Here is a 57,472-nt window from a genome sequence, read left to right on the forward strand (position 1 = left end):
TCACGTCGAAGCCCAGTTCGTGCCGGCGGATACGCAGGATCCGCGGGTACCGGTACTCGAACGTCTCGTCGATCCGCGATACCGGCTCCTGCTGCCACACCCCGATCGCCTTCGACAGGGCGGGCCAACCACGCCGCACCCGGGACGCGAACGAGAACAACCACCACCAGACGGACGCGACCCCGACCGTCACATAGACGAACAAGAGCAGGGACGAGGCGACGACGCCGCCCCGGGCCCGCACCACCTCGAACACGACATACAACACCGCAAGCAGTAAGGCCCCGAACCGCACCACGGGCCGCTGGAACACATGCATGATGGAAGAACCCCTTCGAAGATCACTTGTGTCATTCGGATGGGGAGCGGCCCCGGTGCGATCGACCCGCCAAGATCTGCTCGCACCAGGGCCGCGCCTGTCTCACACGACGAGCCGTCAGGCCGCCGTCGTCTTGATCGCGCTCTTCAGCGGCCCACCAGGAGCCCGCAGGCCCGACGCGCGGTAGGAGAACGCCACGCGGTTGGTGGACTGGTTGAGGTAGGCCGTCACCGTCAGGCCCTCGAACTCCACCGGCCGGAACGGCAGCCCCGGCAACGTGTCCGGCAACACCGGCTCCGCATCCGCCGCGACCTTCACCTTCACCGTGGACTCGTTCGCGTCCGGATCCCCGTCGACCACCGACACCGCCCACACCGGCAGCCCGGTCACCTTGTCCCGCGCCTGAACCTTCACCCCGCCCTTCGACGCGTCGAAGTCGGCCACCGGAGCCACCGACTTCGCGAACGCCCCGAACGGGAACACCGCCCCGAAGGACACCGGGATCGCACCCTTGATTGCCATTTCGGATCACCCATCACGAGTCTCGAGACACCCCTTCGATCGAAGAGGATGCCAGCCCGTACTACGGGCTGACTTCAGAGTGCTACCCGTACTACGTCTTGTCAAGCGCCATGTGCTGCGGGATGCTGCCGAGAGGAAGAACGAATCGCGCTCCCCGCAGCAGACCCGGAGGAAAGCCATGGAGCCCGCTCGCAAAAAGGCCCGTTACCACGAGATCGCGGACTATCTGCGCGACCGGATCATGGACGGCACGTTCCCGGCAGGGCAGCCGCTACCGAGCGAGGAGCAGTTGGCGAAGGAATTCGGGGTATCCCGCCCGACCGTCCGTCAGGGCATCACCGAGCTTCGTGCGGCCGGGTTGGTCGAGGTGTTGATGGGTCGCGGGATGTTCGTCCGCTCCCCGCACGCCAGGCCGAACACGACGCGTCCGCGGGGGGTCCGCCGGGACCGGGACGGCCGGTACGTCGAGGCCGACGCCATCCGCTGGACCACCCGGGACGAGCCGACCGCGACCCGCACCGACGCGCCCTTGGCGTTGGCCGACATGTTGCGCGTACCGCCGGGTGAGCCGATGTTCACCTACGACGAGTTGCAGACCGCCGAGCACGGCCGGCTGCGCCAGGCCCACCGGACGTACATCCCTTTCTCGGTCCTGGAGAACACGCCGTACGCCGATACCGCTCCCCCGCCCGCCCCGCAGCTCTACGCGGCACTGGAGCAGATCGGCCACGACCTGCACTGGACCGAGAACGTCCGTAGTCGCATGCCGCTCCCCGACGAGGCCACTTCGCTTCACCTGGCGGACGGGGTACCGCTCTTCCACGTTCTGCGACTGACCTTGAACCAGCACGAACGACCGCTTGCGCTTGAAGAGTTCAAGATCTCCAGTGACGATCTGGAGATTTCCTACGGATTCGGCCGCTCTTCATGAGCGAGCCTCGTCCCCTGTCGGAGGCTCTCCCAGAGCTTCACGCGGAATTGATTAGTCTCCTGCACAAGGAGGCCGAGCATTCGTTGGCCGATGGTCTCCATGCGGTGGAGTTCCACGGTTGGTGCGACTGTGGGGACGACTTCTGCCAAAGCTTCAGGACCGCGCCGGCTCCGGAAGGTCCCTACGGCCCGGGGCATCGAATGGTCTGCCTTCTTGGGGAGGACGACCGCGCCATGGTCAATCTCGATGTGGTCCACGAGTCCGTGGTCTATGTCGAGGTTCTCGGCCGACCGAAGCTCAGGACCCAGTTCCGGATACCGACCTGAAGTGCTTCGAACGTGCGAGAACCCCCGCCCAGGCCACTGAGCGGGGGTTCTCTATTTCGGCCGGAGAACAAGAGAGGAAACCGGCCGAGCTTGGGTCAGGCCGGCGTCGGCCGATCGTCGCGCGCCGGTTCCTGGACACAGGGAAGACGTTCGATTTCGATGCACACGCCGAAGAGCAGCGCGTCCTTGAGTCGAGTGGCGGCATCGCTGGTCACGCGGCCGAGCCGGACGTGCCCCTTGCCGACGATGTTCACGTCACCCTGCAAATAGGCGAAGTCGTCAGCCAGCCCCAGCAACCTCAACTCCTCCGCCAACTCGCGTGCGGCGTCCCGCGCTTCGGACCAGCCCCGGACGTACGGCACGCCGGGCCGCAGGACATCGGGGCGAGCGTCGTTCTTGTCATCCATGGTCTTGCTCCCCGTCGGTACCCTCCGTCACGAACGCCTCGTCGCCCAACGCCTGACGGGCCACCCGCAGCAACGCGGCCAGTCGGCGGGTCGTGGCCGGGGAGATCCGGCCGAGGTTGACGATCCCCCGCCCGAAGGCGTTCACGTCCGCCGTCAGGAACGTGAAATCCGCTTCCATGCCGGCCGCGATGAGCACGTCACGCAGTTCCATCACCGCGGAACGGGCCACGTACCAGGCGTCGCTGTCGTCGTCCCTGCCGTGTGGCTCATCCGAATCACGCACCGCTGCACCCCTTCATCGGTTATGGGCACGAAGGCGCCGGCAGCGCCGCATCGGTCGGTGGATAGGCAACGCCTTCTCGGGCGACTTCGGTCAGCTTCGCGGCCAACACGTCCAGACGGAACGTGTAGAGGCCGAAGTAGCCGGGTGGACGAAGCCAGTGGGTGATCGCCCTATCGATGTCCGGGTGGTCGGGCTCAAGTGGAGCCGATGCCAGGAGATATCCCTTGAGTCCGGGGCTGCGCGTCCGATACTTCGCGTCACACGCGAGCGCCACCGTGAGCGGCGGAGCCTTCGGGTTCCGGTACACGAGGAAGCCGATCTTGGCGGCTCGTACGTCGAGAACGGCGCCGCCCGTGGTGATGTGGTCGCGATCGTAGAAGGCCAACACCCGTTCCCCGACCCGGCGATGCACGGTCACCAGGTCGAAGAACTTGCCGATGGCCAGCGGACGCGGAACCAAAGGGGCCCGATCCCATTCGATGAGGCATCGCTGCGGGTCGTCGGCCGCTCGGGACAGCCACTCCAGTGAGTGCATGATCGTTCTACGCACGGTGTCGCCCCCTTCAGGGCTTTCTGTCGCCGGTTACTGTGCGTTCAGAGTTGACCGCAGGGTGCGGTGCGCGGAAGATGACACGAACCCGAGCAGGGGGACGCGTCCCCCTGTCCCCCTGGGGGCGACGATGGAGAACGAAGCTCTTCCGCTCTACGCACAGCGCTTGCGCCGAACCCGCAACGAACGGTCCTGGACACAGCGCGAACTCATGCGATGCATGCGGCAGACGGCCGCCCGCCGCGGCACGAAGCTGGTGAGCGACGACAGCTTGAAGCGCCGCATCTCCGACTGGGAGAACGGCCGGCAGCTTCCCGACGAGCGATACCAGGCGATCCTGTGCGCGGTGTACGAGGTCGAGCCGGAGGACCTGGCCTTCGACCAGCCGAGCACAAGCGCGTGGGGCAAGCCCGATCCGGGCGTGATCGAACTGATGACCCGGCTGGAGAGCGCCCGCGCCGTGGACGACGAGATGTTGGCGCTACTCAGGTTCCAGACGAACGCCATCCGGTTGAAGGACCGCCGGTTGGGCGCCGCCGTCGTGGCCGAGGAGATGAGCGCCCACATCAATCAGGTCGACCAGTTGCTCAAGCACGCCATGAAGCCGAAGCAACGGGCCGGCCTGGCGCACGTCCTGGCCGACGCATCCGCACTCGCGGGATGGCAAGGGGTCGACACCGAATCGCTGCACGACTCGTGGGAGCACTTCGAGCGCGCGAAGGCGGCAGCGAGCATCGCGGAGGACCCGAGCATCCTGGCCTTTGCCACCGCCGAACAGGCTTACGTACTGCTGGAGTTGGGCCAGGCCGAATCAGCGCTGGACCTGATTCGCTACGCCCACGGGGAGAATCGGACGAGGCTGCCGTCCCTCACCCGCAGTTGGCTCTACGGCGCGGAGGCCGAGGCACACGCCGCATTGGGTGACGGGGCGGCATCGATGAACTCCATGGACTTGGCCGCAGCAGCCCTCCCAGCGGACCCAGACGACCCGGACTTGCCGTTCCTGGCGCTCAACCTCGCCCACTTGGCCAGGTGGCGCGGATCCTGCCTCATCAAGCTGGGCGACACCGAGGTCATCGACAGCCTGACCGCGGCACTGACCAGCATGAGCGGCTTCGCCAGGGCGGAGGCCGGTCTTCGATGCGACCTGACCGAAGCCCTGATCGCTCACGGTCGCACCGAAGAAGCCCGCACCCACTGGAACGAGGCGAAGAAGCTAAGCACCGTCGCCGCATCCGCACGGGCCCGCCGCCGCCTCGTCCGCCTGTCAGAGCGTCTCTGACGACTCGTCGTCGAGCTTGGCACCACCGCGGGAGGCCAAGACGTGGAGTAGGCCGATGAGCACGCCGGAGTTCCAGATGCGCCCCTTGGCGATCAGGCCGGGGATGTCCGCAAGCGGCACCCACTCCATGCGCGCCATCTCAGTCGTCTCGGTCGGCTGAGCAACCTGCGTCGCCCCCTCCCCCACGAACACGTCATGCCACGAGTCAACCATCCCCACCATGGGCTGAAACCGAGCCACGTGCCGGAAGGTCGTCGGCCGATAGCCCGTCTCCTCCAACAGTTCGCGCAACGCCGTCTCTTCAGGGTCCTCCCCGGGATCGACCAGGCCGCCCGGGATCTCCCATCCCCACCGATCCGACACGAACCGATGCCGCCACATCATCAGGACCCTGTCCTGATCATCGATCAGCACCGTCATCGCTGCCGCATGCAGCTTGATCACGTGATGCTCGAACCGCTCCCCATCAGGCAGTTCGACGTCCGTCAGGAAGACGCGCATCCACTCGTTGTCATAGATGATCCGTTCGCCATGAACGACCCAGGCCGAGGAAGTGTCATCGTCAGTAGCCACACGGCGACGCTACCGGCCAGACGATCTACAGGCCGGCCCTCGTACGGATCAACCCGCCCTGATCACTGCCGAATTGAGCTGTACTGGATCAAGGGCTCGCCCTGACGAGCGCTCGGCCGTCTGGCCGGTGGGCCCCGCCGCGCGTGCGGCGTGGCCGCCGGTCACGGCGGGGCCCACCGGCCAGACGGCGAAACCAATCGTGATCGTCCCCAACATAACGTGATGCGACCCTAGCCAGAGGGAAAAACAGAACGCCCTATCAAAGATTCACGGATGAATATCATCCTGAATGAAAATCGAGTGTCCTTGACCGCCTCAAGAACTCCTACCGAAGACCCTTCGACCACGATCTCTCCCGAATCAGCAAAAAGGATCCGGTAGTGAGATTTCAGAACTTGCCCTTGACGAATCAGGAAGCGGGCGGCAAACACCTCCCGGCCGGGCACTGAAAGTCCAAAATTCCACTCTAGGGCGAACCTACGTTCCTCCGATCCGATCACTACGCACAGGACCAACCCTCGTTCATCCAAGGGCTGTATTGCAGCCCGGAAACCCTCATCCGTAAGAACGCCACCGCCGCTCTGAAGACTTGTCAGTCGCCTGCATAGTTCACTATAGAACCTACGAAGCTCTTTAAAATCTACGATCAACTGCGAGAGAGGTTCGCTCAAATCGGGCTCGCCGATATTCTTCGAACGCTTCGAATGGAAAAGAGTATTTCGTCTATTGTCGTAAAAACGACGATAGAATCGCTGAACCAACTTTCCATGAATCCCATGTTGGCCATTTACTGCATTAATAGCAAGCAAAGAATCCCAAGCATGGCCGCGCGAGAGCGCTTCGCACAACCAAACCTTTTCAGGCTGTCCGGTCTGCTGTGGACATTGCAAGTCAAGCAAGGACTCGACAGCTAACCAAAGTGCCCGGTAAGCATCCTGCGCATTATCTGCTAAGTGTGCCGACCGGTAGTAGCGGTAGGAAGGGTCCCAACGATGCAGGGTTTTCACGGTCTCAATCAGCTTGCCTTGCGCGTCTCGGCGTTCCCCATGCGCAACGGCATCGAATCTCATCAAACAAGAGGACGACACGATCCCACTTAGAGTGCCACCCCTCTCCATCCACCACATAACATAATCGTCGAACGACTCGACAGCATAGTGCCCTTTTCCAAGAATGCTTGCCATATCCAGGGCACGGCGCGCGAGTAGCCCTACCGTGTCATTTAGGTGCCAGCCGCCAAACGAGGTCGTACAAACCAGGTCTACTCGTTTCTCCGAAGGCAATGTACGGGTTAACCAAGAGCCGTCATATTCAAATTCCCCTCTCTTTCGCCCTTGTCCTCTCACAGAAAAAGAAACTCCACCAGTCCCGCTAGCACCGAGTTGAATACTCGACTCTTCTTCCATCTCATTCCCCCAGATAGGCTTCCTAGCTAGGAAGCGGGTCTTGAAAATCAGCCGTTTGATACATCAGCGGAACGCTTAGTCGAGCACTAAAGTCATCGGCAAATGCTCGGGCAGCGCGCCAAGCCCATTCAGCGCAACCTGCGCCTAAGGCGTATTTAGGGAGCCACGGCCCTCCTCCCGGAACCACAAGCGTGTTATCCGGGAATCGACCACGAAGGATCTTTGTCAGCTTGTGTTCAGCTTCACTCGAAGAATCATGCGGCCTATAATGGATCAAGTAGTTCCTCAGCCGGATCAGGTCACGTGCGCTTTGATATGGATCACGTCCGCGATCAAAATCCGGATGATCGGCCAAATTCAGAACGAGGCTAAATTTCTCCAGGATCTCCAGGTAGCCTCCATTGCTCGCCTTCCAAATCGCGGCGAGCCTTCCCAAAACATCAGCACCAAGCGCGCCTACGTAGGCAGACTGTGAGTCTGCGGCATCCTGGTAGATTTCGTTGACTGTCGCTTCCATGAAAGCTACAGACTCAACAATTGCCGAGATCACCGCCCCCTGATGGCGAATATCGTACGCCGGGGAAATTATTGATCCCTCGATCTTAGTCGCAACCTCCGTACTATATCTCGCGGCATAGATATGTACCGCAGAAAGATAAGTCCTCATAGTCCACCCCACGGAGTCGCTGAGGCCCACCTGATCGGAAATACTCTTATTCGCGGTCACGAGCTTTCCCCTTCTCGATTAAATCCCTGTCCGAGCGCCCCAAAATTGACTTGCGGCACCGTCCCTCCGCTCGGGCGCTGGCCGCGCACCTGTCAAGGACGCTATCGCCCAAGGATCCAGTCCCAAGTGCGGGCTATGCGATGTCGCCCGGCGCGTCTCGTGTCCGATGTCTCCTTAGCTCTCAGCGCAGTGACCAATTCCTGATACTCGGCGACCCGTTGAAACTGATGCCGTCCCTCGATCCCGATCCGTGCTGCACGCGTCAGAACTGAATGACGCAACCCCAGCGAGCCGATGACCTGCAACGTTGCATCCATGTCAGCAATGCCGACCGAATGCTGCTGACGAAGCAACCTGTCCAAGATCTGGTAGGCGCGACCCAGTTCCGCCGCCCCGGCGGCACCCGTGACCTCGTCAGCGAAAAGCCTGCGCAGCTCGTCAACGAACGCCCCTTCCGCCAGCAGGATTGCCACTACACCATCAGCCGTAAGGGGATCGCCGCGACCGTGAGCGCGGCCCATTAACGACGCAAACGAACCCGTGATGCGAGTGTCAGCCTCCATGACCGCCAGCTCAGCCAGGCGCTTCTCTTCTCTCGCCTTGCCCGCGAAGGCTAGGCAGGCAGTGACGGCTGCCGCCGACACCGAGGCGGCACCGCCGAGAACAGCCACTGCTACAAGGGTTTGCACGCCGCAGAAGCTACAAGCGAACGCTGATCTCTCGTGGCGTTTCCCGATATCTGCATTCTTCATGGTGCTTCACCCCTCCCTTGGAGGGGAGGGTTGTGTGCCGTGTGAAACATGGATGGGGTTCCGCCTCAAGCGTCAGCCCTCTCTCGGAGGGGTGGGTAGGGCACGGACGCTGCGGTTCGTGGGTGGTCTTGGGTCTGGGGGTTCCCTCCTCGATCGGGCACCGGGGGCGTACCCGGAACCCGGAGGGGCGCAACGGCCGAGCGCGAGCGTCACGGTGTGAGCCGTTGCGCCCCTCCGGGAACCCGGGTCCGTGCAGGCATGCCCGATCGAGGAGGGAACCCCCAGACCGACCACCCACTTGTGGGACGGGGGCGGGCCCGAGTTGCGTGCCAGGTGCGTGCCAGAACGGGGCGAGGCTCAGGGGGTCTGACGGGTACTCAGGGGTGCGCGAACGCGTTGTGCCACGTGGGGACTTGGCGAGGTCGGGATCAAGATCACGGGCTTGGCTTCCAAGCTAGTGGTGCGAGTTCGATCCTCGTCACCCGCTCCAAAGGTAAAGGCCCAGGTCAGAGGCAGGTTCTCTGATCTGGGCCTTTGTCGTGCCCGGGGTCTTTCGAGGGGCGCGTGCCGGATGTGCGTCGGAAGGTTCCGGTGGTCCGGCTCCGGCGGGTGTGATCCGAGGGTGGTTTCTTGGCTCGGTTGCCTGCCGGTTTTCGAGGGGGCCTGGGGGCGAGACCGGCTTTCTGGGCGTCTGGGGCCTGGCGCTCGCGGCTGCGGTGGCCTCTTTGTCACGTTCTGGGGTCGGGTGCTGGTGGATGGCGGCGCACGGGTCGAGGCGTGCCCTATCCGTGCCCTTCGACGCACGCGGGCTCGCGTCGGTAGAGGCGGGCGGATTGTTCTCTGTGTGCCGAAGGTCATGAAAGTGGACATCTTTGGTCCCGGACTTGTGGAGGGGAGGCTTCCGGATCCGGTTTGGTTGAAGTTGAGCCGGCGGATCGTGCGGCCGCGCGGAGCCAGGGACAACAGCACGTTCGGCTTCTTGTCGGTGAACTCGTCCGGGTGAAATTTGATCTCCGGGAGGACGTCCCCGACTGAGCTTCCGGCTGCGGGGCGGTCGGGTTATGGGTGGTGGGTTGTGAGGAGGGGGGCTACGGCTTCGAGGTGGGTGCGGTCGGTTTCGGGGGGCTGGAGGCGGGTGGGTTCGCGGTAGCGGGGGTCGAGGAGGACGTGGGCGATGCCGAGGGTGGCGAGGTCGGTCTCGATTTGCGGGAGGGTGCCCTCGCCGGGGAGGCGGTCGGCGTCGGGGATCGGGGTTGTGGTGACTCGGAGTGGGGTGCGCAGGGCGACTGTGGGGGTTGGGCGGGCGGCTTGTTCGGCGGCGGCGCGGAGGGCGGGGAGGCCCTGCTTTTCGAGCCATTGCGGAGTGACGCCCAGGGGGTGCCAGGTGTCGCCGTGGCGGGCCGCGCGGCGGATCGCGGCGGGGCTGTTGCCGCCGATCCACAGGGGTGGGCGTGGGGATTGGAGTGGGCGCGGGGCGGTGTGCACGTCGTGGAAGGAGGTGTGGGTGCCCTCGAACGACGCGACGTCCTCGGTCCACAGCGTGTGCAGCGCCGCGAGGTATTCGTCGGTGATCCGGCCACGCTCGGCGTACGGGATCTTCAGCGCGGCGAATTCCTCCTCGGCCCAGCCGACGCCGATGCCCAGGACCAGGCGACCGGCGCTGTAGCGGTCCAGGTTGGCGGTCACTCGGGCGGTCAGCAGCGGGTCCCGGTAGGGCAGGATCAGGACGGTGGTGCCCAGCCGGATCCGCTCGGTGCGGCCGGCCAGCCAGGCGAGTGCGGTCAGCGGTTCGTAGAAGGGCGCCGGGTATTGGGCGGCGACGTCCGAGGTGACCGCGATGTGGTCGGACAGCATGGCCAGGTCCAGGCCGAGATCCTCGGCCTGGCGGACCGAGGTCGACATCGCGTCGGGGCTCGCGGTGGGACCGTAGTTGGGAATGTTCACGCCGAATCGCATGTACGCCTCCGGGTTGGCCTCGATCGGTCGGCAACGTCGGACTGTCGGCAGCGCTGACTCGACCGTAGGGCCTGGCACTCGACTCGGGGCCGGATCGAAGGAAGCCGACGCGACACCGGAATCGGGAGGGCGAACCCGAAGGACCGATGCGGTGCCGGGCGCCGCGGAACTCCGCAGGGCGAACCCGAAGAGCCGATGCGGTGCCGGGTGTCGCGGAACTCGGCGGCGGGGGTGGAGGAAGCGCCTACGGGAGGTTGATTGCGGTTATGCCGGTGAGGACCAGGATGGTGGCTGCTATTCGGTGGCGGCCGTAGGTCTCGTGGAAGATCAGGGTGCCGATGATCGCGCCGAAGACGACCGAGGTTTCGCGGAGGGCGGCGATCGTGGCCAGGGTGCCTCGGGTCTGGGCCCAGATGACGAGGGTGTAGGCGGCGAGGGACATCGCGCCGCCGAGTAGGCCCCAGGCGCGTTGCGGGTTGGGGGTGGCGGTGGGGTCTCGGCGCGCGCGGAGGCGCAGGACCAGGATGGTCGGGGCCGATTCGAGGACGAACAGCCAGGCCGCGTACGACATCGCCGAGCCCGAGGAGCGCGCGCCGAGGCCGTCCAGGACGGTGTACAGCGCTATCGCGCAGCCCGTGGCCAGTGCGGCCAGGACCGCGATCGCCTCGGTGCGGCGCGGGATGCCGCCGGCCAGGGCGAGGACCAGCATGCCCGCCGAGATCACCACGACGCCGACGGTCTGCGTCACGGTCAGGTACTCGTGCAGCAGGGTCGCCCCGATCAGCGCGGTGACCCATGGGGAGGTGCCGCGCGCGATCGGGTACACCTGGCCGAAGTCGCCCAGCCGATACGTCTCCAGCAGGAGCAGGTTGTAGACCATGTGCAGGGCCGCCGAGCCGAGCAGCCACGGCCAGGCGCCGGCGGCCGGGACGCCGACGAACGGCAGGCAGGACAGGCCGATGGCCAGGCTTGCCACCTGGATCATCACCATCGTCCCGACCCGGTCCTTGAGCCCGTGCGCGAGCGCGTTCCAGGCCGCGTGCAATCCGGCCGAGCCCAGCACCGCGACGGTGACGGCGGGCGTCACGGGCGCTCGCGCGGCGGCCGGGCGGGCGTACGGAAGGGGCCGGTCGGAGCGCCGTCCCCGGTCGGAGCGGCGGCGTCCCCTAGGAGTCGGACGGCCCGCTCGGGCGCCCGGGAGCAGGTCATTCGGGGCATCCAAGCACGAGACATCCAAGCACGGAGAGCGGAATAATGACCTCCCATATGACGCACGCTTCTTCCGAAAACGCCTCCCCGGCCCGCACTCCCTCCACTCCCTCCACTCCCTCCATCCGCCGTACGCCCGCCGCCCGCGCCGTCTCCGCCCTCGCCTCGTTGCGCGGCCTCGCGCTGGGTGACGCGCTCGGCGCCCAGTTCTTCGTCCCCGACAACCTCCCGCACCTGGCCGATCGCAGCCTGCCGCCCGGCAGTTGGCCGTGGACCGACGACACCGAGATGGCCTGCGTCCTGCATGCCGAGTTGACCCGGCGGGGCACCGTCGACCAGGACGCGTTGGCCAAGTCCTTCGCGCACCGGCACGACTTCGACCGGGGCTACGGGCCGTCCACGAACCGGATGTTGCGACTGGTGCGCCAAGGCGCTGACTGGCGCGAGTTGGCCGCCGAACCCTTCGACGGCCAGGGCTCGTGGGGCAATGGGGCGGCGATGCGGGTCGGGCCGCTGGGCGCGTGGTTCGCGGACGACCTCGACGTGGTGGCGGAGCAGGCCGCGTTGTCGGCCCAGGTCACGCACACCCATCCCGAAGGCGTCGCCGGCGCGGTCGCGGTGGCCGTCGCGGCGGCGGGCGCGGTGACCCTGGACCGGCCGGCCGCGGGGGACTTCGTGAGCTTCGTCCGCGATCGCACGCCCACCGGCCTGGTCCGCGAACGACTGGGCGCGGCACTGGATCTGGTGGACCGTCAGGACTCCCGCGCGGTCGGCCGGATGCTCGGCAACGGTCGCGAGGTGAGCGCGCCGGACACGGTCCCGTTCGCGGTGTGGTCCGCGTCCCGGCATCTCGACGACTACCCGGCGGCGTTCTGGTCCACCGCGAGCGCGGGCGGCGACGTGGACACCACATGCGCGATCGTCGGCGCGATCGTGGGTGTCCGGACCGAGTTGCCCGCGGTGTGGACGAAGCGAGTGGAAGCGCTGCCGACCTGGTGGCGGGACGCGGTGACGAACTCCCCGCTCAATTAGTTGGCAAAGTTCGCCGGGGTGCACGATGATGAGCGCGCTCTCGTCGCGACGCGCCGATCGGCACCAACTTGCCGTCGAGGCAAGCCGGTTCGCGACGCGTCGCGGAGAGCCCCGACTCGTTCGTCGCCGGTTGAACCGTCTTGTGGGGAGACGCGCTCCGGGCTGCGGGTAGGTGGCCGACTTCCTGATGGCCCGTCACACTCTCTCCGCGGCCCGCCGCGTCGTGCTCCCGCGACGATTCGAACCGGCATGGGGCGTGGGAGCGAGCGGGCCCGCATTCCTCGGAGGAACCCGTTCCATGCGCACATCCATGTCTCGGCTGGGCTCGATCGTGATCACCGGTGCACTGCTCGTTGCGGCGACCGCGTGCGGTTCCGACGACGACAAGAAGGACGGCGGGAAGTCGGCGGCAGGCACGCCGAGTTCCACCGCGTCGTCCGCACCGGTTCCGGGCACGCCGGCGGCCGCCACGCCGCCGCCGGCTGCCCCGTCCCCGGCCGCCGGCGCGGTTTCCGCGTTGACCGGCCCGCAATTGGAGAAGGCCGTACTCACCGCCGCCGACCTCCCGCAAGGCGTCTACCTGACCCGGCCCGCGGCCGGGTCGGCCGACCGCGCGACCGCGACGCCCGCCGACTGCCAACCCCTCGTGGACCTGTTCCTGCCGAGGCAGGGCGCCACGAAGCCGGCCGCCGCCGCACAGGCCTTCGTGTCCATCGGCGCCCCGATCCCCACCGGCGTGATCGGTAGCGAGTTGTTCTCCTTCTCGGGCACCGACGCGGAGAGCGTGATGGCCAAGGGGCGCGCGGCCCTGAAGAACTGTGGGTCGGTGTCGATGAAGGATCCCGAGGGTGAGACCTCGACGATCAAGCACACCGAGGTCGCCCACCCGAAGCTGGGCGACGACACGTTGGCGATCACCAGCTCACCCGAGGACGGTGGCGCACGCGCGTCGATCGCGGTCCGGGTCGGCTCCACGCTGATCGTGATCAGTTCGGCGGACCTTTCCGGCGACACCGTCAAGGTGCCGGATCTCGCCCTGGTCACCAAGCAGGTCGAAAGGATCACGGCAGCGGCGAAGGCGTGATTCCCGACCGGGTCGGCGGTGAATGGTTGGCAAATGCAAGCAGGTTCCAGCATGATGTTGCCGCTCTCGTTGCGCCCCCTGTCGACGGGGCGGCCGCGCCCGGCCGGACACCGGCCGACGCTTCGGCTCCGGGACGGCGAACTCCGCCCGCTCCGGCGCCGGATGCCCTGCTCGTGGGTGGGATGAGCGTGCGGCCGGTCGGCCGCTGTTCCGCTTCCTGATGGCCCATCGGATCCCGATCGGCCCGATCGCCGTCCTCGTTTCCGGCGTTCGGGCCCCAGGGGAACGACCGAGCTTCTCCGAAGGAACCCTCGTATGCGCGCAATGGTGATTCGGGTGGGAACGGCGGTGATCGCCGGGACCCTGCTCCTGGCGGCGACCGCGTGCGGTCGCGACGAGGAGGCGCCGGCGCGCGAGTACGCGAGCACGGCCGCGCCCGAGGCGACGGCGGCGCCGTCCCGGACCGCGCCCGCAGGCTCCGCGCCGCCGACTGCCGGGCCGCCCGCCTCCGGCCCGCCGACCGCGAACTCCTCCCCCGGGGAGCCTCCGCCCGCACAACCCCCCGTCGACGAGTCGGCCGACCCGTCGAAGAACGGGAACGGAAACGGGACCGGCAACGGAACCGGCTCCGACCCGACCGCCCAATCCCGCCTCGATGCCGCCCTGTTGACCGCGGCGGAGATGCCGCCCGGTGCCTACGAGGCCGTCTCGAACGACCGCACCGAACTCCGGGAGACCGCGCGGGACGCCGCGTGCCGGCCGCTGATCGACCTGCTGCGCCCGGCCCAGGCCGCCCCCGCGCCCACCGCGTCCGCCCAGGCGTCGGTGTCCAGGGGCGAGCCGACACCGACCGGCTTCACCATCGTCGAGTTGTTCGCCTTCACCGACGCCGGCGCGGTGCGGAACCTGTTCGCCCAGGGCCGGAACGCGCTGAAATCCTGCGCGTCGATCACCTCCACCGACGCCGAGGGCGAGACGAGCACCAACGCGTACGCCGAGATCGCGCACGCCACCCTCGGCGACGAGTCGTTGGCGGTCGGGATGACCCCCGAGGCGGGCGGCGCACTGGGCCAGATCGTGGTCCGGATCGGCTCGACGGTCGTGGTGGTCAGCAACGCCGACCTGTCCGCGACCACACCCAAGCTTCCGGCCGACGACCTCGTGTCCCGCCAGATCGCCAAGCTCACGGCCGCCCCGCGCCTCTGACCCGGCCGGCGGCATCCGGCACCCGGTGGGCGCGCCCAAGCGTCGACCGGCGCCCACTCGACGCCCACCGACGCCCACCGACGCCCACCGGCACCCACCACCGCGTACGACACGCTCTCGACGCGGGCGCCGAGCACGGTCAGCTCGAGTCGCGGGCCCGCAACGTCATCCGCCACATGTCCAGATCACCCTGGATCGCCCCCTCGCCGACCGCGACGATGGCCGCCGCCACCGCGCTCATCGGCTTCAACTCCTCGAAGGCCACCGAGGTCAGCCGGGGCCGGACCATCTCGCACAGGCTCAGGTCGTCCGTCCCGACGATGGCGAGTTGCTCCGGGATCGCGACGCCCACGTCGGCCAACGCGCCCATGAGCAGCGCGGCGTATTCGTCGTTGTAGCCGTACACCCCGTCGGGGCGCCCCTCGGCCCGCCACTCCCCCGCGATCCGCGCGGCCTCGGCCGGATCCTCGGCCATCTCCACGACCCGCACCGTGCCACCCGCCGCCTCGGCCGCGGCCCGGAAGCCGTCGAGCCGTTCCAGGCCCATCGCGGCCAGGCCCGGCTCGCGCGGCACCACCACGGCGAGGTCACGCCGACCCCGTTCGATCAGATGCTCGGCGGCCCGGCTGCCCGCCGCCTCGTGATCGGCCTTCAAAGTGAGCGCGACCGGCGCGGGGCTGTGGCCCAGGGCCACCACGGCGATCCCGCGCGAGGTCAGGTATTCGACGCCGTCGGCCGACATCCGCTCCGGCAGGACCAGCACCACCGCCGGGTTCAGCGCGCCCCACGCCTTCGCCGCCTCGATGCCGTGCGCGGCGGGATTGCCGTGGATCACCAGGGTGTACCCCAAGGCGTGCAACTCGCGGGCGAGGCCGTCCAGGAAGCGCTGGATCAGTTGTCCGAACGGCACCACGTAGGTCGGCACGATCACCAGATCGGTCCGCCCGCGCCGCAGCGACCGCGCGTCCGAACGCGGCTCGTAACCCAGCCCGGCGGCGACCTCGCGGACCCGGCGCCGGGTCTCCTCGGGGATGCGGCTGTCCAGGACATCGTTCATCGCGTACGACACGGTCGCGCGCGAAACGCCTGCGGCGCGGGCCACATCGGCCCCGGTCGGGGGGCGTCTCGTTGTGCTCATGGGGCGATTGTCGCCCAGGTCGGGGCCGCACCGGGCATGTGGCCCGCCGCGCCGGTCCTCGTGTCGGCGTACTCGTCCCGATTGGCTGATTATGCGTCAGGAAGGCCCGGCCGCACCGCGACCGGGCCTTCCGAACCACTCGGCAAGACTCACCCCGACAACGATGACGAGGAGACTCACCCGACGAGCCTCACCCGACAACGATGACGAGGAGCCCCACCCGACGAGCCTCACCCGACAACGATGACGAGGAGCCCCACCCGACGAGCCTCACCCGACAACGATGACGAGGAGACTCACCGACGACACCCGACGAAGGTGACGAGGAACCTCACCCGATGAAGGTGATCCGGTCCGCCGCCGGCGGCGCCAGCGGCGCGCTCGCCGACGAGTGGGCCGCGAAGTAGGCCAGCAGCGCCTCCAGATCGGAGCCGCCGACCAGCTTGTTCGTACCGGTCTTGAAGGCGGCGAAGCCGTCGCCGCCACCGGCCAGGAACTCGTTCGCGCTGACCTTGTAGGTCGCGGCCGGGTCGATCGGCACGCCGTTGAGCTTGACGCTGCCCGCCACGATCTTGGCCGCGCCGGTCTGCGACCGGTCGGTCGTGTAGGTCAGACCCTTCGATATCTGCAACACCTTCGGGTTGGCCGCGTTGCCACCGGTGTACTGCTGCGCGAGCAGGTCGAGCACGGCCTGACCCTTGAGGTCCAGGGTCTGCATCATGTTGGTGAACGGCTGCACCGTGAACGCCTCGCCGTAGGTGACGACGCCGTCCCCTTCGCTGCCGGCCGCCGCGTATTGCAGGTCGGACCGGATCCCGCCCGGGTTCATGAACGCGATCTGCGCACCGCCCTTGTCGGCCGGCGCGGTCGCCTCCAACTGCGCGTCGGCGATCACGTCCCCGAGCGGCGACTCGGGCGTGGTCGCGCCGCGTCCGCGGATGTCGCCGGAGATGTAGCCGATCGAGCGGTTGGACACCGGGGCCGCGAGCTTCTGCCAGTCGGCCAGCAGTCGGGTCAGGTCCGGGGCCTTCGGGGTGTCCCGGCGCACGACCGTGTTCGTCGCCTTGACCGACGTGCGCACGATGTCGCGGGTGCGCTTGTCGTAGGTGGCGTCGATCTTCGTGTACACCTTGCCGAACGAGGACGCGCTGGTGACCATCCGCGGCTTCCCGGCCGGGTCCGGGATGCTGCACGAGTACGCCTGGTGCGTGTGGCCGGTGACGACCATGTCGATCGCCGGGTCCAGGCCCTTGGCGATGTCCACCACCGGGCCGGACAGGCCCAGGTTGCCGCCCGCGTTGCAGTCGTAGTTGTACGCGTTGTTCGCGGGCAGGCCGCCCTCGTGCAGCAGAACCACGATCGACTCGATGCCGATCAGCCGTAACCACGGCACGATGTTGTTCGCGGTCTGGATCTCGTCCTTGAACTTCAGGCCCTTGACGCCCTCGGCCGTGACGATGTCCGGCGTGCCCTCCAGGGTCATGCCGATGAAGCCGACCCGCGCGCCGCCCACGTTCTTGACGGTCACCGGGGCCAGGATCGGCAGGCCGGTGCGCTCGTCGAGCACGTTGGCCGCGAGGTACTGGAAGTCGGCGCCCTCGAACCTGCGGCCGGGGGTGTAGCAGCCCTCGGTGGGGTGGCAGCCGCCCCACTGCATGCGCTGGAGTTCCTTCCTGCCCTCGTCGAACTCGTGGTTGCCCACCGAGGCGACGTCGAGGCCGACCTTGTTCAGTGCCTCGATGGTCGGCTCGTCGTGGAACAGGCCCGACAGGAGCGGGCTCGCCCCGATCATGTCGCCGGCCGCGATGGTCAGCGAGTTGGGGTTCTTCGCCCGCTCCGCGCGCAGTTGGGTCGCGAGGTGCTCGATGCCGCCGGCCGGGATCGCGACGGGCTTGCCGTCGGGGCCGATCTCGGTGACGTTGCCCGCGGAACCCTGCGGTTCCTCCAGGTTGCCGTGCAGGTCGTTGAGCGCGAGGAATTGCAGTTCCGTCGTGCCGGAGGGCCGGCCCTGGCCGGCGCGTGCGTCGGCGGTCGCCGTACCGCCCATGGCGAGCAGGCTCGCGGCGACCAGGCCGGTGAGGGCGAGGCGACCGCGGCGTCGTCTGATCAAGAGCATGGGATCCCTTCGGATGGCGCGCGGTGGTGACGCGCGTAGAAACGGGGACTGAAGGTGTCACGAAGCCAGAGATTAGGGGCAGTTCCCCGACCGGCACGAGACCTCACGCGAAACCGTTTCGTGAAACCGCAATGAACTCGGGCGACCCCCGCGCGCACAGGGCATGATCAACCACCGTTTCCCACCCCCGGGCACTGGGCAGCCGTACGGCGTGGCACCTAAAAGGGAGGGATGTCCGCGATGCGCGTGGAATTCGCGACCGAACCGGGTCATCCGGGCAAACCGAACGAGGACTTCGTCGTCGCCGGGCCGACGACGCTGGTGCTGCTCGACGGTGTGACGTCGAGTTCGGACAACGGCTGCAAGCACGGTGTCCCGTGGTTCGTCGAGCGGTTGGGCACCGCCCTGTTCACGCACAGCGGCGGTCGGCCGGACCGGTCCCTGGCCGAGTGTCTGCACGACGCGATCGAGGACACCTCGGCACTGCACGCGGACGGCTGCGACCTGGCCCGGCCGGACGCGCCCGCCGCGACGGCGGTGGTGGCGCGCGTGGTCGAGGACCGCTTGGAGTACCTGGTGTTGTCCGATTCGACGCTGTTGATCGAGCGGGACGAGGACCTGACGGTGATCACCGACGATCGCCTGGACGTGGTCGGCGTGGCGGCTCGGCGGCGCCGGGACGCGCATGCGATCGGCACACCCGACTACCTGACGGCACATCAGGAGTACGCGGACACCCTGCGGGCGGCGCGGAACGTGGCCGGCGGCTACTGGGTCGCGGCGGCCGATCCGGAGGCGGCGGGCGAGGCGTTGACGGGCGGACTGGACCTGGGCGAGGTACGCGCGCTCGCCGTGTTGAGCGACGGGGCCAGCCGGCTGGTCGACCGGTTCGGGCTGAGCGACTGGGATCGACTGATGACCACGCTGCGGCACTTCGGGCCGGCCGAGCTGTTGGCGCGGGTCCGGGCCGCGGAGGCCTCCGACGCGGACGGCACGCGCTGGCCGCGCGGAAAGCCCTGCGACGACGCGACGGCGGTGTGGGCTCTGGTGTAGCCCGGCCGGCGAACGCGCCCCGAACGCCGTACGCCGGGCCGTCTCGCCCCGTACACCGGCCCGAACGCCGGACGAGCCCCGACGCCCCCGACCCCAGAACGGCTTCCGGCCCCGAACGCCGGGCGGGCCGTCGACGACCCGACCGGCGTTCGACGCGCCGCCGGACTATTTCGGCAGCACGCTCTCGATCGCGGCGATCAGGTTCGGGTCGTGCGGGTCGGTCTGCGGCCGGAACCGGCCCACGATCGCGCCGTCGGCGGAGAGCAGGAACTTCTCGAAGTTCCACTGCACGTCACCCGCGCCGCCCTCGGCGTCGGAGGCCGCCGCGAGCACGTCGTAGAGCGGGTGCCGGTCCGGTCCGTTGACGTCGATCTTCTCGGTCAGCGGGAACGTGACGCCGTAGGTCGTGGAGCAGAACTCGAGGATCTCCTCGGCGCTGCCCGGCTCCTGACCCATGAACTGGTTGCAGGGCACGCCCACGACGGTGAAGCCGCGCGCGCCCAGTTCCTTCTGGAGTTCCTCCAGGCCGGTGTACTGCGGTGTCAGGCCGCACTTGGACGCGACGTTGACGACCAGTGCGACCTTGCCCTCGGTGACACCGCCCAGGGTCGTACGCTTGCCCTCCAGCGTGGCGATGGGGGTATCGAGGATGCCCATGATCGTTGTCCTTCCTGCGTGGTGCCGCTCGCAGCGACGCGATCCGATGACGTGGAGCGCTCCGAGACGGCGCGAGTAAGACCTGAAGACTCGACGCTATCGAGCACAGCCGTAGGCTGCCCGACCGCGTCAGGCCGAATCACCGCGCCGTGTGGCGTACACATCCGCCAGTCCCGCGCGCCAGCCCACCGCGCACGGACCGGTGATCGCCGCTCGCTTGCCGGTGTCCTGTACCTGACCGCGCAGCGTGCCCGGTTGCTCGCGCACCACCACCTCGGCCGGCAGGCCGCTCAGATCCGCCATGTGCGCCGCCCAGTCCTGTACGCTCACCGGCTCGTCGCCGCCCCAGTTGACCACCGTCGCGGGGGTGGACGCCGCGTCCAGAAGGGCGGCCGTCTGGCTGTTGATGTCGTCCTGGTGGATCGGGCTGTACATGCACGGATCCCAGCGGGTGACGATCGCCTGCCCGGCCAGCACCGCGTCCAGATGCATCGTCGGCAGGCCGCCGCCCGGGCCGTAGGAGGCGTTCATCCGGGCGATCACCACCGGGAGGTCGAACGCGCGGGCGCAGTAGCGCGCCACCGCCTCCTCGGCGGTCTTGGAGACCGAGTAGGTGGGCGCGTGCGAGACGTTGGCGTCGCCGAGCGGGTCGGTCTCGCGGAAGACGTGCATCGGGTCGGGATGCGGCTTGAGCACCGACGCGGTGGACATCACCAGCGCCGCCTTGGCCCGTCGACAGTGCTGGAGCAGCAGCCCGGTGCCCTCCGCGTTGACCCGCAGCGCCTCGTCGTAGTCCGACCCGGGTCCCTGGAAGGTGGCCAGGTGCAGGACGTGGGTGAAGTCCTCGGGCAGGTCGCCGAAGTCGCCCGACCCCAGGTCGACGGCGCGCGTGGTCACGCCCAGCGCGTCCACCCGCTTGCGGTCCTCGGCGTTCGAGAAGCGGGCGATGCCCCATACCTCGTTGTCCCGGGCCAGGTACTCGGTCAGCGGGTAGGCGATCTGGCCCGCGGGACCGGTGATCAGGATCTTCTCGCCGGACAGCATGCGGCTCCTCGGGGGACTCGGGTACGCGTTCCGTAACGGATCCGGCTGCGATCCGTACGCGAAGTACGACGTCGAGCTTCGACGGTACATCTGACGTACCGTCATATCCGAGACGGAGCAGGGAGACCAGAGCGGTCGCACGTGTCCCCGGACACCCGCGCGGGTGTCCCCGAACACCCCGATGGCGCCCACCGCACGGGGGTGGCGGGGGCGCCAGGGGTATCGAGGATGGGCCTGCGGGCCCCGACGGCGGGCCTCGAACGCGCCGTCGGGGCGCGAACTCAGACCTCGATCTCCTCCTCGATACGCTTGAGGCTGTGTCGGGCCAGCGCGAGATTGGCGCGGTCCTTCATCAGCACGATGTAGAGGAACAGGCCCTTGCCGGCCCGGCCGGACAGCGGCCGGATCACGTGGTACTGCTTGCCGAGCGTGATCAGGATGTCCTCGATCTGGTCGCCGAGGTGCAACATCTCCATCGTGCGCATCTTCGCGCGCATCACGTCGGTGTTTCCGGCGGCGGCCACGTTCAGGTCGAGTTCCTTGCTGCCGCCGAGAATTCCGAGCGCCATTCCGCTCGTGTAGTCGACGAGGGCCACACCCACGGCGCCCTCGATCGTCATTGCTTCCTTGAGGGCCGTTTCCATATTGGCCATGATTGCCTCCGGGGCGATCGGCGGTGCGGCTTTCCGGTGGACTCCGACAGGCTCGTCCTCGGGCACGGCTGCGACACCCGGGGTCGGCGGCCCGACCGGGATCACCTCGATCGGGTCGGCGTCGACTGCTGCGTTGGGATCGGCCTCGATGGTTTCGATGACATCCGCCTCGGTCACAGGGGTCCGCTCGGTGTCGGACCCGGTCGGCAGGTCGCCTGATCTGCGCCGGGACGGCCTCGACCGCCGCGGGGGTTGTGCCATCTCCGCCCAGCTCCTCGCGATCGGGCTCCTCGACGTCGAAGCCCGGGCGGGTGAACTCCGCCGGCCCGCGTCCGCCTTGGCCCGCACCGGCACCGGATCGCCGCGGCCGAACACGGGCGTCACCGAGGGCGCCCGTGCGCCGATACTCACGACCTCCGTCGAATTCACGCCCCCGCCGCTCACGTCACGCGCCCCTTCCCCCTGTGTACGCCCGTTCTTTCCGTGCGCGCCCGTACTTTGCGCGTTGCCCGTATCTTGTGCGTCTGTCGCGGGTCCGGTAATTCGAGTTCGACTGCTTCGAACTCGATGTTCCGGACTCGCTGAACGGCAGCGTAGGAGCAGCTCGAAGAGCCTTGCGGGCAATATTCGATTAATTTCCGGAAACCCGACCCCGAGGCGGTCCGGGCGCTAAAATCCGCGACCTCGCACGAACGGCCGGCCGCCGGGGGCTGTCCTGGGAAGTGACTCGCCGGTAGCGTCGGCCGCGGTCCCCACGTCCCGGGTCCCGGACCTGGTCCGCGTCCGGCTCCCGGCACCGGACCCGGCACAAGGGCCAGGATCCGGATCCGGATCCGCAGTCCCGGCACCAGTCCGAGTCGAGTTCGAGGAGACGCACATGTCCGGCACCGATGCTCCGCAGGCCCAGGACGTGCAGGGCCGGCCGCCGACCCCGCCGCAGCCGGTGTCCCCGGCCGACCTGAGCTTCGCGCTGCCGCCCACGTTCGAGACCGTCGAACAGGAGCGCCGGCACCGCAAGGAGCGGTTGACCGCGGCGCTGCGGCTGTTCGGTCGGTTCGGCTTCGAGGAGGGGGTGGCCGGCCACATCACCGCGCGTGACCCGGAGCTCACCGATCACTTCTGGGTCAACCCGTTCGGGATGTCGTTCAAGCACATCACCGTGGACGACCTGATCCTGGTCAACCACGAGGGACAGGTCGTCGAGGGCCGATACCACGTCAACCAGGCCGCGTTCGCGATCCACTCGCAGATCCACGCGGCCCGCCCCGACGTGGTCGCGGCGGCGCACAGCCACTCCGTGCACGGGCGGGCGATCTCCGCGCTCGGCATCCGGCTCGAACCGATCACCCAGGACGTGTGCCCGTTCTACGAGGACCACGAGCTGTTCGACGACTACGCGGGCGTCGTACTCGACGCCGAGGAGGGCCGCCGCATCGCCAAGACGCTCGGCCCGCGGAAGGCGCTGATCCTGCGCAACCACGGCCTGCTCACGGTCGGGCAGTCGGTCGACGCGGCGGCATGGTGGTTCATCACCATGGAGCGCTCCTGCCAGGTGCAACTGCTCGCCCAGGCGGCCGGCGAACTCAAGCCGATCACACCGGAGAACGCGCGGCTGACCCGGGAACAACTGGGCAACGACACGGTCGCCTGGATCAACTACAAGCCGCTGTACGACGTGATCAGCCGCTCCGAGCCGGACCTGTTCGGCGCGGACGGCCCGATGACGACCTGATCGCCAGACGACGCGATCGCGGCGGTCGGCGCCGGATCCGGGCGATCCGGCCCCGACCGCGGCCCGGATCCGCCGACCGGGCGCAATCTCGGTGATATCCGGCCGCGTCGGGAGTCAAATCACCCGGTTGCGGAAAGTACAACAGCATGTACGAACGCAGCCTTCCGCGGCACTTCGCCCGCTCGGCGCGGCCCGCCCGCCCGCGCAGCCGGGTGTGGCCGCCCGAGGTCGCGAGCCCCGTCGACCCCTCGGTGTTGTGGCGCCGGGTCGGCCAGTTCGTGGTGGACGTGCTCGCGTCCGCGCTGTTGCCCGGCGCCGCGATGTTCCTGTTCGTCCTGTTGCCCACACATCCCGACGGCTCGATCCGCAGCGGCCCGCTGACCGCGGCGATCACCGTCGGTGTGCTGACGGTCGCGCTGGCGATCCTGTTCTGGTACTGGGTGTTGCGACCCGCCGAGCACGACGGGCGCACATGGGGCATGCAGATGTTCGGCATCCGGGTCGTGGACGTGTCCGGCGGGCGGGCGGGACGACGTCAGCTCGGGATCCGCTGGCTGCTGCTGTGCGTCGACGCGTTCGCGCTCGGCGCGGTCGGCCTGGCCGCGGTGCTCACCAGCGAGCGGCGCCAGCGGGTCGGCGACCGGGTCGCGGGCACCGTGGTGATCCGGGGCCGAGGACCCGGCCTGCACTGAGCACCGCGCGGCGCGGCTCGACGCCGCACCGAGCCACCGCCGCGCCGCCCCACATCGCGCCGCCCCACACCGCCCTGCGCCGCATCGCGCCGCGCCGTCCCGCACCAAGCCGCACCTGTCGACGATCACGCTCCGGAATGCGGCAATTGCTCGACCGCTCCGCCCGCATTGTGGTCTTGCGCACGGTTTGCAAAAGCCATCTTGTCGCCATGTCCATCCGACCACTAGTGTCGGCTCGCCGTGGTGCTCGGGAAGCCGGTTCGATGCCGGCGCGGCCCTCGCCACTGTGATCGGGAAGTTCTCCTCCACCCCGCGGAAACGTTGATTCGTCGCCGCGGGAAGCCACTGGGACCGCTCGCGCGGCCCCGGGAAGGCGGAGACGTGAACGTACGACCCGTCAGCCAGGAGACCGGCCACGGCGATCGTCCGTCCACGAGGTGTTGGAGAGGGACCCTTCCTCATGCATATCGCAGAGGGCTATCTGCCCTGGGAACACGCAGCCGCCTGGGGCGTCGCGTCGGCCCCGTTCGTCGTCCACGGCGCCCGCGCGCTCACCCGCGAGGTCCGCGACAAACCCGAGAACACCCTGCTGCTCGGCGCGTCCGGCGCGTTCTCGTTCGTACTGTCCGCGCTGAAGATCCCTTCCGTCACCGGAAGTTGCTCGCATCCCACCGGCACCGGCCTGGGCGCGATCCTGTTCCGGCCGCCGATCATGGCCGTACTGGGCACGATCACCCTGCTCTTCCAGGCGCTGCTGCTCGCGCACGGCGGGCTGACCACACTCGGCGCGAACGTGTTCTCCATGGCGATCGTCGGCCCGTGGGCCGGCTACGGCGCGTATCGGCTGGCCCGTTCGCTCCTGGACGGACGCGGCGGCACCACACCGCTGGATGTCGCGGTGTTCGTGGGCGCGTTCGTCGCGGACCTGAGCACGTACTGCGTCACCAGCGTGCAGTTGGCCCTGGCCTTCCCCGACCCGGACAGCGGATTCGCGGGCGCGTTGGCCAAGTTCGGCGGCATCTTCTCCCTCACCCAGATCCCGTTGGCGATCAGCGAGGGTCTGCTGACCGTCCTGGTCGTGCGCTTGCTGCGGCAGTCCAGCCGAGGCGATCTGGTCCGGCTCGGTGTGGTCACGGACGCGCGGATCGCGCGCGAGGAGGAGAAGTCCAAGTGAAGCGCTCCACGAAGATCAACCTGCTGATCGTGCTGGCCGTGGTGCTGCTCGCGGTGCTGCCCGTGGTGTTCGGCATGGGCGACCACAAGGACGAGCCGTTCACGGGCGCCGACACCCAGGCGGAGACCGCGATCACCGAGAACGACCCGGATTACGAGCCGTGGTTCAGCCCGCTGTACGAACCGCCGTCCGGAGAGATCGAGTCCGGCCTGTTCGCGTTGCAGGCCGCCCTCGGCGCGGGCGTGGTCGGCTACATGTTCGGGGTCAAGCGCACCCGCCGCCGGCTCGCGCCGGATGCATCGGACACGCCCGACGAACCGACCACCGCTTCGGCGCGTGCCGCCGAGGCGACACCGCCGGACCAGACACCGGCATCGGTCCCGGGCCACTGATCCCGTGCTGCCGATCGACGCGGCGGCGCACGCGAGTTCGTGGCGTCGCCGCCATCCGGCCGACAAAGCCGTGCTCTCCTTCGGGCTGCTCGGGTGCGCGGTGGCACTGCCGCCGTGGCCCGGCGCGGTCCTGGTCGCGGCGACCGTCCTGGTCGTCGCGTTCGGCTTCGCGCGCGTGCCCGCCCGGCGGTTGTGGCGGGCCGCCCGCGCGCCGCTCGGGTTCGCCGCCACCGGAGCGCTCGCCCTGCTCGTCACGATCGGCGCGGACGGCGTCGGCTGGGCCCCGGACGGGCCGCGCCACGCCGCCGAGTTGCTCGCCCGCTCCACCGCGGCGGCCCTGGCGATGCTGCTGTTCGCGTTCACGACACCGCTGTCGGACGTACTGCCGAGGCTGACCCGGGTGGGCGTGCCGGCCGCCGTGGTGGACGTGGCCGCGGTGATGTACCGCATGTTGTTCCTGCTCTACGACACGACCACGCGCATCAACCAGGCCCAGGCCGGCCGGCTCGGCCACCGCACCCGACGGGCCAGGTGGCGCTCGGTGGCCGGGCTCGGCTCGGCGGTCTTCGTGCACGCGTTCGCCCGCGCCCAGCGCCTGGAGGCGGGCCTGGCCGGGCGCGGCTACGACGGACGCCTGCGGGTGCTGGTGGACGAGGTACCCATCTCGCGGGCGTTCGTCGCGGGCTCCCTGTTCGTCGTGGCGGCGGTCGTCGCCGCCACCCTTCTCCTGGTATCGGTGGTGCCGTGATTCCGTTGCGGGTACGAGAGATCGGCTACGCCTACGAGGACGGGCCGGCCGTGTTGAGCGGGCTGTCCCTGTCCGTTCCGGCCGGGCGCGCGCTGGCCCTGCTCGGGCCGAACGGCAGCGGGAAGACCACGCTGCTGCGGTTGTTGACCGGCGGCCTGACACCGGACTCGGGGCGGGTCGAACTGCACGAGGTGCCGATTCGGCACGACCGCAAGGGGCTCACCGCGCTGCGGCGGGCCGTGCAGCTGGTCGTCCAGGATCCCGACGACCAGCTCTTCTCGGCGTCGGTGGTCCAGGACGTCTCGTTCGGGCCGCTCAACCTGGATCTGGACCCGGTCGAGGTGCGCTCGCGGGTGGCCGAGGCACTGGCCGCGCTCGGGATCACCGAACTGGCCGAGCGGCCCGTGCACCTGCTGTCCTTCGGCCAGCGCAAGCGGGTCGCCATCGCCGGCGCGATCGCGATGCGGCCCGAGGTGCTGGTGCTGGACGAGCCGACCGCGGGCCTGGATCCGGCCGGGCAGGAAGCGCTGCTGCACACCCTCGACCAACTGCGCGCGACCGGGACGACGGTGGTGATGGCCACCCACGACGTGGACCTCGCGCTGCGCTGGGCCGACGACGCGGCGGTCCTCGCACACGGACGCCTGCACACCGGTCCGGCGCACGAACTGCTCGCGGACACCGAGTTGCTGGCCGCCGCGAGCCTGCGGCCGACCTGGGCGCACGCGGCCGCGGCCGTACTGGCCGCACACGGGCTGGCCCCGGCGGGCACTCTGCCGCGCACGCCGGCCGAACTGGCGGCCCTGGCGGTACGTCCGGCCCCGACCACCGCGGAACCCGCTCTCTGAGCGCACCCCGGGCCGGCCTCAGCGCCGGCGCAGCAGCACCACCGCGCGGTCGTCGCCCACGTTGCGCCCGGCCGCCGCCACGATCCGGCGCGCCGCGTCGTGGAAGTCGTCCCGGACCAGCCGCTCGGCCTCGCCGAGGAAACGGTCGATGCCGGTGGCGATGTCCTCGCCGGGCATCTCCACCATGCCGTCGGTGAACAGCAGGAGTGCGTCGCCGGTGCCCAGCCGGCCCTTGACGCCCTCGAAGGTCGCGTCCTCGATCACCCCCAGGAGCGGGCCGACCGCCTCGATCACGTGCCAGCGCCCGGAGCCGGCGTTCCAGTGCACACCCGGCGGGTGGCCCGCCGAGATCAACTCGTACTCGCCCGACTCCAGGTCGAGCACGACGTGCACGGCCGTCGCGAAGCCCTCCGCCCACTCCTGGCGCAGCAGGTAGTCGTTCGCCGCCGGCAGGAAGCCGTGCGGGGGCAACGATCCGAGCAGCCCGCCGAACGCGCCGGACAACATCAACGCGCGCGTGCCCGCGGCCAGCCCCTTGCCCGAGACGTCGACCAGCACCACCTCGAGCACCCGCCCGCCGCCCGCGCCGCGGGAGGCGACCAGGAAGTCACCGGAGAACGACTGCCCACCGGCCGGTCGCAGCACCACCTCGGTGTGCCACTGCGGCGGCAGCACCGGCATCTCGCCCTGGGCCCGCAGCCGGTCCCGCAGGTCGAACAACATCGACTCGCCCCGCGTCCACTGCACGCCCAGGCGGGTCCGCATCCGGGCCATCAGCAGCACGATGCCCGCGATGGCCCCGACCACCACGATGGTGCCCGCGGTGACCTCGTCGGGGTCGTGCACCTGGTGCTGCGCGACCAGTACGCCGGCGGTCGCCGCGTACAGCAGGAGCAGACTGGGCATCCGCAGCACCAGCCCGCCGACCAGGATCGGCACCGCCGCCATCGTGGCCGGGAACCACGACGCGTTCACATCCGAGAGCAGGCCGCACACGGTGACCGCGGCCAGCAGTCCGGCCAGGGCGAACCCGTCGGAGGGGAAGACCCGATGCCGCAGCCAGGTCACGACGCGCCGGCCCGAGCGCGCGAGTGCCGCGCGCCTCCCGGTCCGGCTTGCCCGGTTTCCTCTGCTTGTCGGCGCGGCCACCCCGCGACACTACCGAACGGTCACCAATCGGAGGTTACGCCGACGGCTGACAGGTGGGACACCAGAACAGATTCCGGCCGACCAACTCGGCGGTCTTCACCGGGGTTTCACACACCAGACACGGCATGTCGGTGCGCCGGTAGACGTACACCTCGCCACCGTGGTCGTCCTTGCGCGGCTCGCGGCCCATCGCCTCGGGGGTGTGCTCGGGGCGCACGGTGTCGATCCGGCCCAGCCGCACGCCCTCGCGCATCAGCAGCACCAGGTCGGCCCACATCGCGTCCCAGGTCTCCGGCGCGAGCCGGTTGCCCGCCAGCCCGGGGTCGACGCCGAACCGGAACAGCACCTCGGCGCGGTAGACGTTGCCCACGCCCGCGAGCACGTTCTGCTCCATCAGCAGCGCGCCGATCGGCTTCGTGCTGCGTCGGATCCGCTGCCACGCCGCCGCCGGGTCCGCGTCCGCGCGCAGCGGGTCGGGGCCCAGCCGGGCGTGCACGGCGTCCTTCTCGGCCCGGTCCAGCAGTCGGCAGGCGGTGGGGCCGCGCAGATCCGCCCAGGCCGCGCCGCCCGGCACCTTCGCGGCCAGCCGCAGCCGGACCTGGCCGACCGGGTCGGGCAGCTTGTCGCCCTCGCCGAAGGAGAACTGTCCGTACAGGCCCAGATGCACGTGGATGTAGCGCTCGCCGGAGAACTCCAGGAACAGGTGCTTCCCGTGCGCGTCGGTGGCGACCAGGGGCTCCCCGTCGAGCAGCGCCGCGCTCTCCGCGAATCGGCCCTGCGGGCTGCTCAGGCGCAGCGGCAGCCCGCCGAAGCGCTCCTGGTGGGCGGTGGCGAGACGGTGGATGGTGTGGCCCTCGGGCACGCGGCCTCCAGTGCGGCGACGAATGCGGAGTGATGGATCCGGGCGATGGATCCGGATGAAGGATCCGGGGGGTGGAACCCGGTGATGGATGCGCGGTGGTGTGACGCCTCCACGCTACCGATCCGCACCGACATGGCGGCGCCCCCGACCGGACGGACCGATCGGGGGCGCCGGCGGAGCGGCCTCGGGCTACGGCAGGGTCGGCAGTTCGCCGGTGTTCTCGTACTTGGTGAGCATGTTGATCCGGCGGGTGTGCCGCTCGGCCTCGCTGTACGGGGTGTTCACGAAGACCTCGAGGAACTTCGTGGCCTCGTCGAGCGAGTGCATGCGCGCGCCCATCGAGATCACGTTCGCGTTGTTGTGCTCGCGGGCCAGCGACGCGGTCTCCTGGCTCCACACCAGGGCGCAGCGCACACCCTTGACCTTGTTCGCCGCGATCGCCTCGCCGTTGCCGGAGCCGCCGAGCACGACGCCGAGGCTGCCCGGGTCGGCGGCCACCCGCTCGCCGGCCCGCAGGCAGTACACGGGGTAGTCGTAGGAGTCGGCCTGTACGGCCGGGCCGCAGTCGACGGCCTCGTGGCCGTTGGCGTCGAGCCACGCGATGAGGTGCTGTTTGAGGTCGTAGCCGGCATGGTCGGAGCCGAGGTAAACGCGCATGGGCCGCAGTCTCTCAGGCTCGGTCCCGAACGTCCCATCAGGGCCGGTATCCACCGGGTGGCGTGTCCGGCGCGCCGCTCGGCCGAGGCGGCGCGGTGGGCGGCGGTCCGGCGGGCCGGATGGTGGTGGGCGCGTCGTACGGCGACTGCTGCGGGAGGCCGAAGGCGAGGTTGCCGGGGGCGCCGGGGGCGCCGTACGCGGTGGGTTGGCCGTACACGCTCATCGGCGGCGGCGGGTAGCCGACCGGGTTCGCCGCCCCGCGCGCCGCGACGTAGCCGGCCGCCGCGGCCAGGCCCACCAGCCAGCCGGTGAGCAGCCCGAAGTAGGCGCCGGCCTGGATCGTGGTCATCGCGTCCTGGAAGCCCGAGATGCCGCGCCGGCGCCCGGCCTCGTCGTGCACGATCGTGAACACGGTCAGCGAGTGCAGCGCGCCGCCGAGCACCAGCGAGAACCAGCCGAGCACGAACGCCATGAAGCCGCCGGCGCGCTCGCTCAGGCCGCGCGCGCCGAGCGCGAGCACCGCCGCGACCACCACGAACAGCACCGCGATGCCGACATAGCCCGCGGTGACGTCCTTGGTGGTGAAGCTGACCCGGAACTCGTCGCCGAGTTCGCCCTTGTCCGCGATCCACAGCGGATGGCCGACGATCCGCAGCAGCACCATGTACCACTTGCCGCTGTCGCTGCTCTCGCCCCACGACTCCTTGAACACCCACTGGTTGCCCAGCCCGGCCACGATCAGGAACGCGACGACGGTTCCGCTGACGGCGATGCGCTTGGTTGCCCCCGGTCTCATGGGACGAGAGTAGGCGTCCGCGGGTGCCGCTCGCCAAAAAATCGGACCCCGCCTCCCCTGTGCGGGAAAACGGGGCCCGACCGGTGATGGGGCGTCAGCCGCGCCGGCCGACCAGCTTCCAGGCGGTGGGCAGCAGCGCCGTCGCGAGCAGGATCTTGACCGCGTCGCCGAAGAGGTAGTTCTGCATGCCGATCTCGTACGCCTTGGACATCGAGATGCCGAGGTCGTGCGCGAGGTAGGTGAGGCCGGCCGCGTAGATCACCGCGTTGCCCAGCACCATCGTGCCGACCGTGCGCAGCGGGCTGCGGTCGGTGCCGCGCTGGGCCAGGAAGCCGGCCGCGGCGGCGGCGAGCACCATGCCGAACACATAGCCCAGGGTCGGGAAGCCGGTGCCGGAGGTGCCCTCCGCGAACCACGGCATGCCCGCCGCGCCCAGACCCAGGTAGAGCACCATCGCGGCGAGCCCGCGCCAGGCGCCGAGCGCGCTGCCGGCGAGCAGCACGGCGAAGGTCTGCGCGGTCACCGGGACCGGCGAGCCGGGCACCGGGACGGAGATCTGGGCGGCGAGGCCGACGAACGCGGACGCACCGACGACCAGCGCGGCGTCGCGCACGGCGGCGCCTTTGAAGACCCGGGCCGGAACCAGGTCGGCCAGGACGGGGCGGCGCGCGTCGAGAAGGGCAGTACTCACAGCTGACTCCACACTCTTGTGTTGCGGGACCCTGTGAACTTAACCAATCGGACATCGAACGATCACGGCGGTGCCCGACAACGTATCGATCCGAACATTGTCGAGCGCCATCGAAAGCACAGTGTCGAGCGCCACCGAAAGCGTTCGGCCGCGCGTCACAGTTGCAGCGACTTGACCTCCAGGTACTCCTCCAGGCCGAACCGACCCAGCTCGCGCCCGTTGCCGGACTGCTTGTAACCGCCGAACGGGGCAAGCGGGTTGAACGCTCCGCCGTTGATCTCCACCTGGCCGGTGCGCATCCTGCGGGCGAACGCGACCGCCGCCTCGCGGCTGGGCCCCCACACCGCGCCGGCCAGACCGTAGGGGGTGTCGTTGGCGATCCGCTCGGCCTCCTCCTCGGTGTCGTAGGCCAGGATCGACAACACCGGGCCGAAGATCTCCTCGCGCGCGATGGTCATCTCGTTGGTGACGTCGGAGAAGACCGTGGGCCGCACGTGATAGCCGCTCTCGACGCCCTCGGGCAGTTCCGGGCCGCCGGCCACCAGGGTCGCACCCTCCTCGATGCCCTTGGCGATGTAGCCGCGCACCCGCTCGAACTGGGTCGCGTTGACCAGCGGGCCGAGCTTTCCGGTCATCGCCGTCGCGGTCTCCGCGGCCAGTTCGACCGCGCGCGGCAGGTCGTCGCGGTGCACCAGCATCCGGGTCGGCGCGCTGCACGTCTGCCCGCTGTTGAGGTACGCGCCGCCCACACCCGCGCGTACCGCCTTCTCCAGGTCGGCGCCGGGCAGGATCACGTTGGCGGACTTGCCGCCGAGTTCGAGCGCGACCCGCTTGACCGTCGCCGAGGCGAGCTCGGACACGCGCGTGCCGGCCCGGGTCGAGCCGGTGAACGAGACCATGTCGACGTCCGGGTGGGCCGCGATGGCCTCGCCGACCACCGGTCCGGTACCGGAGACCAGGTTGACCACGCCCGCCGGGAAGCCCGCGTCGTGCAAAATCTCGAAGAACAGGTGGGCGGCCTGCGGCGCGACCTCGCTGGCCTTGAGCACCACGGTGCAGCCCGCGACCAGGGCCGGGCCGAGCTTGTTGGTGATCTGGTGCAGCGGGAAGTTCCACGGGGTGATCGCGCCGACCACGCCGACCGGTTCGCGCACCACCAGCGAGGAGCCGATGCTCTCCTCCCACGGGAACTCGTCGGCGAGCTTGACGTAGCTGCCCAGCACGACCAGCGGCAGGCCCAGGTGCACCCGCTCGACCAGTGCGGCCGGCGCGCCCATGTCCGCGACGATCACCTCGGCCATCTCGGCCGAGCGCTCGGCGAGCAGGTCCCGCGCCTTCGCGAGCAGCGCGGCCCGCTCGGCCGGCGGCGTCGCCGCCCAGCCGGGGAAGGCGCGCCTGGCCGCGGCCACGGCCAGGTCCACGTCGACGGGCGTGCACTGCGGCACGGTCGCCACGACCCGCTCGGTGTTCGGGTCGACGACGTCGATGGTCTCGCTCGACGAGGGAGCCGTCCACGCGCCGTCGATGTAGATCGTGTCGTAAGCCTTGGTCATGCCGCCGGACTCCTCGCCGCTCGTCACTGGGACGCAGCCGAGCGTACGTCGACACGTGTGCAATACACAGAGCCGGCCCGAGAACCCGAGTACCCGGGCGGAATCGGCCGCTCGACGGGCCCGCTCAGAGCGTGGACGGATCCGTGCGGCCGTGGGGGCCGTTCGACGTCCACACCAGGTCGCCGCTGCGGCCGGTGACCGGGAACTCGCGGGCCAGGCCGACCTCGTGCAGGCGCGCGAGCGGCGTGAAGGACACCCCGTACTCGCCCTGGCCCTTGTCGAAGCCCCAGTCCTTGTAGACCTCGACCCGGTACACCAGCCGCACGTCGGGCAGCACCGGCGAGCCCGGGATCGAGGTCGTGCCGGGCAGCACCTCGATCCGGCCGGTGATCCGGTACTGGAGACCGCGCATGGCCAGCCACCAGTCGGTGTCGTCACCGCGCCGGATCAGCACGCCGTGCCAGTGCGTGGTGGTCTCGAAGACGCTCTCCAGGCCCCCGCTGTCGTGCCAGCGGATCGCCGCGAGCGCCCACCACTCCTCGAAGTGGGTGAGCGCCGCGCGGCGGAACGGCTTGGCCCGCAGCGGCTGGGTCGGGTCGATCACGAACGGCGCGCCGCGCCCGATCAGGTAGTGCCGCAGCGAGGCCGCCCCCATCCGCAGTCCCACGCACCGCCACAGCGGCACGACCGCGCGCAGCCCGAAGGCGAGCGCGCGGTCGCGCAGCCGCGGCATGCGGGACCCGTAGGGGGCGTTGCCGTTGGGTGTGCGTGGATCCGGCCGCCCGGTACGGGAGGTGTGGATCACGCTGCTCTGGCGTTCCGGAGCCGTCATTTATCCAGATTAATTAGCTTTGCTTCGCTTTGTAGCGGTTTCCCGGTCGGCGCCGGCAGGTTTCATCCGGTCAGTCGAAGCCGGTCGAGCCGGTCGAACCCGTCGAGCCGGTCGAGCCGGTCGGTCGAGCCGCTCCGGCCGGTCAGTCGAAGATCGGCCCCTGGTCCCGGGTGCGCTTGATCTCGAAGAAGCCCGGCGTGCCCGCGACCAGCACCACACCGTCCCAGAGCTTGCCCGCGTCCTCGCCCTTGGGCGCCGGCGTCACCACCGGGCCGAAGAACGACACGCCGTTGACGCTGATCACCGGGGTGCCGACGTCCATGCCCACCCGGTCCATGCCGTCGTGGTGCGACTTGACCAGCGCCTCGTCGTACTCGGTCGAGTCGGCGGCGTCGGCGAGTTCGGTGGGCAGCCCGGCCTCGGTGAGCGCGGCCTCGATCATCTCGCGCGTGAACTCCTCGCCGCCCGGGTGCCGGCGGGTGCCCAGCGCGGTGTACAGCGGCAGCAGCACCTCGTTGCCGAACCGCTGCTCGGCGGCGATGCACACGCGCACCGGCCCCCAGCCCCGCTCCAGCATCTCCTTGTACGCGTCCGGAATGTCGTCCCGGCCGCTGTTGAGCACGGACAGGCTCATCACGTGCCACTGCACGTCCACAGGGCGGATCTTCTCCACCTCGAGCATCCAGCGGGAGGTCATCCACGCCCACGGACACAGCGGGTCGAACCAGAAGTGCGCTATGTCGCGGGCGGATCCGTCGTCCTTGGTGGTCACAGCGGGGTTCCTCTCGATCCTGATACCTGGTGCGCGGTGCCTCGCGCCCGACCGCGCCGTGCGCGTGGCCGAACGTCGGACGGCGGGCGGGCCGTCGATGCTGTGCAACCCGCGAGCGGACCGTGCCATTCCTGCCGACCAAGACAATCCCGCGGCGCCTCGCGTCCACCCCGACCGACGGCGTCCCCGCCGCCGCGGATCCGGCCGGGAAACCGGGCCGACACCGTCGCCCCCGCCGTGAAAGGATCGGCCGGGACCGCAGCCAACCAGGGAGTGATCCAGTGCCCGGCAGGAACCTGACCCGCGAGGAGGCCCGCACGCGGGCCCGGATCCTGAGCGTCGAGGACTACGACGTCAGGCTCGACGTCAGCACCGACAGCACGGAGACGTTCCGCTCCGAGACGGTGCTCCGTTTCGGATGCCGAGAGGCGGGTGCGGCCACGTTCGTGGACCTGCTCGCCCCGCACGTACACGAGGTCGTGCTCAACGGCCGCGAGCTCGACCCCGCACAGGTCTTCGACGGCACCCGGGTGCTGCTGGACGACCTGGTCGAGGGCGCCAACGAACTGCGTGTGCTCGCGTCGTGCGCCTACAGCCGCACCGGCGAGGGCCTGCACCGCTTCGTCGACCCCGTCGACGAGCGGGTCTACCTCTACACCCAGTACGAGCCGGCCGACTCGCGCCGGGTGTTCGCGAACTTCGAACAGCCGGACCTCAAGGCCTCGTTCCGGTTCTCGGTGACCGCGCCGGCCGACTGGCACGTGGTCTCGAACTCGACCACCCCGGACCCGGTGCCGGTCCGCGACGGGATCGCCCGCTGGGACTTCGCGCCGACGCCGCGCATCTCCACCTACCTGACGGCGGTCGTGGCCGGTCCCTACCACGCGGTCTTCGACACCTACACCGGCCCCGACGGCCTGGTCGTCCCGCTCGGCGGGTTCTGCCGCGCGTCGCTGGCCGACACGTTCGACCACGAGGAGATCTTCGAGGTCACCCGGCAGGGCCTGGACCTGTTCCACGACCGGTTCGACTTCCCGTATCCGTTCGGCAAGTACGACCAGCTCTTCGTGCCCGAGTACAACCTCGGCGCGATGGAGAACCCGGGCGCGGTCACCTTCACCGAGGACTTCGTCTTCCGCTCCAAGGTCACCGACTCGGCGTACGAGAACCGCGCCAACGTCATCCTGCACGAGATGGCCCACATGTGGTTCGGCGACCTGGTCACCCCGCGCTGGTGGGACGACCTGTGGCTGAAGGAGTCCTTCGCGGACTTCATGGGCTCCTACTCGCAGGGCGCGGCCACCCGCTGGACCGACGCGTGGACCAGCTTCGCCGCGCGGCGCAAGGACTGGGCGTACCGCCAGGACCAGTTGCCCACCACCCACCCGATCGTGGCGGTGATCAACGACCTGGAGGACGCCAAGCTCAACTTCGACGGGATCACCTACGCCAAGGGCGCCTCGGTACTCAAGCAACTGGTCGCCTACGTGGGCGAGGACGAGTTCTTCGCGGGTGCCCGGTCGTACTTCAAGCGGCACGCGTGGGGCAACACCACGCTCGCCGACTTCCTCTCCGCCCTGGAGGAGACCTCCGGCCGCGACCTCAAGTCCTGGTCGGCGGACTGGCTGGAGACCTCCGGCGTGAACACCCTGCGGCCCGCGATCGAGACCGACGCGAACGGCGTGATCACCTCGTTCGCGGTGCTCCAGGAGGCCGCCCCGGGGTTCCCCACCCTGCGTCCGCACCGGATCGCGATCGGCCTCTACGACGGCGCCGAACGCGTCGCCCGGATCGAGGTGGACGTGGTCGGCGCGCGCACCGAGGTGCCCGGGCTGGTCGGCCGCGCCCGCACCCCGCTGATCCTGCTCAACGACGACGACCTCACCTACGCGAAGGTGCGCTTCGACGCGCGGTCCTGGCAGGCCGTGCTCGACTCGCTCGGCGAGCTGGACTCCTCGCTCGCGCGCGCCCTGTGCTGGGGCGCGGCGTGGGACATGACCCGGGACGGCGAGCTGCCCGCGAGCGAATACCTGGCGCTGGTGCTGCGGCACGCCGGCCGGGAGAGCGACGTGGGCGTGGTGCAAAAGCTCCAGGTGCAGGTCAAGACCGGCCTGGACCGCTACACCGACCCGGCGTTTCGGGCCGAGGGCCTGCGCCTGCTCGCGGCCGGTGCGCTGGCCGAGCTGCGGGCCGCACCGGCCGGCGGCGACCACCAACTGGCCTGGGCCCGCTGCCTGGCCTCGGCGTCCTCGACCACCGAGGAACTCGCCTTCCTGCGCGACCTGTTGACCGGTGACGCCGAGATCGCCGGGCTGGCGGTGGACACCGAGCTGCGCTGGGTGCTGTTGCGCGCGCTGTGCGCGGGCGGCGCCGCCGACGAGCCCGACATCGCCGCCGAGGTCGAGCGCGACGGCACCGCGGCGGGCCGCCGGCACGCGATCGAGTGCCGCGCCGCGCGACCCACCGCGGCGGCCAAGGCCGAGGCGTGGCGGCTCGTGGTGGAGACCGACGAACTGCCCAACGCGATGCTCAACGCGGTGATCGTGGGCTTCGCCACGCCCGGCCAGGAAGAGCTGACCGAGCCGTACACCGACCGCTACTTCGCCGCGCTCGCGCCGGTCTGGCGGGACCGTTCGATCGAGATCGCCCGCCGGATCGTGGTCGGCCTGTACCCGTCGGGTCGGGTCGACGCCGACACGCTGCGCCGGACCGACGACTGGCTGGCCGCGGTCGAGCCGGTGCCGGCGCTGCGCCGGCTGGTGCTGGAATGCCGCGACGACGTCGCGCGTGCGCTCAAGGCCCGAAAGCGCGACCAGCGGAACTGAAGAACCCTCGCGGACCCCGCCGTCATCCCCGGCGGGGTCCGATCCGTCGGCCGCCCTTTCCCGGCGGCGCCCATCCCACAAGGAGCGCAGCGTGCCCGGTACCAATCTGACGCGTGACGAAGCCCGCGAGCGGGCCCGGCTACTGTCCGTCGACTCGTACGACATCACCCTCGACCTGACCGGCACCGGCGCGACGTTCCCGTCCACGACCGTGCTGAGGTTCGGGTGTACCGAGCCCGGCGCGGCGACGTTCGTCGATCTGGTCGCCCCCGAGGTGCACGAGATCACCCTCAACGGCAAGGCGCTCGACGTCGCCTCGGTGTACGCGGACAGCCGGATCGCGCTGACCGACCTCGCCGAGAGCAACGAGCTGCGCGTGGTCGCGTCCTGCGCGTACATGAACACCGGCGAGGGCCTGCACCGCTTCGTCGACCCGGTGGACGACAAGACCTACCTCTACACCCAGTTCGAGGTGGCGGACGCGCGCCGGGTGTTCGCCAACTTCGAACAGCCGGACCTGAAGGCCACCTTCGCCTTCACGATCAGCGCCCCGAGCGACTGGCACGTCATCTCCTGCTCGCCCACCCCCGAGCCCTCGGCCGGCGCCGACGGCACCTCGGTGTGGGCGTTCGAGCCGACCCCGCGGATCTCCACGTACATCACCGCGCTGGTCGCGGGCCACTACCACGCGGTCCAGGACAGCTATACGGCCCAGGACGGCACCGTCGTCCCGCTCGGCGTGTACTGCCGGGCCTCGCTCGCGCCGTTCCTGGACGCGGACAACATCTTCGACGTCACCAAGCAGGGCTTCGACTACTTCCTGGAGCAGTTCGACTTCCCGTACCCGTTCGCGAAGTACGACCAGCTCTTCGTGCCCGAGTACAACGCGGGCGCGATGGAGAACGCGGGCTGTGTGACGATCCTGGAGGACTACGTCTTCCGCTCGAAGGTCACCGACACGTCCTACGAGACGCGTGCCGAGACCATCCTGCACGAGCTCGCGCACATGTGGTTCGGCGACCTGGTCACCATGCGGTGGTGGGACGACCTGTGGCTGAACGAGTCGTTCGCCACCTACGCGTCGGTGCGCTGCCAGGCCGAGGTGACCCGGTGGTCGCACGCGTGGGCCACGTTCGGCAACCGGATGAAGACCTGGGCCTACCGGCAGGACCAACTGCCGTCCACGCACCCGATCTTCGCGGACATCCGGGACCTGGAGGACGTCGAGGTCAACTTCGACGGGATCACCTACGCCAAGGGCGCCTCGGTGCTCAAGCAACTGGTCGCCTACGTGGGCAGCGAGAACTTCTTCGCGGGCGTGCGGGCGTACTTCAAGAAGCACGCGTGGGGCAACAGCCGGCTGGCCGACCTGCTCGGCGCGCTGGAGGAGACCTCGGGCCGGGACCTGAAGGCGTGGTCGCGCGAGTGGCTGGAGACCGCGGGCGTGAATACGCTGCGGCCCGCGATCGAGACCTCCTCGGACGGCCTGATCACCTCGTTCGCGGTGCTCCAGGAGGCTCCGCAGGAGTGGCCGACGCTGCGCTCGCACCGGATCGCGATCGGCTTCTACGACCGCACCGACGCGGGCCTGGTCCGCACCCACCGGCTGGAGCTGGACGTCACCGGCGCCCGGACCGAGGTCGCGGACCTGGTCGGCCTGACCCGGCCGGACGTCGTGCTGCTCAACGACGACGACCTGACCTACACCAAGATCCGACTCGACGAGGAGTCGCTCGCGTTCGTCACCGACGCGATCGGCGAGTTCGTCGACCCGCTGCCGCGCGCGCTGTGCTGGGCCGCCGCGTGGGACATGACGCGCGACGCGGAGATGGCGACGCGCGACTACCTCAAGCTGGTGCTGGCCGGTGCGGGCGGCGAGAAGGACATCAACATCGTCCAGTCGCTCCAGCGCCAGGTCACCAGCGCGCTGGAGTTGTACGCCGACCCCGCGCACCGCGAGCGCTCGCTGGCCGAACTGGCGGTGGCGGCCGAGCGGTTCCTGCGCGCGGCCGAGCCGGGCAGCGACCACCAGCTCGCCTGGGCCCGCTGCCTGGCGTCGGTGGCCGCGCGGCAGGACCACCTGCGACTCCTGCGCGGTCTGCTGGACGGCGAGGAGCGGGTCGAGGGCCTGGCCGTCGACGCGGACCTGCGCTGGGCGCTGCTGCTGCGGTTGTCCGCCACCGGCGTGGCGACCGACGCCGACGTGGACGCCGAGGTGGAGCGGGACTCGACCGCGGCCGGACAGCGGCACGCGGCGGCCTGCCGCGCGGCGCGCCCGACCGCCGCGGCCAAGGACCAGGCCTGGGCGTCGGTGGTCGAATCCGACGCGCTGCCCAACGCGATCCAGGCCGCGGTGATCGGCGGCTTCGGCCAGCCGGCCCAGCGCGACCTGCTCGCGACCTACACCGACCGGTACTTCGCCGCGATCGCGGACGTGTGGAAGACCCGCACCAACGAGATCGCCCAGCAGATCGTGATCGGCCTGTACCCGACCCTCCAGGTCGGCGCCGACACCCTGGACCGCACCGACGCGTGGCTCGCGGCGGCGGAACACCCGGCCGGGCTGCGGCGCCTGGTGGTGGAGAGCCGCGACGGGGTGGCCCGGGCGCTTCGGGCGCGGGCGCGCGACGCGCGTTAGCCGTGCGGCGCGGGTTGCCGGCCCGCGGCCTGGCCCTGGCCCTGGCCTCGAGCGCCGGCCGGGCTGCTTGGCCTCGACCGCCGGCCGGGCTGTTGATCAGCCCGGCCGGCGGTCGAAGCCGGCGGGTGGCGGTCGAGGCCGGCGGTGGTCGGTTTGCACGGAAGGGTCAACCCGGTGCGCGGGTGTGTGCGCGCGCCCGGTAGCGTGGGTTTCGTGGTGAACAGGAATGCACTTCGCGCCGGGGCCGTGTCGGCCGTTGTCACGCTCATGTCGCTGATTTCGACGCCGGCGTTCGCGAACATCCGCGACGACGGCGACGACCCGGGTTCCGGGATGGGCATCGGCGCGACGATCGGGATCTTCGTCGGCATCCCGATCCTGTCCTTCGTGATCATCGCGGGCCTCGTGATGCTTCCGGACATCATCAAGAAGAAGCACTGACGTTCGACCGAAGCCGCCGACCGGGTCCACACCCGCTCGGCGGCTTCGGCGCGTCCGCCCTCTAGAGGCCGCGAAACGCCCGGGCCAGCGACACCGCGCGCGGGTCGGCCGGCAAGTCCTCCAGGTAGACGTGCCGCCCTTCGCCGTCGGCCACCGGCAACAGCCAGTTCGGGTACTGGTCCCAGGTGCCCGGCAGGTTCTGCGGACGACGATCGCCCACCCCGTCCGGCAGCCACACGCCCAGCAGTCGGCACGGCGTCGCGGCGAGCAGTCGGTGCAGGGCCTCGACCGTCTCCCGCTCGCCCGCGCCGGGCCGCAGGTAGCCGCGCCGGCGCAGCAGTTCGAGCCACTGCTCACGGTCGGCGAGGTCCTCCGCGCGTTCGGTCTCCGCGTCCCGCGCCAGCAGGTGCAGCCGCTCCCACAGGTCGATGTGCTCGCCCGCGAGCCGGGCCGCGGTGGGGGGCAGGTCGTGCGTGGTCACCGTGGCCAGCGAGCCGGCCCGCCACTGCTCCGGCGACAACGGCCGCCCCTTGTCGTCGCGTTCGAACCACAACACCGACGTGCCCAGGATGCCGCGCTCGGCCAGGTAGGTGCGCACCCACGGCTCCACCGTGCCCAGGTCCTCGCCGATCACCACCGTGCCCGCGCGGTGCGCCTCCAGCGCCAGGATGCCGACCATCGCCTCGTGGTCGTAGCGCACGTAGGCGCCCTGGGTCGGGCTGTTGCCCTTGGGCACCCACCAGAACCGGAACAACCCGAGCACGTGGTCCACCCGCACCGCGCCGGCGTGCCGGAACACCGCGCGCAAGAGTTCGCGATACGGCGCGTAGCCCACCTCGGCCAACCGCAGCGGGTGCCACGGCGGCTGGTTCCAGTCCTGGCCGATCTGGTTCATCGCGTCCGGCGGCGCACCGCCGGTGGCGCCCAGGGCGAGCACCCGGCCGCCGCGCTCGGAGCCCAGCACCCACGCGTCCGCGCCGTCGGGATGCACGCCGACCGCGAGGTCGTGCACGATGCCCACCGCCATGCCCGCGGCGGTGGCCGCGTCCTGTGCGGCCCGCGACTGGTCGGCCAGTACCCACTGGGTCCACCGGTGGAAGTCGATCGCGCCGGCGAGCCGTTCGCGCTCGGCGTCGACCTCGGCCGCGTCCGGGTCGTGCAGTTCCTTCGGCCAGGACCGCCAGGACGGGCCGTACTCCTCCACCAGCGCGCACCACGTGGCGAAGTCGGTCAGCCACTGGCCCTCGCGCGCGATGAACGCGCGGTAGTCGGCGTCCCGGCCCAGGCCGCGCGGCACCTTGTGGACCAGCGCGAGCGCCTCCCGCTTGGCCACCCGTACCGCGTTCCGGTCCAGGTGCTCGGCGCCGTCGTGCCCGTCCCCCGCCGCGGCCCTGAGCTCCTCGGCGACCGCGCGCTCGACCGGCGTCAGGTAGGCGAACTCGGGGATGGCCTCGACCCGGACGTACATCGGGTCCGGGAAGCGTCGGCTCACCGGCAGATACGGCGAGGCCTCCACCGGCGGCACCGGCGAGGCCGCGTGCAGCGGGTTGACCAGCACGAAGCCGGCGCCCTGGGTGCGCGCCGACCACACCGCCAGGTCGGCCAGATCGGCCAGATCGCCGATCCCCCACGACCGGCGCGAGGGCAGCGAGTAGAGCTGGACCATGTATCCCCACGAACGCCGGTCGGGCGTGGGCAACACGGCCGGGGTGATCGCGACCGGGCACGAGGCGCGGACGCCCTCGCCGCCCGTGCTCGGCACGCCGCCCGAGCCGAGCGACTCCTCGGGTTCGGGGGAGCAGCGCGCGTGCAGGGTGTGCCAGCCCAGGGGCAGGTCGCCGGGAATCCGATGCCCGCCGACCGGGTCACCGAGCGGTCCGCGGTCCGGTCCGGGGCCGAGGTCGCGCCGGACCCCGCCGTTCTCCAGTTCGAGCCACATGTCGACGCGGTGTCCGGCCGGCACGTTGACGGTGAAGCCGGCCGGCCGGCCCGAGCGCAGTACCAGGACCGGCGGCAGCAGCCGGGTTCGGCGCAGGTCCTCGTGCGCGGCGAGCGCGGACCGGGCGCTCTCGGGTGTCGACGCGTCCACCCCGAGCGCGCCGAGCACCGCTGTCACCGTCGCCGGGTCGGCGTGCACGACCTCGCCGCGCCACCCCTGGTACTCCGTGGCCACTCCGAACGCGGAGGCGAGCCGGACCAATTCGGGAGACAGTTGCGATACGCGTGGTTCCTCCATGCCCGCGAGCATCGCACCCGAACGGCTCCGGTGTCGGCGTGTCCGGCCGACACGCGAGGTGGTGTGTCGGGTTCCGGACCGCGGCTCCGGGGGAACCCGTCGAAACAAAAACGGCGACGGGCTCCCCTGAGGAAATCCGCCGCCTTCTAGGCGCTCGCGACCTGGTCGAAATGATCGAAGCCCGCTTCCTGTGCACCGTACGGCGCCAGGTATGGCTCCCAGCGCGGATCACGGAACCCGGTTCCGAGGATCCGCCAGGCCAGGCCGGTGGGTTGGGATGGTGGGCGCGGCATTCGCCAGCCCAGCTCGGCGATGTACCGGTCGCTCTTGACGTGATTGCAGCGACGACACGCCGAGACGACGTTGTCCCACGTGTGTTGCCCGCCCCGGCTGCGCGGGACGACGTGGTCGACGCTGGTCGCGGCGCTTCCGCAGTAGACACAACGCCCTCCGTCGCGAGCGAACAGCGCGCGGCGGGTGAGCGGTACTTGGCCCCGAAAGGGGATACGGACGAAACGGGTCAACCTGATCACACTGGGTACGGGAATCTCGGTGGTGGCGCTGTGCAGGATGGTGCCTGTCTCTTCCAGGCACATTGCCTTGTCGTTCAGCACGAGGATCAGTGCGCGGCGAACGGGCACCACGCACAGGGGCTCGTACGACGCGTTGAGGACCAGCGAATGCGGCACGTATGCCTCCCTGTGACGCCGACAGCGCGTGGCTCGCGCCGGGGACGATCGGCCTCCAGTGTCCATGCCGGGATACCCGCCGCGCTACCAGGAATCGACACGGTCACAGAGCGTTCACCTGCACGAGTGGCCCCGCGTGGCCGAGTGGTGACCGTGCGCACCGAAGGGCCCGGACGTCTAGGGTGCGCCCATGACGCGCTCTGTGCAGCCTGCGGAACACGCCCCCCTCGAGACCCCGCGCGCACCCGCCGCCGCCCGTGGGGACACGGTCGACGTGCTGTTCGGCCGCCCCGTCCCGGATCCCTATCGCGCCCTGGAGGACCCGGACGCGCCGGCCACCCGCGCGTGGTCCGCCGCGCAGGACGCGTGGTTCCACGCCCATGTGGACCATCTGGCCGGACGCGACGCGCTGCGCGCGCGGCTGGCCGAACTGCTCGCCACCGGCCTGACCGGGCTGCCCTGTTGGCGCGGCGACCGGCACTTCCGGATCCGCCGCGACCCCGGCCGTGAGCACGCGGTGCTGTTCGTGGTCGAACCGGACGGCGCCGAACGGGCGCTGGTGGATCCGATCGCGATCGACCCGACCGGCACCACCACCCTCGACCAGTGGGTGCCCTCGGACGAGGGCGACCGACTCGCCTACCTGCTCTCCACCGGCGGCGACGAGGAATCCCGCCTGTACGTGCTCGACGTGCGCACCGGCGCCCGGATCGAGGGTCCGATCGAACGGGTGCGCGACACCTCGATCGCCTGGCTCCCGGGCGGCGACGCCTTCTATCTGGTGCGCCGGCTGCCGGCGGAGCAGGTGCCCGCGGGCGAGGAGCAGTACCACCGCCGGGTGTACCTGCACCGGGTCGGCACCGACCCGGCCGCGGACGTCGAGGTGTTCGGCGCGGGCACCGAGCCGGCCACCTACTTCGGCGTCGGGGTCAGCCGGGACGGCCGCTGGCTCACCGTGTCCGCGTCGCTCGGCACCGCGCCGCGCAACGACCTGTGGCTGGCCGACCTGCGCGCGGGTTCGCCGGAGCGGCCGGTGCTGCGGCCGGTGGCGGTGGGGCTGGACGCGCTCACCGGTGTGCGGGTGGGCCGGGACGGGCGGTTGTACGTGTTCACCGACCTGGCCGCGCCGCGCGGTCGGCTGTGTGTGGCCGACCCGGCGGCGCCCGGGCCCGAGGGCTGGCGCGATCTGGTCGCGGAGGAACCGGACGCGGTGTTGACCGGCTTCGCGATCCTGGACGGCCCGCACGCGCCCACGCCGACGCTGCTGGTCACCCGGACCCGGCACGCGGTGGGCGAGTTGACCGTGTGCGACCTGGCCACCGGCGAGGTGCTGGCCCGGCCGGCGACACCCGCCGGCTCGCCCGGTTCGATCGGCGGTCTGGCCGAGCACCCCGAGGGCGGGCACGAGGCGTGGTTCGGCTGGTCGGACTACACCGCGCCGTCGGCGGTGCTGCGCTACGACGCGCGCACCGGCGCGGTCGACACATGGGCCACCGCACCGGGCACCGCGACACTGCCGCACGTGCACGTGCGCCAGGAGTGCTACCGGTCGGCGGACGGCACCGAGGTGCGGATGTTCGTGATCGCGCCGACCGCCGAGCCGGACCGGCCCCGACCCGCCGTGTTGTACGGCTACGGCGGCTTCGGCATCTCGCTCGGCCCGGCCTACTCGGCGGGCGCGCTCGCCTGGGTGGAGGCCGGCGGCGTGTACGCGATCGCGAATCTGCGCGGCGGCGCCGAAGAGGGCGAGGAGTGGCATCGTGCGGGCATGCGTGGGCACAAGCAACGCGTGTTCGACGATTTCCACGCCGCCGCGGAGCACCTGACCGCCCGGGGCTGGAGCGCGCCCGACCGACTGGCCGCGTCCGGCGGCTCCAACGGCGGGCTGCTGGTGGGCGCCGCGCTGACCCAGCGGCCGCGGTTGTACGCCGCCGTGGCCTGCTCGATGCCGCTCCTGGACATGGTCCGCTACGAGCGGTTCGGGCTCGGCCGGTTGTGGTCCGACGAATACGGCAGCGCCGAGGTGGCCGAGGAACTGGACTGGCTGCTCGGCTACTCGCCCTATCACCACGTGCGCGCGGGCGTGCACTACCCGGCGGTGCTGTTCACCGTGTTCGACGGCGACAGTCGGGTCGACCCGCTGCACGCGCGCAAGATGTGCGCGGCCCTGCAGGACGCGAGCGCGAGCGGGCACCCGGTGCTGCTGCGCGCCGAGGCCGAGGTCGGCCACGCGGCCCGTTCGGTCTCGCGCACGGTCGAACTCACCGTGGACACCCTGTCCTTCCTGGCCGACCGGACCGGTCTGGATCTGAACGCGCGCACGGACGAAGACGGCAGAGGTGGGGATTCGGTGAGATAACCGTGATCAACGACAGAAGGTACGAACAAGAGGTATCGCACGAGCGCCTCCGGCCTCGTGGCTACTGTGGGGAGCCGATCCCCCGTCGCGGGGGCAGTGTCTCCCGCTCGTCGTCCGAAAGGTCTCGTACGTGTCCGCGCCCGTCCCCGGAATCCTGCTGTCGTACGACGTCGCCAAGAGCGACGGCAAGGTGTCGTCCTGGTTCGACCGGCACGGCGAGTCCCTCGTGGTGACGCCGATCCGGATCCTGGTGATCATCCTGATCGCGCTGATCCTGCGCGCGGTGACCAGGAAATTGATCACCCAACTGGTCGGCCGGATGGCCAACAGCGGCACCGACAGCAGCGGGCGGCCGGTGACCGGCTTCCTGTTGAACGCCGAGCGGCGCCGCCAGCGCGCCGAGACGGTCGGCTCGGTGCTGCGCAGCACCGCGTCGTTCGTGATCCTGGGCATCGCCGGGCTGATGGTGCTCGGCGAGTTCAAGGTCAACCTCGCGCCGCTGCTGGCCAGCGCGGGCATCGCCGGCATCGCGCTGGGCTTCGGCGCGCGCAACCTGGTCACCGACTTCCTGTCCGGGATGTTCATGATCCTGGAGGACCAGTACGGCGTGGGCGACCTGGTCGACGCGGGCCCCGCGACCGGCACCGTGGTCGAGGTGGGCCTGCGGATCACCAAGCTGCGCGACGTGGACGGCACCGTCTGGTACATCCGCAACGGCGAGATCAAGCGGATCGGCAACAAGAGCCAGGGCTGGGGCACCGCCAAGGTGGACGTCCAGGTCGGCTACCACGAGGACGTGGACAAGGTGCGCGCGGTGATCGCCTCCACCGCCGAGGCGCTGGCCGAGGTGGAGCCGTGGAACGAGCGCGTGTGGGGCTCGGCGAACGTGGTCGGGATGGAGTCGGTGACCGCCGACTCGGTGGTCCTCCAAGTCCAGATCAAGACCATGCCGGGCCAGGAGTTGCCGGTCGCGCGTGAGCTGCGCGGCCGACTCAAGCGCGCGTTCGACGACGCGGGCATCCGGATCAGCGAGCCGATCGCGAGCGCGACGGGACCCGGCACGGAGGACGGCCCGGCGCCCGCCCCGGCCGAGCCGGCACCGGTTCCGGTGAATCCGCCGCCGGCCCCGCCGACACCGCAGGCGCCGGGCGCGCCGGGCTCCTGAACCAGGGCCGGACGGCGGGCACGGGCGGGTGGTCCCGCAGATGGCGGGCAGGGACGGGATGCTCGCCGAAGACGGCGGGCGCGGGCGCGTGGTCGCCGGGGACGACGGGCACGCACGAATGCTCGCCGGGCCGCACGGCGGGCGCGGGTAGGTGCCGGGCCCGCCCGCGAACGGGTTGCCGCCGGCCCGTCCGGCGGACCGAACGGGTTGCCCTCGGGCGCGTCCACACCGGATCCGCGCGTGCCGTCCCCGAGACTGGGCCGGGTGGACTCCCTCTTGTGTCTGGTCACCGGCGCCACCGGCTACCTCGGTGGCCGGCTGGTGCCCGAACTGCTCGCGGCCGGCTACCGCGTCCGCTGCATGGCGCGAACCCCGGACAAGCTGCGTGATCACCCGTGGGCGGACCGGGTCGAGATCGTCCGCGCCGACGTGCTCGATCCGGCCGCGGTGCGCCGCGCCCTCGACGGCGTGGACGTCGCGTACTACCTGATCCACGCGCTCGGCAGCGGACCGCGCTTCGCCGACACCGATCGCGAGAGTGCGCGCACCTTCGCCGCCGCGGCCGAGGACGCGGGCGTGGGCCGGTTGGTCTACCTCGGCGGGCTGGGCCCGGCCGCCGGGTCCGCCGCCCGCGACTCCTCGCCGCACCTGCGCTCGCGCGCCGAGGTCGGCGAGATCCTGCTCGCGTCCTCGGTGCCCGCGGTGGTGCTGCGCGCGGCGGTGATCATCGGCTCGGGGTCGGCCTCCTTCGAGATGTTGCGCCATCTCACCGAGCGGCTGCCGGTGATGGTCACCCCGCGCTGGGTCACCTCGCGGATCCAGCCGATCGCGGTCCGCGACGTCCTGCACTACCTGGTCGGATGCGCCGAGCTGCCGCCGGAGGTGGACCGCGCCTTCGACGTCGGCGGGCCCGACGTGCTGACCTACGAGCGGATGATGCAGCGCTACGCGGCGGTGGCGGGCCTGCCCCGGCGGCACGTGTTGCCGGTGCCGATGCTCACGCCGTCGTTGTCCAGTCACTGGGTGGGCCTGATCACACCGGTGCCCGGCGCCCTGGCCCGACCGCTGGTGGAGTCGCTGCGCAGCGAGGTGATCTGCCACGAGCACGACATCGCACGCTGGATCCCGGACCCGCCGGACGGCTTGACCGGCTTCGACCGCGCGCTCGAACTGGCCCTCAAGCGCATCCGCGACGCGGACGTGGCCACCCGCTGGTCCTCGGCGGGCCTGGCCGGTGCGCCGAGCGATCCGCTGCCCACCGACCCGGACTGGTCCGGTGGTTCGCTGTACGAGGACGTCCGCGAGGCGGAGCCGGCCGCCTCCCCGGCGGCCGTGTGGCGGGTGATCGAGGGCATCGGCGGCGACAACGGCTGGCACTCGTGGCCGCTGGCCTGGTCGGTACGCGGTGCGCTGGACCGGATCGCGGGCGGGGTCGGGCTGCGCCGCGGGCGCCGGGATCCGCACCGCCTGCGGGTCGGCGACTCGCTGGACTTCTGGCGGGTCGAGGAGGTGGTGCCCGGTGAGCTGCTCCGGCTGCGCGCGGAGATGCGGCTGCCGGGACTGGCCTGGCTGGAGTTCACCGTCGGTAGCCGGGACGGCCGCACGCACTATCGCCAGCGTGCGCTGTTCCACCCCCGGGGCCTGCTCGGGCACGTGTACTGGTGGGCGGTGTTCCCCTTCCACGGCGTCGTCTTCGGCGGCATGCGCCGGGGCATCGCCCGGGCCGCGGAACGATCGGGCTGAGCCCGCCCGGCCCGCCGGGCCATCTGGGAGGATGGAACGGTGACCGAGATGCGAGAGCCGGAACCGAGTCTCTACGAAGCCGTGGGCGGCGAGGAGACGTTCGTCAAGCTCGTGCACCGCTTCTACCAGGGCGTGCGCGAGGATCCCCTGCTGCGCCCGATGTATCCGGAGGAGGACCTCGACGGTGCCGAGGACCGGCTGCGGATGTTCCTGGTGCAGTACTGGGGCGGTCCACGCACCTACAGCGACCAGCGCGGGCACCCGAGGTTGCGGATGCGGCACGCGCCGTTCGCGGTGACCGAGGAGGCCCGTGACGCGTGGCTGCGGCACATGCGGGCGGCCGTGGAGGACATCGCGTTGCCGGCCGAGCAGGAGAACACCCTGTGGGACTACCTGGTCTACGCCGCGCAGTCGATGGTGAACCGGCTGGACTGACGGGGCGACAGCCACGATCCGCGGGACGTGGACCCGCTGTTCGGCACCCTCGACGACCGGACCGGGTCTTCGAGCGCGCGCACGAACTCGGCCTGAAGGTCGTGGTGGACGTGGTGGACGTGGTGGACGTGGTGCCCAACCACACCTCGTGCGAGAGCGCACCGGTTCGGTCCACCTCTACCGGGGCGAGGAGTCGGGCCTGCCCGAGGTCGAGGACCTGCCCGCCGCGGCGCGCCGGGATCCGGTCTTCGCCCGCTCGGCGCTGCTCGCCTCCGGCCGGTGGAATCGGGCGAGGGTGATCAGCTCGTGCTGCCGCCGGACACCGCGGTGTGGTGGTCGGACGGGGACTGATCGGGTTCGGACTCCCGCACCGGGTGCCGGTACAGCACGCTGGGCCACCACATCACCCGGCCCACGTCCAGGGTGAGCGCGGTGACCAGGATCGAGCGGACCACGATGCTGTCCAGGAGCACGCCGAGCGCGACCGCGAAGCCGATCTCGGCGAACGTGACCACCGGCAGCGTGCCCAGGACGCCGAACGTGCTCGCCAGCACCAGGCCCGCCGAGGTGATCACGCCGCCGGTGGCGCGCAGCCCGATCAACGCCCCCGGCCGCGCGCCGTGCCGGGCGGTCTCCTCGCGCACGCGGGTCATCAGGAAGATGTTGTAGTCGATCCCGAGCGCGACCAGGAAGACGAACACGAACAGCGGCAACGACGTGTCGGCGCCGGCGAAGCCGAAGACGTACTCGAACACCAGCGCACTGGCCCCGAGCGCCGCGGCGAAGGACAACACCACGGTGGCCACCAGGATCACCGGCGCGGCCACCGCGCGCAGCAGCAGCGCCAGGATCACCAGGACGGCCAGGAGCACGAGCGGGATGATCCACTTGTCGTCGTACCGCTGGGCCCGGGCGATGTCGATGTTCACCGCGGTGGTGCCGCCGACCTCGGCCGCCGCGTCCGGTACGGCGTGTGCCAGGTCGCGCAGCCGCTCGACCGTGCGTTGCGCGGCGGTACTGTCCGCGCCGTCCTTGAGCGTGGCGTCGATCTCCACGAGCCCGTTCCGGGCCCGGACCTGGTGCGCGGGCAGCACCCCCGGGTCGGTGGACAGCGCCGCGACCACCGCGCCGGCCGCCGGTTCGCGGGCGATCACCACGACCGGGGCGCCCGAGCCCTGCGGGAAGTAGCGGGCGGCGACCTCGGCGCCCTTGATCGACTCCGGGTGCCCGATGAAGGTGTCCTTGTTGCTGAGCCCGTCGGCCTCGAGCGCGAACAGGCCGAGCGAGAGAGCGGCCAGCGCGAGGCTCGTGCCGATCCACACGATCCGCGGCCGGCGGGCGATCCCGGTGCCCATCCGGGCCCACATGCCGGTGGCGGCCGGGTCGGCGGTGCCGTGCCCGGGGCGGACCGGCCAGAACACCCATCGCCCGCAGATCACCAGCAGGGCGGGCAACAGCGTGACCATCGCGACCAGGCCGACCAGGATGCCCAGGGCGCACACCGGACCGAGCCCCGAGGTCGAGTTCATCCGCGCGGCCAACAGGCACAACATGCCCACGCCGACGGTCGCGGCGCTGGCGAGCAGCGCGGGCCCGGCGCGCAGCAGCGCGTGGGCCATCGCCTCGTGCCGGTCCTGGTAGCGGCGCAACTCCTCGCGATAGCGCGCGACCAGGAGCAGGGCGTAGTCGGTGCCCGCCCCGAAGATCAACACGGTCAGGATGGCCGCGCTCCGGGCGTTGACCACGACCACGTCGTGCTTGGCGAACAGGTAGACGAAGGCCTGCGCGCCGAACAGCGCCGCCACCACGGTGAGCACCGGCAGCAACCACAGGACGGGGCTGCGGTAGGTGAGCAGGAGCAGCACGATCACCACGGCGAGCGCGCTGTACAGCAGTACGCCGTCGATGCCCTCGAACGCCTTGCCCTGGTCCGCGCCGATCCCGGCCGGGCCGGTCACGTAGGCGCGCAACCCCGGCGGCGACCCCTCGGTGATCGTGTCCACGTCGTCGACGACGTCGATGAACTCGCTCCAGCCGACCTTCGGGTCCATTTCGATCGGTGCCAGCACCTGGGCCGCCCGGCCGCCGGGCTCGAAGGTCGGATCCGCGATCGGCCCGACGACGCCCGGGGTCTTTCGGATCCGCTCGGTCTGCGCCAGGATCGCGGCGCGGTCGGGCTCGCTCAGCCCCGCGGTGCGCTCGTAGACGACGACCGCGGTGACCGTGTCGACGTCCTGGAGCCGACTCTGCAGCTTGATCACCTTGGTCGACTCGGCCGCCCCCGGCAGCCACGCGGACGCCTCGTTGCGCTCGACGTCCGGCAGCTTGCCGGCGAGCGGGAACGCCCCGACCAGCAGTGCCACCCACACGATCAGCACAACCCACTTGGATCGCCGCCCACAGGGCCAAGCGGCCATCGCCTTGACGCGCTCCATGGTCCGGTCCCCTCGCCACGAACAACGCTGGTCACACAACGCCGGTATGTGTCTCCCGAGACAAAGATCGACACACCACGTCGCCGAACATGACGGAGCGTCAAGAAAACCTGACGAGACGTCAGGGGACGCCGGTGCGACGTCGGTTCGCCCCGAACCGCGGTCTCGGCCGGCCGCGGGCGGCCGGTCGGGGCGAGTGGGCCGACGCGCGCGGACCGACCGGGACGGGCGCCTCGGGTAGGTCGAGGGCCCGGCCCAAAGCGGCGTCAGCGGGTGAAGAGGATGCCCGGGGCGCCTTCCCGGCGGACGGAGACCGAGCCGTAGCGGGCCTCCAGGCGCAGCCAGGCGCCGCAGGCGAGGACCGCCGCCCGCCCCTCGGGGTCGGGCGGGCCCAGGAAGCCGAACGACTGGGCGGCGTGCGCGGCACGCAGCGGGAGCCGGCCGGTCATCGGTCGGGTCCAGATGTCGGCGGCGATCCGGTCGAGTTCGGCGCGCGGCGGGCCGGACTCGGTGCGGGCTCGGAACTCGGCGACGCCGGCGGCCACTTCGCGGGCCAGGTCGAGCACGGCGAGCTCGGCGACCCGCTCCCAGCCGGTGCGCGGCGGCAGCAGGCCGGCCCACCCGGGACCGGTCACCGACGGCGGCAGACTCACGCTCGCGTCGTCGGTGATCGCGTCCAGGAGTTGCCCCGCGGACACGGTCGCGTCCACGCTCGCCGGCCCGGCCAACTCGCTCGCGCGCAGCGTGATCACGCCCGACGCGGCCTCGCCGAACGGCGGGTGGCCGAACGTACCGAGCACGGAGCCCTCGGCCCGCACCCGCACCACCGCGCGGCGGTCGTAGCGCAACAGTCGGCTCAGGTAGCCGCCCAGGTCCGCGGCGGCGGCGGGATCGGCGAAGCGCAACACGGTCATGGGCGGACCCGCCGCCCCTCCGGCTCGTCCTGCGGTTCGACGAAGCGCTCCAGGTAGGCCCGCTCCTCCCCGGTCAGCCGCCGGGGGCGCTGCTCGTCCAGCGAATAGGGCACCAGCACGGACAGCGCCGTCGCGTACACCTGCTCGTCGTCCTTGACCTCGTAGGCGAGCGTGAACCGGGCGGCGCCGATGTGGGTCACCCACGTCTCCACCCGCACCGGCTCGGCACGCCACACCAGCGGTCGTTTGTAGTCGATCTCGTGCCGGGCGATCACCACGCCCTCGGAGAGCGTCTTGGCCCCCTCGCGTTGCCCGAGGGTGAACATCATGTCCACGCGCGCCTCCTCCAGGTAGCGGAGGTACTGCACATTGTTGATGTGCCGGTAGGCGTCCATGTCGGACCACCGAAGCGTCGCCTGGTAGATGTGCCTGGCCACGTGCCAGTCCTCTTCTCTGTTCCTGTGTCGACGCGACCCGGGCGCCCGAGCGCGTACCGGCCGAAGGACGCCGGTGGCCTGCCGTATGCGGGCATACGACAGGCCACCGGTTACGCCGTGCCGACCGGGTGGGTCAGTTGCGCTTGAGCTTCTTGTACGTCGCGCGATGCGGCCGGGCCGCGTCGGCGCCCAGGCGCTCGATCTTGTTCTTCTCGTACGACTCGAAGTTGCCCTCGAACCAGAACCACTTCGAGTCGCCCTCGTAGGCGAGGATGTGCGTGGTCACCCGGTCCAGGAACCAGCGGTCGTGCGAGACGACCACGGCGCAGCCCGGGAACTCCAGGAGCGCGTTCTCCAGGCTGGACAGGGTCTCGACGTCGAGGTCGTTGGTCGGTTCGTCGAGCAGCAGCAGGTTGCCGCCCTGCTTGAGCGTCAACGCCAGGTTGAGGCGGTTGCGCTCACCGCCGGAGAGCACGCCGGTGGGCTTCTGCTGGTCCGGGCCCTTGAACCCGAACGCGCTGACGTAGGCCCGGGACGGCACCTCGACGTTGCCGACCTTGATGTAGTCCAGGCCGTCGGAGACGACCTCCCACAGGTTCTTCTTCGGGTCCAGGCCGCCGCGCGACTGGTCGACGTAGGAGACCTTGACGGTCTCGCCGACCTTGATGTCGCCCGAGTCCGGCGTCTCGGCGTCGATCAGCATCTTGAACAGCGTGGTCTTGCCCGCGCCGTTCGGACCGATGATGCCCACGATGCCGTTGCGCGGCAGCGTGAAGGACAGGTCGTCGATCAGCAGCTTCTCGTCGAAGCCCTTGCTGAGGTGGTCCACCTCGACCACGACGTTACCCAGGCGCGGACCCGGCGGGATCTGGATCTCCTCGAAGTCCAGCTTCCGCATCTTGTCCGCCTCGGCGGCCATCTCCTCGTAGCGGGCCAGGCGCGCCTTGCTCTTGACCTGGCGGCCCTTCGCGTTGGAGCGCACCCACTCGAGCTCGTCCTTGAGCCGCTTCTGCCGCTTGGCGTCCTTTTGCCCTTCGACCTTCAGGCGGGTGGCCTTGGTGTCCAGGTAGGTGGAGTAGTTGCCCTCGTAGGGGTGCAGCCGACCGCGGTCGACCTCACAGATCCACTGGGCGACGTTGTTCAGGAAGTACCGGTCGTGGGTGACCGCGACGACGGTGCCGGCGTACTTCTCCAGGTGCTGCTCCAGCCACTGCACGCTCTCCGCGTCGAGGTGGTTGGTCGGCTCGTCCAGGAGGAGCAGGTCGGGCGCTTCGAGGAGCAGCTTGCACAACGCCACGCGGCGCTTCTCGCCACCGGAGAGGTTCACGATCGGCCAGTCGCCGGGCGGGCAGCCCAGCGCGTCCATGGCCTGTTCGAGCTGCGAGTCGAGCTCCCAGGCGTTCGCGTGGTCGAGCTGGTCCTGCAGCTCGCCCATCTCGGCCATCAGCTCGTCGGTGTAGTTGGTCGCCATCTCCTCGGCGATGGCGTTGAACCGGTCCAGCTTGCCCTTGATCTCCTTGACGCCGTCCTCGACGTTCTCCAGGACGGTCTTGGACTCGTCCAGGGGAGGCTCTTGCAGCAGGATGCCGACGGTGTAGCCGGGGGACAGAAACGCGTCGCCGTTGGACGGCTGTTCCAGCCCGGCCATGATCTTCAGAACGGTCGACTTACCCGCGCCGTTCGGGCCGACGACGCCGATCTTGGCTCCCGGCAGGAAGCTGAGCGTCACGTCGTCGAGGATCACCTTGTCGCCGTGCGCTTTACGCGCCTTGCGCATGGTGTAGATGTACTCAGCCATGCGTCCAAGCCTATGGTCTGCCGGGCAGTGCCCGTGCATGGGTGCCCGAAGGGCGCGCGATCCTCGGCGCCGCGTCGCGGGATTTCGGCGCCGGGCCGCGCGATCGTCGGCCGCGGGACTCGTCGGCCGGGCAGGCGGGCCACTCGTCCTCGAACGCCGGGCGGCAGGCGACGGTGGTGCCGGGGACGACGTCGGGCCCCGACGCGCCGGCTGCGCGTCGGGGCCCGACGGTTATCGGTGTGGTTCGATCAGCGGCGCCCGAATCAGGCGGCGACGCCGTCCGAGCCGTTGTTGCGGCGGCGCATGTAGAACACCAGACCGCCACCCGCGAGCAGGAGCGCACCGGCGCCGCCCAGGATCACGGGGGTGTTGCTGCTGTCGCTACCGGTGGCGGCCAGGTCCGGACCCTTCGGGTTCACCGGAGCCGGCGTCCCGCCGGTGCTGCCGCCCGAGGTACCGCCGGTGACACCTTCGGTGGCGCCGGCGGTCTTGCAGTCGAGCGTGCCGGTGAACTCCTTGGCGGTCTTGCCGTCGGGGCCCACGATGGTGATCTTGTAGGCCTGGTCTTCGGCGACCTTGACGACCTGGTCGACCGACTTGCCGGCCTCGACGGTGGTTTCCTTGCCGTCGAGCTTGAACTTGTACGACTCGTCACCGGTGTTCTTGACGGTGACCTTCACGCCGCCGTCGACGCAGTCCTTGGTGGCGTTGATCTCCGGGAGCGGGCCCTTGCCGGGGTTGCCCCACTTGGCGATCGCCTTGTCGGAGGTCTGCACCTTCTGCTTGTCGGCGACGATCAGGAGCTGGCTGGTCGACCCGTCCTTGTTGACGCCCTGGAAGACCCGACCCGCCTGCACGGTCGACTCACCGGAGACCTGGAAGGTCTGGCTGCCGGCCTTGGTGGCCTTGGAGGCGTTCACGTAAAGCTTGTCGCCGTTGCCGACCTTGTCGACCGCCTTGCCGTCGGCGTCCACCAGGGTGGCCTTGGCGTCGGCGTCGCCCTCGAGCAGCTTGGCGTTGATCGACTTGCCCTCGGCGTTGGTCTTGACCTCGAACGGGCCGATGCCGGGCTTGTCGTTGATCTTGCCGGCCTTCTCGCCCGGGGTCACCGAGAGCGAGACGGGGGGCTCGGTGACGTCGCCCTTGTTGGCGTCGCCGACCAGGTACTTGTAGAGCTTGACGATGTCGCCGTCGTTCTTCTTGCCCTCGTCCAGCTTCTGGCCGTCGGTGAAGTGCCAGATGGCGGCCTGCGTGGCGGCGGCGGCCTCGCCCTCGGTCAGCTCCGGAGCGCCGACCTTCGCGCGAACGGCCCCCAGGTCCACCGTCGGGAAGGAGTTCAGGAGCACCCACTTGACCTTGGCCTTGTCGGCCTTGGTGCCGAAGGAGGTCTCCTTCCAGCCCGACTCGTCGTACTTCGCCTCGTCACGAACGAGGGTGTGGAAGTCGATGCAGTAGGTACGCAGGATCTTGCCGTCGACCTCGAGCTTCAGGATCGAGGCGCGCTGCGACTTGTCCTTGCCCTGCAGGTAGATGTCCGCACCGACATCGCCGCCCTTGTAGACGCCCTTGGCGCCTTCCGCACTGGCCGCACCCGCGAAACCGATCACGCCGGCCGCCGCCAAGCCGCCGGCAATGACCATGGCCGACAAGCGGGTGGCCGTCCGTCCCGGTGTACGGAACATGTGGTGGTCCCCTCGAAAATGTATGCCGACTCGCGCGGCGCATGGTTCCCCCGAGCGGGGCGCGAGTAAAGAACCGTTGAATGGTATGAGCAGTCGGGCCACCTCTCGCGACCCGGGGTACTCATTTGTTTCACGTTCTTTACCTCGGGAGAAGATCCACGTCGAGGATGTCAATTCGCATATCGGGAAGTCGACAAGTCTTCGACGGATATAGCCGCCTATGGGGTATGGCAAGCCGCATAGGCGCTGATCAGGGCCATCTCATCCGCTATTGATTTGTCAAGGTTCACAACCGACCGAATCGGTCCTTTCCGTGACCAATGCCTTTTCTCGGGCGCTATTCGCCCCCACGATCCGGCTTTTTCCACTCTCCCACCCCACCGGTTGAGGGGCATGCGGCGGTTGGTCCGGTTTGGCGCGGATCGCACCTGCCGCGAGTCGTCACAATTCTGTTCCAGATTCGTTCCCGAAACCGCCTTGAATTATCTCCGCCATCAACAATGAATGGCTTTCCCGAACACGCGATCATCCGCCGGGACAATTCACGCGGCCTCCTCCGTGCCGACGGATCCGGACTCGGCCCCGATCGCGAGGGTGCCCTGCTCGGCCGCCGAACCCGTCGCGACGCCGTCCGCCACGACCGACAGGCGCGCGGGCCGACCCACCCGCCGAAACTCCGCGACCCCGCGGGCGAGGTCGTGTCCCACCGAGGACGCGTCGATCTCGGTGACGGTCCACCACCGCCCCTCGCGCTCCCACTCGCGCACCCGCAGCCGACCCGTGACCACCAGCGGGTCGCCCTTGTCGATCGAACTCGTCACGTTCTCCGCCAGGCCCCGAAAGCACACGACCGTGTAGAAGGACGCGTCCCCCGACACCCACGTCCCCGTCTCCCGATCGAAGCGCCTGGGCGACACCGCCATCCGGAAGCGGGCCAGGGGCACACCCGCCTGGGTCATCTGGACCCGGACATCGCTCGCGGCGTTGCCGATCACCGTCACGTACGTGTCCACGCTTGCCTCCTGTGTCGCCGCGGGTCACGGCGTGCCCCGCGACATCGCCGTCCGCCCTCGACGATCCGGCACGCGGCGGTCGACCGGCGACGGGCCGGGACGGGCTGTGGACAACGCGCCCCCTGTGCACGACACCACGTCACCCACGTGAGGGACGCCCCGCCACCCGTCACCCCCATGGGTGACACAGTCCCCGCCGCACCCCGCCGCACCCCCGCCCCGCCCCTCACCCCCGCCGCATCGGCTCCCGAGCCGCCACGAAATGCCCGTGCGCCTCCCGATACCGCGCCAACTCCCCCTCCGCCGGCCCGACCAGCAACCGATCCGCCACCTCCCCCACCCGCGACCGCAACTCCGCCGCCACCTCCGCCGTCCGCCGATCCGCGGCCGTCCGCGCCACCCGGCGCGCGCACCACACCCCCGCCACCACCAGCACGAGCCCCGCCACCACCACCCACCACGAGGCCGGCATCCCGAGCCCGCGCGCCACCGGCCCCCCGGCCCGGGCCGACCCCGCGCCGACCACGCCGGCCACCAC

52 protein-coding genes and 1 riboswitch (2 of these 53 only partly in view) are annotated in these 57,472 nt (G+C 70.2%); of the genes, 19 read left to right on the forward strand and 33 right to left on the reverse strand.

Annotated features, from left to right (window positions below):
- Together ACWCPW_RS28570 and ACWCPW_RS28575 are read right to left on the reverse strand one after the other, a co-directional pair.
- On the reverse strand, positions 1-319 hold the 5' end (the start) of the coding sequence (locus tag ACWCPW_RS28570) for an FtsK/SpoIIIE domain-containing protein (RefSeq protein ID WP_449764458.1). Its footprint begins 1,052 nt before the window's first position; 319 of the gene's 1,371 nt are visible here — the first part of the coding sequence; it begins with the start codon at positions 317-319; its stop codon lies off the left edge, out of view.
- 117 nt (positions 320-436) lie between these two features.
- Entirely contained in the window at positions 437-841 is a 405-nt protein-coding gene (locus tag ACWCPW_RS28575; RefSeq protein WP_449764459.1) for a plasmid replication, integration and excision activator, read from the reverse strand.
- A 178-nt stretch (positions 842-1,019) separates the two neighbouring features.
- Between ACWCPW_RS28575 and ACWCPW_RS28580 the strand changes: the two genes are divergently transcribed.
- Positions 1,020-1,772, forward strand: a complete 753-nt coding sequence (locus ACWCPW_RS28580; protein ID WP_449764460.1) for a GntR family transcriptional regulator — start codon at positions 1,020-1,022, stop codon at positions 1,770-1,772.
- Positions 1,773-2,193: 421 nt separating this feature from the next.
- Here the strand turns inward: ACWCPW_RS28580 and ACWCPW_RS28585 are convergent, their stop codons facing one another.
- Genes ACWCPW_RS28585 through ACWCPW_RS28595 form a run of 3 tightly spaced genes read right to left on the reverse strand, consistent with a single transcriptional unit; the run spans position 2,194 to position 3,338 of the window.
- Positions 2,194-2,505, reverse strand: a complete 312-nt coding sequence (locus tag ACWCPW_RS28585) for a hypothetical protein (RefSeq protein WP_449764461.1) — start codon at positions 2,503-2,505, stop codon at positions 2,194-2,196.
- Positions 2,498-2,788 carry a hypothetical protein gene (locus tag ACWCPW_RS28590; protein WP_449764462.1) on the reverse strand — a complete coding sequence of 97 codons (291 nt, stop codon included), beginning with the start codon at positions 2,786-2,788 and terminating at the stop codon, positions 2,498-2,500. The genes ACWCPW_RS28585 and ACWCPW_RS28590 overlap by 8 nt, the downstream gene beginning before the upstream one ends.
- A gap of 19 nt (positions 2,789-2,807) precedes the next feature.
- On the reverse strand, positions 2,808-3,338 hold the full coding sequence (locus tag ACWCPW_RS28595; protein WP_449764463.1) for a hypothetical protein: 531 nt from the start codon (positions 3,336-3,338) through the stop codon (positions 2,808-2,810).
- Positions 3,339-3,468: 130 nt separating this feature from the next.
- On the opposite strand from ACWCPW_RS28595, the gene ACWCPW_RS28600 reads away from it, so the two are divergent.
- On the forward strand, positions 3,469-4,620 hold the full coding sequence (locus ACWCPW_RS28600; RefSeq protein ID WP_449764464.1) for an XRE family transcriptional regulator: 1,152 nt from the start codon (positions 3,469-3,471) through the stop codon (positions 4,618-4,620).
- Here ACWCPW_RS28600 and ACWCPW_RS28605 read toward each other — a convergent pair.
- The 6 genes from ACWCPW_RS28605 to ACWCPW_RS28630 form a co-directional block, all read right to left on the reverse strand.
- Positions 4,606-5,193, reverse strand: coding sequence for an NUDIX hydrolase (locus ACWCPW_RS28605; protein ID WP_449764465.1), 588 nt, complete (start codon positions 5,191-5,193; stop codon positions 4,606-4,608). The genes ACWCPW_RS28600 and ACWCPW_RS28605 overlap by 15 nt on opposite strands.
- 230 nt (positions 5,194-5,423) lie before the next feature.
- Positions 5,424-6,599, reverse strand: a complete 1,176-nt coding sequence (locus ACWCPW_RS28610; protein WP_449764466.1) for a hypothetical protein — start codon at positions 6,597-6,599, stop codon at positions 5,424-5,426.
- A gap of 22 nt (positions 6,600-6,621) precedes the next feature.
- Positions 6,622-7,326, reverse strand: a complete 705-nt coding sequence (locus ACWCPW_RS28615) for a hypothetical protein (RefSeq protein ID WP_449764467.1) — start codon at positions 7,324-7,326, stop codon at positions 6,622-6,624.
- Between the two features lie 101 nt (positions 7,327-7,427).
- Positions 7,428-8,078 (reverse strand): hypothetical protein, encoded by a 651-nt coding sequence (locus ACWCPW_RS28620; protein ID WP_449764468.1) that lies wholly within the window; start codon positions 8,076-8,078, stop codon positions 7,428-7,430.
- 1,059 nt (positions 8,079-9,137) lie between these two features.
- A complete protein-coding gene (locus ACWCPW_RS28625) occupies positions 9,138-10,034 on the reverse strand; it encodes a TIGR03619 family F420-dependent LLM class oxidoreductase (RefSeq protein WP_449764469.1) in 897 nt (298 codons plus the stop codon).
- Positions 10,035-10,278: 244 nt separating this feature from the next.
- Positions 10,279-11,121: an EamA family transporter gene (locus tag ACWCPW_RS28630; protein ID WP_449764470.1), complete on the reverse strand. Its 843-nt coding sequence runs from the start codon at positions 11,119-11,121 to the stop codon at positions 10,279-10,281.
- A 179-nt stretch (positions 11,122-11,300) separates the two neighbouring features.
- Between ACWCPW_RS28630 and ACWCPW_RS28635 the strand changes: the two genes are divergently transcribed.
- From ACWCPW_RS28635 to ACWCPW_RS28645, 3 genes are all read left to right on the forward strand, one after another.
- Positions 11,301-12,275, forward strand: a complete 975-nt coding sequence (locus ACWCPW_RS28635; protein WP_449764471.1) for an ADP-ribosylglycohydrolase family protein — start codon at positions 11,301-11,303, stop codon at positions 12,273-12,275.
- A gap of 298 nt (positions 12,276-12,573) precedes the next feature.
- Positions 12,574-13,359: a hypothetical protein gene (locus ACWCPW_RS28640; RefSeq protein WP_449764472.1), complete on the forward strand. Its 786-nt coding sequence runs from the start codon at positions 12,574-12,576 to the stop codon at positions 13,357-13,359.
- A gap of 315 nt (positions 13,360-13,674) precedes the next feature.
- Complete coding sequence (locus tag ACWCPW_RS28645; protein ID WP_449764473.1) at positions 13,675-14,565, forward strand: hypothetical protein; 891 nt, start codon at positions 13,675-13,677, stop codon at positions 14,563-14,565.
- A gap of 139 nt (positions 14,566-14,704) precedes the next feature.
- Here the strand turns inward: ACWCPW_RS28645 and ACWCPW_RS28650 are convergent, their stop codons facing one another.
- Positions 14,705-15,703: a LacI family DNA-binding transcriptional regulator gene (locus ACWCPW_RS28650; RefSeq protein WP_449764474.1), complete on the reverse strand. Its 999-nt coding sequence runs from the start codon at positions 15,701-15,703 to the stop codon at positions 14,705-14,707.
- A 331-nt stretch (positions 15,704-16,034) separates the two neighbouring features.
- On the reverse strand, positions 16,035-17,819 hold the full coding sequence (locus ACWCPW_RS28655) for a bifunctional metallophosphatase/5'-nucleotidase (protein ID WP_449764475.1): 1,785 nt from the start codon (positions 17,817-17,819) through the stop codon (positions 16,035-16,037).
- A 240-nt stretch (positions 17,820-18,059) separates the two neighbouring features.
- Between ACWCPW_RS28655 and ACWCPW_RS28660 the strand changes: the two genes are divergently transcribed.
- Positions 18,060-18,872, forward strand: coding sequence for a protein phosphatase 2C domain-containing protein (locus ACWCPW_RS28660; protein ID WP_449764476.1), 813 nt, complete (start codon positions 18,060-18,062; stop codon positions 18,870-18,872).
- Between the two features lie 165 nt (positions 18,873-19,037).
- Here the strand turns inward: ACWCPW_RS28660 and ACWCPW_RS28665 are convergent, their stop codons facing one another.
- The 3 genes from ACWCPW_RS28665 to ACWCPW_RS28675 form a co-directional block, all read right to left on the reverse strand.
- Positions 19,038-19,529: a glutathione peroxidase gene (locus ACWCPW_RS28665; protein ID WP_406296270.1), complete on the reverse strand. Its 492-nt coding sequence runs from the start codon at positions 19,527-19,529 to the stop codon at positions 19,038-19,040.
- A gap of 129 nt (positions 19,530-19,658) precedes the next feature.
- Entirely contained in the window at positions 19,659-20,573 is a 915-nt protein-coding gene (locus ACWCPW_RS28670) for an NAD-dependent epimerase/dehydratase family protein (RefSeq protein WP_449764477.1), read from the reverse strand.
- A gap of 281 nt (positions 20,574-20,854) precedes the next feature.
- Positions 20,855-21,226 (reverse strand): hypothetical protein, encoded by a 372-nt coding sequence (locus ACWCPW_RS28675; protein ID WP_449764554.1) that lies wholly within the window; start codon positions 21,224-21,226, stop codon positions 20,855-20,857.
- A gap of 877 nt (positions 21,227-22,103) precedes the next feature.
- Between ACWCPW_RS28675 and ACWCPW_RS28680 the strand changes: the two genes are divergently transcribed.
- From ACWCPW_RS28680 to ACWCPW_RS28705, 6 genes are all read left to right on the forward strand, one after another.
- Positions 22,104-22,958 (forward strand): class II aldolase/adducin family protein, encoded by an 855-nt coding sequence (locus ACWCPW_RS28680; RefSeq protein ID WP_449764478.1) that lies wholly within the window; start codon positions 22,104-22,106, stop codon positions 22,956-22,958.
- A gap of 146 nt (positions 22,959-23,104) precedes the next feature.
- Positions 23,105-23,650 (forward strand): RDD family protein, encoded by a 546-nt coding sequence (locus tag ACWCPW_RS28685; protein WP_449764479.1) that lies wholly within the window; start codon positions 23,105-23,107, stop codon positions 23,648-23,650.
- A gap of 224 nt (positions 23,651-23,874) precedes the next feature.
- Positions 23,875-24,082, forward strand: a riboswitch (cobalamin riboswitch).
- Positions 24,083-24,110: 28 nt separating this feature from the next.
- A complete protein-coding gene (locus ACWCPW_RS28690; protein WP_395862965.1) occupies positions 24,111-24,824 on the forward strand; it encodes an energy-coupling factor ABC transporter permease in 714 nt (237 codons plus the stop codon).
- Positions 24,821-25,216 (forward strand): energy-coupling factor ABC transporter substrate-binding protein, encoded by a 396-nt coding sequence (locus tag ACWCPW_RS28695; RefSeq protein ID WP_449764480.1) that lies wholly within the window; start codon positions 24,821-24,823, stop codon positions 25,214-25,216. The genes ACWCPW_RS28690 and ACWCPW_RS28695 overlap by 4 nt, the downstream gene beginning before the upstream one ends.
- 4 nt (positions 25,217-25,220) lie before the next feature.
- On the forward strand, positions 25,221-25,964 hold the full coding sequence (gene cbiQ / locus ACWCPW_RS28700) for a cobalt ECF transporter T component CbiQ (protein WP_449764481.1): 744 nt from the start codon (positions 25,221-25,223) through the stop codon (positions 25,962-25,964).
- On the forward strand, positions 25,961-26,812 hold the full coding sequence (locus ACWCPW_RS28705; protein ID WP_449764482.1) for an energy-coupling factor ABC transporter ATP-binding protein: 852 nt from the start codon (positions 25,961-25,963) through the stop codon (positions 26,810-26,812). Before cbiQ ends, ACWCPW_RS28705 begins: the two co-directional genes overlap by 4 nt.
- A gap of 18 nt (positions 26,813-26,830) precedes the next feature.
- On the opposite strand, the gene ACWCPW_RS28710 is transcribed toward ACWCPW_RS28705, so the two are convergent.
- The 8 genes from ACWCPW_RS28710 to ACWCPW_RS28745 form a co-directional block, all read right to left on the reverse strand.
- Positions 26,831-27,880 carry a PP2C family protein-serine/threonine phosphatase gene (locus ACWCPW_RS28710; RefSeq protein ID WP_449764483.1) on the reverse strand — a complete coding sequence of 350 codons (1,050 nt, stop codon included), beginning with the start codon at positions 27,878-27,880 and terminating at the stop codon, positions 26,831-26,833.
- A 115-nt stretch (positions 27,881-27,995) separates the two neighbouring features.
- A complete protein-coding gene (locus tag ACWCPW_RS28715; protein WP_449764484.1) occupies positions 27,996-28,823 on the reverse strand; it encodes an Fpg/Nei family DNA glycosylase in 828 nt (275 codons plus the stop codon).
- Between the two features lie 189 nt (positions 28,824-29,012).
- Entirely contained in the window at positions 29,013-29,480 is a 468-nt protein-coding gene (locus tag ACWCPW_RS28720) for a ribose-5-phosphate isomerase (protein ID WP_406296291.1), read from the reverse strand.
- Between the two features lie 37 nt (positions 29,481-29,517).
- Positions 29,518-30,276, reverse strand: coding sequence for a hypothetical protein (locus tag ACWCPW_RS28725; RefSeq protein ID WP_449764485.1), 759 nt, complete (start codon positions 30,274-30,276; stop codon positions 29,518-29,520).
- A gap of 94 nt (positions 30,277-30,370) precedes the next feature.
- Positions 30,371-30,967, reverse strand: coding sequence for a biotin transporter BioY (locus ACWCPW_RS28730; RefSeq protein ID WP_449764486.1), 597 nt, complete (start codon positions 30,965-30,967; stop codon positions 30,371-30,373).
- Between the two features lie 155 nt (positions 30,968-31,122).
- Positions 31,123-32,520, reverse strand: coding sequence for an aldehyde dehydrogenase family protein (locus ACWCPW_RS28735; protein WP_449764487.1), 1,398 nt, complete (start codon positions 32,518-32,520; stop codon positions 31,123-31,125).
- Between the two features lie 124 nt (positions 32,521-32,644).
- A complete protein-coding gene (locus ACWCPW_RS28740; protein ID WP_449764488.1) occupies positions 32,645-33,352 on the reverse strand; it encodes a hypothetical protein in 708 nt (235 codons plus the stop codon).
- 142 nt (positions 33,353-33,494) lie between these two features.
- Positions 33,495-34,124 (reverse strand): mycothiol-dependent nitroreductase Rv2466c family protein, encoded by a 630-nt coding sequence (locus ACWCPW_RS28745; protein WP_449764489.1) that lies wholly within the window; start codon positions 34,122-34,124, stop codon positions 33,495-33,497.
- A 281-nt stretch (positions 34,125-34,405) separates the two neighbouring features.
- On the opposite strand from ACWCPW_RS28745, the gene pepN (ACWCPW_RS28750) reads away from it, so the two are divergent.
- From pepN (ACWCPW_RS28750) to ACWCPW_RS28760, 3 genes are all read left to right on the forward strand, one after another.
- Positions 34,406-36,949 (forward strand): aminopeptidase N, encoded by a 2,544-nt coding sequence (gene pepN, locus ACWCPW_RS28750; RefSeq protein ID WP_449764490.1) that lies wholly within the window; start codon positions 34,406-34,408, stop codon positions 36,947-36,949.
- A gap of 91 nt (positions 36,950-37,040) precedes the next feature.
- A complete protein-coding gene (gene pepN / locus ACWCPW_RS28755; protein WP_449764491.1) occupies positions 37,041-39,587 on the forward strand; it encodes an aminopeptidase N in 2,547 nt (848 codons plus the stop codon).
- Positions 39,588-39,854: 267 nt separating this feature from the next.
- Positions 39,855-40,028: a hypothetical protein gene (locus ACWCPW_RS28760; RefSeq protein ID WP_449764492.1), complete on the forward strand. Its 174-nt coding sequence runs from the start codon at positions 39,855-39,857 to the stop codon at positions 40,026-40,028.
- Between the two features lie 61 nt (positions 40,029-40,089).
- Here the strand turns inward: ACWCPW_RS28760 and malQ are convergent, their stop codons facing one another.
- Together malQ and ACWCPW_RS28770 are read right to left on the reverse strand one after the other, a co-directional pair.
- Positions 40,090-42,264 carry a 4-alpha-glucanotransferase gene (gene malQ, locus ACWCPW_RS28765; RefSeq protein WP_449764493.1) on the reverse strand — a complete coding sequence of 725 codons (2,175 nt, stop codon included), beginning with the start codon at positions 42,262-42,264 and terminating at the stop codon, positions 40,090-40,092.
- A 146-nt stretch (positions 42,265-42,410) separates the two neighbouring features.
- On the reverse strand, positions 42,411-42,953 hold the full coding sequence (locus ACWCPW_RS28770) for an HNH endonuclease (RefSeq protein ID WP_126642612.1): 543 nt from the start codon (positions 42,951-42,953) through the stop codon (positions 42,411-42,413).
- 190 nt (positions 42,954-43,143) lie between these two features.
- Between ACWCPW_RS28770 and ACWCPW_RS28775 the strand changes: the two genes are divergently transcribed.
- The 4 genes from ACWCPW_RS28775 (at position 43,144) to ACWCPW_RS28790 (ending at position 48,655) form a co-directional block, all read left to right on the forward strand.
- Entirely contained in the window at positions 43,144-45,312 is a 2,169-nt protein-coding gene (locus ACWCPW_RS28775) for a prolyl oligopeptidase family serine peptidase (RefSeq protein ID WP_449764494.1), read from the forward strand.
- Positions 45,313-45,442: 130 nt separating this feature from the next.
- Positions 45,443-46,477, forward strand: coding sequence for a mechanosensitive ion channel family protein (locus ACWCPW_RS28780; RefSeq protein ID WP_449764495.1), 1,035 nt, complete (start codon positions 45,443-45,445; stop codon positions 46,475-46,477).
- A gap of 264 nt (positions 46,478-46,741) precedes the next feature.
- Positions 46,742-48,220: an SDR family oxidoreductase gene (locus tag ACWCPW_RS28785; protein ID WP_449764496.1), complete on the forward strand. Its 1,479-nt coding sequence runs from the start codon at positions 46,742-46,744 to the stop codon at positions 48,218-48,220.
- Positions 48,221-48,268: 48 nt separating this feature from the next.
- Entirely contained in the window at positions 48,269-48,655 is a 387-nt protein-coding gene (locus tag ACWCPW_RS28790; protein WP_406300245.1) for a globin, read from the forward strand.
- Between the two features lie 299 nt (positions 48,656-48,954).
- Here the strand turns inward: ACWCPW_RS28790 and ACWCPW_RS28795 are convergent, their stop codons facing one another.
- From ACWCPW_RS28795 to ACWCPW_RS28825, 7 genes are all read right to left on the reverse strand, one after another.
- Positions 48,955-51,090 carry an MMPL family transporter gene (locus tag ACWCPW_RS28795; RefSeq protein WP_449764497.1) on the reverse strand — a complete coding sequence of 712 codons (2,136 nt, stop codon included), beginning with the start codon at positions 51,088-51,090 and terminating at the stop codon, positions 48,955-48,957.
- A 266-nt stretch (positions 51,091-51,356) separates the two neighbouring features.
- A complete protein-coding gene (locus ACWCPW_RS28800; protein WP_449764498.1) occupies positions 51,357-52,004 on the reverse strand; it encodes a hypothetical protein in 648 nt (215 codons plus the stop codon).
- The gene (locus ACWCPW_RS28805; RefSeq protein WP_449764499.1) at positions 52,001-52,441 is read right to left on the reverse strand and encodes an acyl-CoA thioesterase; all 441 of its coding nucleotides are present in this window, start codon (positions 52,439-52,441) and stop codon (positions 52,001-52,003) included. The genes ACWCPW_RS28800 and ACWCPW_RS28805 overlap by 4 nt, the downstream gene beginning before the upstream one ends.
- 133 nt (positions 52,442-52,574) lie before the next feature.
- Positions 52,575-54,239: an energy-dependent translational throttle protein EttA gene (ettA, locus tag ACWCPW_RS28810; RefSeq protein WP_449764500.1), complete on the reverse strand. Its 1,665-nt coding sequence runs from the start codon at positions 54,237-54,239 to the stop codon at positions 52,575-52,577.
- A 263-nt stretch (positions 54,240-54,502) separates the two neighbouring features.
- Positions 54,503-55,921: a Cys-Gln thioester bond-forming surface protein gene (locus ACWCPW_RS28815; protein ID WP_449764501.1), complete on the reverse strand. Its 1,419-nt coding sequence runs from the start codon at positions 55,919-55,921 to the stop codon at positions 54,503-54,505.
- Positions 55,922-56,463: 542 nt separating this feature from the next.
- Positions 56,464-56,934 carry a single-stranded DNA-binding protein gene (locus ACWCPW_RS28820; protein ID WP_449764502.1) on the reverse strand — a complete coding sequence of 157 codons (471 nt, stop codon included), beginning with the start codon at positions 56,932-56,934 and terminating at the stop codon, positions 56,464-56,466.
- A gap of 226 nt (positions 56,935-57,160) precedes the next feature.
- A protein-coding gene (locus ACWCPW_RS28825) for a GTPase (RefSeq protein WP_449764503.1) crosses the window boundary here: on the reverse strand, positions 57,161-57,472 show its 3' portion. 1,284 nt of this gene lie beyond the right edge of the window; 312 of the gene's 1,596 nt are visible here — the last part of the coding sequence; the start codon falls outside the window, past its right edge; it ends in the stop codon at positions 57,161-57,163.

The organism is Embleya sp. NPDC001921, assembly GCF_053594475.1.

Excerpts from the sequence above, each read along its gene's own strand:
- ACWCPW_RS28575 (WP_449764459.1), bottom strand. The coding sequence starts at position 841 with ATGGCAATCAAGGGTGCGATCCCGGTGTCCTTCGGGGCGGTGTTCCCG.
- ACWCPW_RS28580 (WP_449764460.1), top strand. The coding sequence starts at position 1,020 with ATGGAGCCCGCTCGCAAAAAGGCCCGTTACCACGAGATCGCGGACTAT.
- ACWCPW_RS28585 (WP_449764461.1), bottom strand. The coding sequence starts at position 2,505 with ATGGATGACAAGAACGACGCTCGCCCCGATGTCCTGCGGCCCGGCGTG.
- ACWCPW_RS28600 (WP_449764464.1), top strand. The coding sequence starts at position 3,469 with ATGGAGAACGAAGCTCTTCCGCTCTACGCACAGCGCTTGCGCCGAACC.
- ACWCPW_RS28610 (WP_449764466.1), bottom strand. The coding sequence starts at position 6,599 with ATGGAAGAAGAGTCGAGTATTCAACTCGGTGCTAGCGGGACTGGTGGA.
- ACWCPW_RS28620 (WP_449764468.1), bottom strand. The coding sequence starts at position 8,078 with ATGAAGAATGCAGATATCGGGAAACGCCACGAGAGATCAGCGTTCGCT.
- ACWCPW_RS28625 (WP_449764469.1), bottom strand. The coding sequence starts at position 10,034 with ATGCGATTCGGCGTGAACATTCCCAACTACGGTCCCACCGCGAGCCCC.
- ACWCPW_RS28635 (WP_449764471.1), top strand. The coding sequence starts at position 11,301 with ATGACGCACGCTTCTTCCGAAAACGCCTCCCCGGCCCGCACTCCCTCC.
- ACWCPW_RS28640 (WP_449764472.1), top strand. The coding sequence starts at position 12,574 with ATGCGCACATCCATGTCTCGGCTGGGCTCGATCGTGATCACCGGTGCA.
- ACWCPW_RS28645 (WP_449764473.1), top strand. The coding sequence starts at position 13,675 with ATGCGCGCAATGGTGATTCGGGTGGGAACGGCGGTGATCGCCGGGACC.
- ACWCPW_RS28650 (WP_449764474.1), bottom strand. The coding sequence starts at position 15,703 with ATGAGCACAACGAGACGCCCCCCGACCGGGGCCGATGTGGCCCGCGCC.
- ACWCPW_RS28655 (WP_449764475.1), bottom strand. The coding sequence starts at position 17,819 with ATGCTCTTGATCAGACGACGCCGCGGTCGCCTCGCCCTCACCGGCCTG.
- ACWCPW_RS28660 (WP_449764476.1), top strand. The coding sequence starts at position 18,060 with ATGCGCGTGGAATTCGCGACCGAACCGGGTCATCCGGGCAAACCGAAC.
- ACWCPW_RS28665 (WP_406296270.1), bottom strand. The coding sequence starts at position 19,529 with ATGGGCATCCTCGATACCCCCATCGCCACGCTGGAGGGCAAGCGTACG.
- ACWCPW_RS28670 (WP_449764477.1), bottom strand. The coding sequence starts at position 20,573 with ATGCTGTCCGGCGAGAAGATCCTGATCACCGGTCCCGCGGGCCAGATC.
- ACWCPW_RS28675 (WP_449764554.1), bottom strand. The coding sequence starts at position 21,226 with ATGGCCAATATGGAAACGGCCCTCAAGGAAGCAATGACGATCGAGGGC.
- ACWCPW_RS28680 (WP_449764478.1), top strand. The coding sequence starts at position 22,104 with ATGTCCGGCACCGATGCTCCGCAGGCCCAGGACGTGCAGGGCCGGCCG.
- ACWCPW_RS28685 (WP_449764479.1), top strand. The coding sequence starts at position 23,105 with ATGTACGAACGCAGCCTTCCGCGGCACTTCGCCCGCTCGGCGCGGCCC.
- ACWCPW_RS28690 (WP_395862965.1), top strand. The coding sequence starts at position 24,111 with ATGCATATCGCAGAGGGCTATCTGCCCTGGGAACACGCAGCCGCCTGG.
- ACWCPW_RS28720 (WP_406296291.1), bottom strand. The coding sequence starts at position 29,480 with ATGCGCGTTTACCTCGGCTCCGACCATGCCGGCTACGACCTCAAACAG.
- ACWCPW_RS28725 (WP_449764485.1), bottom strand. The coding sequence starts at position 30,276 with ATGAGACCGGGGGCAACCAAGCGCATCGCCGTCAGCGGAACCGTCGTC.
- ACWCPW_RS28735 (WP_449764487.1), bottom strand. The coding sequence starts at position 32,520 with ATGACCAAGGCTTACGACACGATCTACATCGACGGCGCGTGGACGGCT.
- ACWCPW_RS28740 (WP_449764488.1), bottom strand. The coding sequence starts at position 33,352 with ATGACGGCTCCGGAACGCCAGAGCAGCGTGATCCACACCTCCCGTACC.
- ACWCPW_RS28760 (WP_449764492.1), top strand. The coding sequence starts at position 39,855 with ATGTCGCTGATTTCGACGCCGGCGTTCGCGAACATCCGCGACGACGGC.
- malQ (WP_449764493.1), bottom strand. The coding sequence starts at position 42,264 with ATGGAGGAACCACGCGTATCGCAACTGTCTCCCGAATTGGTCCGGCTC.
- ACWCPW_RS28775 (WP_449764494.1), top strand. The coding sequence starts at position 43,144 with ATGACGCGCTCTGTGCAGCCTGCGGAACACGCCCCCCTCGAGACCCCG.
- ACWCPW_RS28790 (WP_406300245.1), top strand. The coding sequence starts at position 48,269 with ATGCGAGAGCCGGAACCGAGTCTCTACGAAGCCGTGGGCGGCGAGGAG.
- ACWCPW_RS28795 (WP_449764497.1), bottom strand. The coding sequence starts at position 51,090 with ATGGAGCGCGTCAAGGCGATGGCCGCTTGGCCCTGTGGGCGGCGATCC.
- ACWCPW_RS28800 (WP_449764498.1), bottom strand. The coding sequence starts at position 52,004 with ATGACCGTGTTGCGCTTCGCCGATCCCGCCGCCGCCGCGGACCTGGGC.
- ettA (WP_449764500.1), bottom strand. The coding sequence starts at position 54,239 with ATGGCTGAGTACATCTACACCATGCGCAAGGCGCGTAAAGCGCACGGC.
- ACWCPW_RS28815 (WP_449764501.1), bottom strand. The coding sequence starts at position 55,921 with ATGTTCCGTACACCGGGACGGACGGCCACCCGCTTGTCGGCCATGGTC.